This window comes from Campylobacter sp. CNRCH_2014_0184h (assembly GCF_025772985.1).
Classification (GTDB): Bacteria; Campylobacterota; Campylobacteria; order Campylobacterales; family Campylobacteraceae; genus Campylobacter_D.
On sequence record NZ_JAKMTB010000003.1, the window covers coordinates 170,859 to 228,529 of the forward strand.

The following is a 57,671-nucleotide window of genomic DNA, read 5'->3' on the forward strand; positions in this document are numbered from 1 at the left end:
CAAGGGCAACAAAAGAAGTAAAAGACTATGAAAATGCTTTAAAAAAAGGATATGAGCTTTTAAAAAAAGAGCAATTATTAAGAAATGCTCATATTTTAGAAATTCAGAAAAGGTTAGAAGGGAATGATGCAGGTTTTAGAAAACAAAGTGGAACCATGCTCAAAAATCCTATTACAGGTGAAATCAAGCATATACCACCACAAAATTTTGATGATATACAAGAACTTATGAACAATTTAGAGCAATACATTAACGATGATACTCTAGATGAACTTGATTTTTTAGTAAAAATGGCAATCATTCATTATCAATTTGAAAGCATACATCCTTTTTATGATGGAAATGGTAGAACAGGTAGGATTATAAATATACTTTATTTAGTGTATAAAGGGCTTTTGGATTTGCCTATTTTATATTTAAGTGCTTATATAGTTAAAAATAAAGATGAATATTACACTCTTTTGCAAAAAGTACGCGATGAAGGGGCAATTTTAGAATGGACAGAATATATACTAAAAGGTGTAGAGCAAACCGCCATAAAGACAATTGAAACTATCATTATAATAGAAAAAATAATGAACGATGTAAGCGATATTTTACAAAATAAAACAAATTTTTATAGTAAAGATTTTGTGGAACTTTTGTTTTCTCACCCTTATACAAAAATAGATTTTTTAATAAAAAAATTAGATATTTCAAGACAGAGTGCTTCAAAATATCTTAAAATTTGTGAAAAATTAGGGGTTTTAGAATGTGTTAAAATGGGTAGAAATAATTATTACATTAATACAAAACTTTTAGGACTTTTTAGAAAAGGAATTTTTTAAATGCAAAATAAAATATAAAATTATATATTATTGATATAATTGCATTTCTAAAAAAATAAAAGGTATAAAATTATGTATGATTTGCCAATACTTGTTATTCAAAATTTATCAGGACATATTTTAGAGGGAACAATAATAATTGTATTTTTCTTTGTATTATTTTTAATTCTCTTGTATAAAAGGAAAAGTCTTCATAAATCTGCCACTAGTCTTCTTATTACTATAGGAATTTGTTTTACTTTTTATGGCATTTCTAAAGGACTTTCAAATTTTGATGCTAATAATATTGAAGAAAATTTACCACAACTTATAGATGGTATCAAAACAGCTTTTTTAGTTTCTGTAGAAGCCGTGTTTTTCGCTATTTTACTTAAGATCATTGCGCTTTTTCTGGAAAAACCTTTTTCAGATAAAGAAAATATCGAAGATGACATAGGAATAGAAGATGTAGTTGCACTGCAAAAAGAAAACCTTAAAATAAATCAAGAAAATTTAAGCTCTTTTAGTCAACTTTTGAATGCTGTAAAAGAAACTAATGATAATATAAAATTATTAAGAATGGATAATAAGCAAGGTTTTATGGATATGAAAAATAGTTTTGAAAATTTTTCTAAAACAATGGCGGAAAATAATTCTAAAGCTTTTATACAAGCTTTAGAAGAAGTCATAAAAGATTTTAATAATAAAATAACAGAACAGTTTGGAGATAACTTTAAACAATTAAATTTGGCAGTAGGTGCTCTATTAAGTTGGCAAGAAAATTATAAGAGTTATATAGAAAAGAGTGAATCTAATATGGAGAATTTATTTTCATCTTTAGATAAAGCTATAAAAGATTATTCTATTGTGGTAGATAATTCTGAAAAATTTTTTAATTACGCTCAATCTTTTGAAAATATCTTAAAGGACATTTTGAATCAAAAAATTCAAATGCAAAATAGTATAGAAAGTTTAGATAAATTTTTAGAGAATATACAAAATTCTACTTCTTCTTTGATAAAAGAAATCAATGATTATAAGGAGCAAAGCTTAAATATTATGGAAAATATTTCTAAATTAAGTTTAAATTTAGAAGAAAGTTATGTGAAAGCTGGTGAAAAATTGATAGCTGATATGAGTGAGTATGTTGGGAAATTTAGTACAGAATTATCAAATTATAATGAAAAAATTAATACCCAACTTATTGAAGGGTTAAACAATGCTTCAACTTCTATTAATTCTCAAATTAAAACTTTAGATCAAGAATTGGAGAATGTATTAAAAAATCTCGGATCTAATTTAGCTTCAATTTCTTCTAAATTTGTAGATGATTATAATAGTATTATTTCAAATCTTTCTTCTTTAAATCAAAAGTTGGGTAATTTAAGATGAAATTTTTTAGAAAAAATAAAAAAATCAGCGAAGACGATGATTTTTTTATAGCATTAAGTGATATAATGACCGCTTTAATGCTACTTTTTTTATTGATTAGTGTTGTTTATATGATTAAAGTGGAAGATAGTGTTAAAATACCTAAGATCTTTAAAGAGACAACTCAAGGGTTAAGTGAACATTTAAACAAAGAGTTTGAAAAAGATTTAAAAGCTTGGGGTGCTGTGCTTGATAAGGATTTAACTATAAGATTTTATCAACCAGATATTTTATTTAAGACAGGATCTGATGTTTTAAGTCCTAAATTTAAAAATATACTTAATGATTTTTTTCCAAGGTATTTAAAAATTATGATGGATAAACAATTTATTAATAACATAGAAGAGATTAGAATAGAGGGGCATACGAGTTCATTTTGGGGTAATATTAAAGGTGATATAGCTTATTTGAATAATATGGAACTTTCTCAAGCTAGAACAAGGGAAGTGATAAAATATTTATTAAATTTAAACTTAAATGAAAAAGAGAAAGAATGGTTAAAAAAACATTTTAGGGCTATAGGTTTTTCTTCAGCAAAACCATTAAACGATAAAAGCCAAACTTTGCAATATGGAGAAAAAGAAAATTTTATAAAATCTCAAAGAGTTGAATTTAGAGTTAGAACAAATATAGAAAACAAAATAGTAGAAGTTGTTGATAAATAATAATGAATATAGAACTTATATTAAAACCTATAACAGATTTAAGAATTAAAATTGGAGCAACATTACAACATATAGATATTTCTTATATTAAAAATTTTATTAGTGCAGAAGAAATCAAATTATTAGAAACTCAAGGTATAGATGTTGGTATAAATGATGTTAAAGTTATTAGTGATGGTACTTTTTCATATAAGAATCGTAGAGTACTGATTTATATAAGAGATGTATCTCCTTTATATAAAGAAAATGATATTAATAGCTCTTTGCCAAGATATCATTTGTGTTATTGCGATGCATATCAAAAGATGTTGTCTAATAATAGAAAACATAGATATGTAGTTAGTAGTAGAGATGATGGTATTTTTTGGCTTAATTTTTTTGGTTTTAGTAATAATACTATGATAAAAACTAAGAGTGAAGAAAGAAAATTACAAGTTTGTATGTATTGCTTAAGAAAATTAAATTGGTGTAATGTCAATCAGGTTTCAAATGATAAGCGTTTAATGATAAGAAATAATTTTAGTTTAAAAGATTTTTTTGAAAAATATCCAAAAAATATTATTAACTCTAAAAATCATTTTAGTGATAAAATAGCCCCGTTAAATATCTATTCTGATGATTGGAATAATATTTCTTATGATATAAGAAGTAAAGCTCAATGGAAATGTCAAAAATGTCATAGAGATTTTTCAAAAAATCGAATAGGGTTAGATGTGCATCATATTAATGGACAGAAAAATGACAATAGATTAAATAATTTAATGGTGTTATGTAAAGATTGTCATTCTAAGGAACCTATGCATGAGCACTATCTATAACAGGAACTAAAATAATGTTTAAAGCAATATTTCAATTTTTATCAGATGTGATTAAAGATATTAATTCAGATAAGATTTGGGACTCTAGGGGTGGAATTTGTAAAACTAGAACTAATGGTAAATATGGATTTATGGATGATAAAGGCAAGGTAATTATTAGTCCTTGTTTTGATGCAGTTTATGATTTTAGCGAAGGATTGGCGTTAGTTGAGTTAAATAATAAATATGGTTTTATCAATAAAAATGGTAAAATTGTTATAGATCTTAAGTTTGATTTAGCGTATCCTTTTCATAGGGGATATGCAAAGGTAAAAATTAAGAAAAAATGGGGAGTTATTAATAAAGATGGTGATATAGTTTTACAGCCAGTATTTGATAGTGTTCTAGGGCTTGATAAAAGTGGTAAGGCATTTTTTGTTACATTTAAAGGTGTGACAGGCTTCATTGACAAAAATGGAAATTTTACTGAATTATATTAAAATATAATTTTATACATGAAATCTTAGCAAATTATATCTTTTACATTTTCACATTAAGGCATTAAAACAATATCCACCAAATCATTTTCTTTTATATTATCATGTGCTATCATAAGTGCGGCTTTGTGGTTAAGGTTGTTGATGATGGCACTTGAGCCTTGTTTTTTGCCTTTTAAATTGGCATAAATTTTTCCATCTTTAAATTCTACATTACAAGCTACAAATTCTAAATGCGGACTTTTTTTCTTATAGTCAGTATTTGCAAATGCTTTAAATACATAGTCTTTTTCTTGTAAAAGCCAAGCATTTAAAAGTTCTCTTACATATAAATTAAACATCACCATAGCCGAGTATGGAAAACCCGGTAGGGCAAAGATGAATTTGTCTTCAAATTTGGCTATTTTGATGTGTTTACCAGGCTTTACATTGACTTTGTCTAAGATGATTTCATACTCTTTAACAGCTTGCTTTAAAAAGTCAAAATCCCCCATGGAAACTCCACCGGTGGTAACTAAAATATCACACGCATTAAGTGCTTGCTTTAAAACACTTGGAGTTTTTTGCATATCATCCTTTAAAAGTGGGAAAATTCTAGCTTCAGCACCAAGTTTTTTTGCCATATTAGCTATGGCTACATGGTTTGATGAGCGAATTTGTGCAGGGTGCTCTAAGCTTTCGCCCAAGTCTTTGATCTCACTTCCACTACTTAGCACGCCTATGATAGGTTTAGCAAAAACACTAATGTGAAAATATCCAAGCTCGGCTAAAAGTGCTATCTCGCTATAGCCTAGTTTTGTACCTTTGGTGAGTAAAATTTCATCTTTGGTGTAGCTCTCACCCACCTTTCTTACAGCAAAGCCTTGTGGAACTTTTTCTTTTACATAAACCATGTTATTTTTAACTTCTACTTTTTCAACAGGTATTAAGGTATCACAACCCTCACTCATCAAAGAGCCTGTAAAGGTTTTAACACATTCTTTATTTTGTATTTTAAAGCTTGGAAAAACTCCCGCAGGTGCTTCACCTATGATAGACAAAGGCTCATCTTGCTCACTAAATTTAATCGCATAGCCATCCATAGAAGCTGTGGGAAATTGAGGGTTGTTAGTAGAAGCTTTGATATCTATGGCTAAAATTCTATCTAAGCACTGTGTTAAAGCGATGTTTTCTATCTTTTCATATGTTTGTATGTGTGAATGAAGTATGTCTAAACTTTGGCTATAAGAAGTTAGCATTTTAGTCCTTAGTGCTTAAAATTCCTGCTCCTTGAAGTTTCAAAGAGCGTTCTTTGGCATAAATTTTTTCGCCATTAATGATATCATATTTCCATATAGGTGCGCTTGCTTTAAAATCTTCTACAAAATCATTAATTAGCTTAAGTCCTAGTTTTCTTTGTTTGCTTAAAACCCCAGCAAAATAAGAACTCTCATGTACCTTAACCTCGCCGATAGAGTGAGCAAACATCAAGCTTACATTTTCATTTGCAAGTTTTTGGCACCATTTTTCAAACCAAGTTTTTAATAAAGGCTCATATATATCAAAACTCAAAGCCTCAATCTCATCTTCGGCCCTCACTATACCGCAAAATGTGATCAAAGCTCCGCAGTTTTTATCTTTAGCATATTCATACCATCTAGCATAAATGCTAGGAATTTCTAAGGCTCCTTGATGTAATTCAAACATAACTCATCCTCCACAAACCGGCGGTAATAAGCATATTTTATCCCCATCTTTTAAGGTAGTTTCATCATTAAAAACCATTTCATCGTTTAAGGCAACTGCACAAAGCTCAAGCCATTCTTTTAAGCTTTCATCTTGTCCTAAAATTGCTTTTAATTCTTTAAGATTATTTACATTTAGCTCTAAGCTTTCTTTGTTAATTGGCCCTAGAAATTCAACTTTTACCATTTTTTACCTTTATTCTTTGATTTCTAAAATTCCCATCATTCCAAGATCTTCATGCTCTAAAATATGGCAGTGAAACATTCTAATACCGGTAAATTTTTGACTCATTCTAAGTCTTAATTCTTCCCCAGGTCTTACATTAATCGTATCTTGTAATGCTCTGAATTTTGCTTTTGTTATTTTACCCTTAAATTTAGAAGATATGAGTTCAAATTGTGTTCCGTGTATATGAAAAGGATGATCCATATGTGAAGAATTTTTTACTACCCATTCTTCTACTTCATTTAATTTTGAGGTTAAATCCGTTCTATTCATATCAAATGTTTTACCATTGATTAAAAACATAAAAGCAAGGCTTTTTTTGATTTCTTCTTCACTTTTTTTACTAATACCATGCATTTGCATATGATCTTCACTCATAATCACTTCTTTAAAGCTTGTGGCTTCTTTTAAAGGTGGAAATTCGCGTAATTTCTCCGGTATGTTTTCTATAGTTTTTTCTACTTTAAGATCAGCTAACATAAGAGTGTAAGGTTCTTCTTTAACAAGCATTTTATCGCGGTCATAATAAATGCTTTCAAGTTTAAAATCACCTTTATTTGCTTTGATTAGTACTTCTACTCTTGAAGCAGGACTTAAAAATAACTCATCTAATTCAATACCTTTTTCTATAAGCCCTCCATCAGTTCCTACTAAAATAAATTTAGCACCTTTAATGCGTAAATTTAAATATCTTGCCGCACAAAAATTATAAATACGAATTCTTTGAGCTTTGTCAAGTGTTATTTTTGGCTTTAATTGTCCATTGATAAGAACTAAATTTCCTTCTCTACCATTTAGCCAATCAAATAAATTATTATCAGGAATTTGTGCATTTTCATCTAAACGCAAATCGCTAATCACCCAATCTTGTTCTTGTAAATGCGACAATGCATCTTTTTTAGCTTTTACTACAAATACCCCTGCTAAACCTTTATAAACTTGCTTTGCTGTGGTATAGTGTGGGTGTGGATGATACCAGTAGGTTCCTGCTGAATTTTCTCCAAGTTTAAAGCGATAAATTCTTTCTCTACCAGGCATGATAGGATCATGTGGATTACCATCTTGTTCAGGCGGTATGTCAAGTCCATGCCAGTGGATAGTAGTTGGTTCTTTTAAGCTATTTTTTACCAAAATTTCTACAGTGTCGCCTTCATAAACTTCTATTTTAGGTCCAGGTATAGAGCCATTATAAGTAAAGCATTTTGTTTTTTTACCTTTAACAAGTTCTATTTGACTTTCTTTGATTTCTATACTTGATCTAAAGAAATTTTTCTTTGTACTCGTATTTTTTAGAAGTTTTAAATTTGCTAATGTTTGGTTGCTAGGAAAGTTTTTTGCATCGAGCAGTTTAATATTTGGATTTTCTAGTTTAATAAAAGAAGTATCGATTTCTTTTATATCTGTTTGTGTATGTTTTGAGTGCATATTATGATGAGAATGATCTCCCATTGCATAAGCACTACTAATACTTGCTAAACTTAAAGCATTAAATTTTAAAAATAACCTTCTGTCCATTAAATTTTTACTCCTAAATTAATTTTGATTATAACTATTATTTGATTAATGATTGTAAATTATAAAAACAAGATATAATTTTAATATGATTTGCTATACAAGTGGTTTTAAATCAAAAATTAAGGAAAGATATGCTAATTAAAAATCATTTAGATAAAGACTTTCAAACTCCTGCTTATATTTTAGAAGAAGATAAACTTAGAAAAAATTGTGAACTTTTGGCTAAAGTGAGCGAGCAAAGTGGAGCAAAAGTTTTACTTGCTCTAAAGGGTTTTGCTTTTTCAGGTGCTATGGATATAGTGGGTGAGTATTTATCAGGCTGTACTTGCAGTGGGCTTTGGGAAGCTAAATTTGCAAAAGAATATATGGATAAAGAAATTCATACTTTTTCACCTGCTTTTAAAGATGATGAAATAGATGAAATCATAGATCTTTCACATCATATAGTATTTAATTCTTTTAATCAGTTTAAAAAATTTAAAGACAAAGCAAGTAAAAAGTCTCTTGGTTTGCGTTGTAATCCAGAGCTTTCAGTGGCTCCAAAAGAACTTTATAATCCTTGTGGTAGATTTTCAAGACTAGGAATTCGTGCGATTGATTTTGAAAATGAAGATTTAAGTGCTATAAGTGGGCTTCATTTTCATGCTTTATGTGAAGAAAGTGCGCATTCTTTAGAGCTTGTGTTAAATGCTTTTGAAGCTAAATTTTCAAAATTTATTAAAAATATGAAATGGGTTAATTTTGGTGGGGGTCATCACATTACAAAAGAAGGCTATGACACGCAAAAACTAATCGATCTTTGTAAAAAATTTAGCGATAAATATGGGGTGCAAGTGTATCTTGAGCCAGGTGAAGCTATAGGTTGGCAGTGTGGGACTTTAGTTGCAAGTGTGATAGATATAGTAGAAAATGAGAAAAAAATAGCTATTTTAGATACTTCAAGTGAAGCTCATATGCCAGATACTATCATCATGCCTTATACAAGTGAGGTTTTAAATGCTAGAATTTTATCAAGCCGTGATGGGGAAAAATATAGCGAGTTAAAAGAAAATGAATTTGCTTATTTACTTGGTGGTAATACTTGCTTAGCAGGGGATATCATGGGTGAGTATGCTTTTAATCAAGAGTTAAAAATAGGGCAAAAAATAGTATTTTTAGATCAAATTCATTATTCTATAGTTAAAAACACCACTTTTAATGGAGTAAGACTTCCAAATTTAATGTTCTTGGATAAGAATGAAAATTTATCTATGGTAAGAGAATTTGGCTATGAAAATTATTCAAAAAGAAACTAAAAATTGAGTTTTTTTGTAGTTTTTTGCAAATTTATGTTTTTTAAATAAAACTTTTTTTAAAATAAAAATGGAAACTGAAAATTAACAAAACTACAACGCTAAGCTTTGGCTAGTGTGTAATGTTTAGGAGTAATTTATGCATAGGGTTATACTAGCTCTTTTAGCCTGTTTTAACTTTCTATTTGCTCAAGAAAATTTTGAAGTTAAAAATACTCAAATTTGGGATGTGCAAAGAGTGATGAATATAGAAAGTTATCAAAATTTTGGTGCTTTGTGGACTAAACTACAAGGTGAATATATTGCAAGTGCTGTTTTGATTATACTTATAGTGGTAATTTCAGCTTTTGCATTGCATTATATGGTCATAGGTCCAAAGAAATTTTCTCATGATGGTAAGAAAATTTATGCCTTTTCGGTATTTGAAAGATTGTTTCATTTTGTAGCGGCAATTTCTTGGATTATCCTTGTGCCAACCGGTCTTATTATGATTTTTGGATCATATTTTGGTGGTGGATTTTTTGTAAGAATGTGTAAAAACTTACATGGCATTGCTACTATTTTATTTATCATTTCTATCATTCCTATGCTTTTATGTTGGATTAAAAGAATGCTTCCTGCAAGTTATGATTTAAGATGGATGATGATGGTTGGTGGATATTTAAGTAAAGAGAAAAAACCTGTGCCTGCTGGCAAGTTTAATTTTGGTCAAAAATCTTGGTATTATATAGCTGTTTTTGGTGGATTTTTGATGATAATCACCGGTGCGTTTATGTTTTTCCTTGATTTTAATTCTACTTCTTTACAATCTATTTTTGGAATTTCTCATATAGATATTTTAAGAGCTTCAGCTATCATCCATAATATTTTGGGTATTTTATGTGCGGTATTTTTTGCTATTCATATTTATATGGCTGTATTTGCTATTAAAGGAAGTATCCACTCTATGATTAGTGGTTATAAAGAAGAAGAGGAAGTTTATATTTTACATTCTTATTGGTATAAAGAATTAAGCGATAAAAAACAAATCAACCCATCATTTACTTACGATTCTAAAGCAAAATTTTAAAATCTCACTTGATTTTTTTAAATTTTCCTTGTTATAATCAAATAAAAATAACAAGGAAAATTAATGATACAAGATATTGATCTTTCGCGTAAATATTTTTATGAATTTTTTTCAAAAGCTTTTAATTTTATCGATGAAAATGAATTTAAAATTTGGCACGAGCAAGTTTTGGTTTTAGCTCAAAGTCCTTTAGATGATAGTTTAAAATCTGATTTTGAAAAACTTAGCGCATGCGATTTTGCAAGTTTTAAAGAAGAACAAAATGGAGTATTTTTTGATTTTTCTTACGTGAATGTGCCTATTAGCGCTTCTTTTTATGATGAGGGTAGAGATGATGGCAAAATGAAGCTTCAAGCCTGTGAAATCATTAGAAAAACCAAATTTAGAAAAAAAGAAGATTGCAGACAAAGTGAAGATGAATTTGGCTTTTTGTTTGCTTTTATGGCAAGTATTATTGAGCATGATTTAAAAGTTGCACAGCAATTATTTCGCTTTGTGATAAATCCTGTAATAGATGAGTTTATAGAAAAATTACAAATCCATAAAAACTCAAATTTTTACATTGCTATTGCCAATATTATGAAAGTCTTTTTTACAAACGAAAGAGCTTATTTAGAAGTACAAGCACCTGTAAAAAAAGAAGGTAAAAGTATAGCAGATGAAGCTTTACAAAGACTTCCTTACGAACCAAGACTTCCTACTAAATTTAGTAAAACAAATATAGAAGAACTTAGCAAATTATAAAAATAAATATGTATTTTGTTACCAAAATACATATTATCAAAATCATCTTTTTATGAAAATAGAAATTAAATAAAATCTTAAGTGAAAATATGCAAAAGTTATAATGTTTAAGTGTGTAAATACTTTGAAAATAAGTATTTATAGTTATTCTTTACTTTTATTTCAAAGGAGAGAACATGGAGGCCAATCAAAGAAGGGATTTTTTAAAAAAATCTTTGAAAATTGGTGCTTTAGGGGTAGTAGCTGGAGCGAGCGTTAATGCTTTAGCCAAAGATGATTACCAAGAGCAAAATACCGTAGTTTTAGGAAAAAGTACCAAAAAAGAAGTGCTTTATAAAAAAACTATGCATTGGGAAAAATACTACAAAATAGCTTACTAATTAAGAAAGGAAGAAGATGGCATTAGCAAGAAGAAATTTTCTTAAGCTTGCTGGTATTGCTGGTCTTGGAAGTGCGGCTTTTGGTAGTGAAAACAAAGCTATTAGAGCTGCAAGCGAACAAGAAGTAGCAAATCCTTATCCAGATTCTAAGATTGTTAGAACAATCTGTAGTATCTGTAGTGCAGGCTGTGGAATTAAAGCAGAAGTACAAGATGGAGTTTGGGTGCGTCAAGAAAACGCTATAGAACATCCTATTTCTCAAGGATCACACTGCTGTAAAGGGATAGATCAAATCGATCTTACTAAATCAAAACAGCGTATTAAATATCCTATGAAAAAAGAAAACGGTAAATGGGTGCGTTTAACTTGGGAGCAAGCTATCAATGAAATTGGTGATAAAATGCTTGAAATCCGTAAAGAAAATGGACCTGATAGCGTTATGTTCTTGGGTTCGGCTAAATTTAATAACCAACAAGCTTATTATTTTAGAAAATTTGCAGCATTTTGGGGTACTAACAATATAGACCACGTTGCTAGAATTTGACACAGCGCAACAGTCGCCGGTGTGGCGAATACATGGGGTTATGGCGCTATGACAAATCATTTTGGTGATGTGACTAAACATTCAAAAATGATGATTATTTTTGGTGCAAATACTGCTGTGGCTAATCCTATTGGATTTAAACACTTATTGCAAGCAAAAGATCGTAATAATGCTAAATTGGTAGTTGTAGATCCTGTATTTACAAAAACTGCAGTACATGCTGATGAATATGTAAGAATTCGTCCAGGTACAGATATAGCTTTAGTTTATGGTATGCTTCATTTGATCTTCAAAAACGGTTGGGAAGATAAAGAATTAATAAAAACCAGAACTTATGGGGTTGAAGAAATAAAAGCAGAAGCTGCTAAATGGACTCCTGAAGTTGTAGAAGATGTAACAGGTGTTCCGGCTGCTCAACTTGAAAAAATCACAAGAATGCTAGCTACAATCAAACCTGCTACGCTATTTTGGGCTTTAGGTATTACTCAACACTCAGTAGGTAGCTCTAACACAAGAATTCTAGCTATCTTGCAACTTGTTCTTGGTAATATAGGTAAACCAGGCGCAGGAACAAACATCATCAGAGGACATGATAATGTTCAAGGTGCTACTGATATGGGTTGTTTGGCTGATACTTTACCAGCTTATTATGGACTTGATGATAATGCTTGGAATCACTTCTCTAATGTATGGAATGTTGAGAGAGAGTATTTAAATTCAAGATTTTATTCTAAAGAATGGATGCATGAAAAAGGCTTTTCGCTAGCAAAATGGTGGCAAGGCGTTTTACATGAAGAAAAAACTTATTCTAACTCACCTATCCGCGTACTTTGGGTGCAAGGAACAGGTATTACTTCTATGGCACATACGGTAAAAATTCAAGAAGCACTTAAAAAACTTGATATGATCGTAATTGCTGAGCCTTTTGTAAATGAAGTAGCAGTTTTAGCAGATCGTCCAGATGGTATTTATATTATTCCTGCTTCAACCCAATTTGAAACAGAAGGTTATGTAACAGCGACTAACCGTGCTATGCAATGGCGTTCTCAAGTAGTAAAACCAATTTATGAAAGTAAAGAAGATCAAGAGATTATGTTTGCTTTTGCTAAAAAATTTGGTTTTTATAAAGAATACACTCGTGGTATGAAAATGGAATTAAAAGATCATAAACTTGTACAAACAAGAGATGATAATGATGATAATTTCATATGGCCTGATGATGCTACAAGAGAAATGAGTAATGGTCTTTTAAGTATAGGCTTAAGAGGTATTTCAGCTGAACGTCTAAGAAAACACCAACAAAATTGGGAACATTTTGATCCTGATACTCAAAGAGGTATTGGCGGTGAAGTTAAAGGTGAATATTATGGTTTACCTTGGCCTTGTTGGGATAAACAACACCCAGGTACTTCTATCATGTGGAATACAGATATTCCTTATGAAGAAGGTGGTATGGGCTTTAGAAATCGCTTTGGTTTAGAGCATGATGGGCATTCTCAATTAGCAGATGAGGCCTTTACTCCAAAAGGATGTAAAGTTAAAGGTGGCTACCCGCAAATCACTAAAGAAAATATCGAAAAAGTGTTTAATATCAAACTAAGCGATAAAGAAAAAGAATTAATGGGCGCTAGCTGGAGCACAGATATTTCAGGTATAATCTTAGAAAAATGTAGAGAAAAAAGTGCTTGTTGTTTAGGTAATGCAAGAGCGAGAATGAAAGTTTGGGAATTTGCTGATCCTATTCCACTACATAGAGAGCCTATTCACTCGCCTCGCTGGGATTTGGTTAAAAAATATCCTACTTGGGGTGATCAAGAGAAAAACTTTAGGGTTGAGAGTAAATTTATTAGCGAGCAACAAAAAACAGATTGGAGTAAAGAGTTTCCAACTATTATTTCAAGTATGCGCTTAGTAAATTTAAGTGGCGCGGGTATGCTTGAGAGAACTAGTAAATATCTTGCTGCAATCACACCTGAGATGTTTGCTAATGTGCACCCTGAACTTGCTTTAAAATATGGTATAAATGATGGTGATATGATGTGGATTCACTCGCCACAAGGTACTAAGATTAAAGTAAAATGTGTGCATAATCATTCAGTTACACCAGATAGAATTTGCTTGCCTTATAATTTTGCAGGTATTATGCAAGGAGTGGATTTAAGTTACAATTATCCTGAAGGTACTAAGCCTTATACTATAGGGGAAAGTTCTAACACGGTTACTAACTATGGTTTTGATATAAATACGCAAATTTCTGAGTTTAACGCAGGGCTTTGCAGACTTGAAAAGGCTTAAGGGGTAAGTTATGGCTAGAATGAAATTTTATGTAGATAATAATCGCTGTATTTCTTGCTTTGCTTGTCAAGTAGCTTGTTCAAGTGCGCATGAAGTACCAGTGGGAATTAATAGAAGAAAAGTAATCACTCTAAATGAAGGTATAGAAGGCAAAGAGTTTTCAACAACTCTTGCTTGCCAACATTGTACAGACGCTCCATGTGAGCAAGTTTGTCCTGTAAAATGCTTTTATATTAGAGCTGATGGTATTGTTTTACATGATAAAAAAACTTGTATAGGTTGTGGATATTGTCTTTATGCATGTCCTTTTGGCGCTCCACAATTTCCAAGAGATGGTGCTTTTGGCATTAAGGGTGAAATGGATAAATGTACTATGTGTGCAGGTGGTCCTGAGCCTACTAACTCTCATGAAGAAAGAGAGCTTTATGGACAAAATCGTATTGCAGAAGGTAAAGTACCTATGTGCGCTGCGGTTTGTTCTACAAATGCACTTTTGGTTGGTGATGCAGCTGAAGTTAGTGCAATGTATAGAAAAAGAGTTTTACTCAAGGGTCAAAACTTAGGACTTGATGCAAAATAACTCAAAGGGTGTTTACAAGCACCCTTTTTTACTACTTATAATCCAAGGTTAATTCATGGAAGAGCTAATTTTACAAATTCAAAAAAATCTTGATGAAAATAATAAACTTACTTGTAAAAAAGCACTAGAACTTTTAAAACAATACTCTAAAGAAGATTTTCAAGCCATTATAAAAGAATTAGGCGTAAAAATTTCAGATTGTGAGCTAGGTCAATTTGGCAAGTTAAATAAAAATATAGCAAAAAGTGAAATTTTGGAAAAATTAGAAACAAAATTAGATTCTAAGCGTCGCATATCATGTAAAGATGCTTTAGAATGTGCTAAAGACTTTAACATGGCTGATATGAGAGCTACGCTTAAAACTTATAAGATTGATGTTAAATACTGTGAACTTGGTTGTTTTGAAGAAAAAAAGGGTAAAAAATTTCATGTAAAAAGTAAAATTTGGGTAGAAAATCCTGATGGAGAATTGCTTTTTGGTAAAGGTAAAACAGATATTTTAGAATTAGTAGGAGAATGTGGAAGTATTTCTCAAGCAGCTAAACAACTAGGGATTAATTATAAAAAAGCATGGCTTTATATACAAGATTTAGAAAAAAATATGAAAGAAGAATTACTTATTGCTAAAAAAGGAAGAGGAAGTGAGTCAGGTAGCAAACTTACTCCAAGAGCTTATGAGTTAATTCAAAATTTTAAAATTTTACAACAAGATGTAGAAGAATACACCAATAAACGCTTTAAAGAATTATTTTTCAAGAAAAATCAAGAAAAAGATAAAACTTAATTTGAATACAAGTTATAACAATATATCATTAAATAAAAAAGGTAAAAGATGAAAATTGATTGTAGAGATTTAGCTTGTCCACGTCCTGTGATAGAAACAAAAAAAGCTTTAGAAGAGTTAAAAGAAAATGAAAATTTAGAAATTCTTTTAAACTCTCAAGCTTCTAAAGAAAATGTAATGAGATTTTTAAAATCTTTAAATTTGGAATTTAATGTTAAAGATTTAGATGATGAGAGTATTATTAGCATTGTAAAAGATGGCAATATAGCTCATAATCAAGAACAAAATTTACAAGAATACAATGTGTTATTTTTAAAAAGCGATAGGGTAGGTGAGGGAGAACTTGGAAAAAATCTAATGCTAGGTTTTTTAAAAACCCTAAAAGATTTACCAAATAAACCTGCAAAAATCCTTTGTGTTAATGATAGTGTTTTGATGAATACTGATTGCTCTCATATGGCATTTGAAGCCATGAAAGAACTTGAAAATTTAGGAGTTGAAATTTATAGTTGTGGGGCATGTTTGGAATTTTTTGGCAAAAGCAAAGAGCTTAAAATAGGTAAAATAGGTAATGCTTATGAAATTTTAAATGAACTTTTTGGAAAGGCAAAGATTATCTCTTTATGATATATAAAGATCAAAAACTAACCCAATATGTAAAAGCTGCGGGTTGAGCTGCCAAATTAGACTCGGTGGGTCTTGACAAAATTCTTGGCATTTTAAAACCGCATGAAAACCTTTTAAGTGGTATTGATAATAATGAAGATGCAAGTGTTTATAAGCTAAATGAAGATTTAGCTTTAGTGCAAACTCTTGATTTTATCACACCTGTGGTTGATAGCGCGTATCATTTTGGCGCTATAGCTGCTGCAAATGCCTTAAGTGATGTATTTGCTATGGGTGCTGAGGTGATTAATGCTTTAAATATTGTAGGCTTTGATACTTGTCATTTTAATAATGAAATTTTACTTGAAGTGTTAGAAGGTGCTAGAGTTAAGGTTGAAGAAGCTGGTGCTGTGCTAGTAGGTGGGCATACTATAGAAAATGATGAATTTATTTTTGGGCTTAGTGTAACAGGCGTAGTTCATCCTAAGAAATTTATAGCTAATAATAGCGCAAAAGATGGTGATGTGATTTTACTTACTAAACCTATAGGTAGTGGTATTATTAGTACTGCTATCAAGGCTGGTTTGCTAGAAAAAGCAAAGATTTTAAAAGCAGTAGAACAAATGAGTTTTTTAAATCTTTATGCAAGTCGTATTTTGAGGGAATTTAACAGTCTTAGTGCTTTAAGTGATGTTACCGGTTTTGGTCTTTTGGGACATTTAAAAGAAATGCTAAATAAAGAAATTATGATAGAAGTATATAAAAATGAAATTCCTTTAATGGATGGAGTTTTGTCAATGGCTAATATAGGGATTATCCCAGTGGGAGCTTATAAAAATAAAGATAGTCTAAAAATTTGGGTTGAAAATTTAAATGAAAAAGATGAGAATATAGTGTATTTTGATCCTCAAACTTCAGGTGGACTTTTAGCTAGTATGAGTGAAAATGAAGCAAATGAAGCTTTAAAAATTTTGAAAGATCACAATATAGAGGCAAAGATTATTGCTAGATGTGTAAGAAATACTCATAATTATTTATTATTGCGCTAATATTTTATTTACAATCAAAAATATATGTTTATATTTGTTACTTTTTTACATAAAAAAATAAATTACAAATAAATATATGTTGATTTTCGTTGCAATTTTTGTATCATAAATACATATTAACTATTAAAGTGGAGGAAAAAATGATACAAAAAGCTTTGCAATTAGCTGAAGAATTACAAAGAAAGATAGAAAGTAATATCTCTCAAAGCGAAAAAGAATTTCATGCCAAAATGCAAAAACTTTTAAACAATCCTAAAAATAAAGTAATGTTAATTGAGCTTTTAGATCGCTCTTTTAGATGTAAAGATAAAAGTGCGAGTTTTGAGCTTATAGAACATACTTTAAACAAATATGGTATAGCTGATTTTTTTAGTGCTTTTGAAAAATTTTTACTTTTTTCATTTTTAAATTTTGGAAAATTTGCACCGACTCTTAGTGTGCCATTTTTTATTAAGCATTTAAGAGAAGATACTAAAGCTATGGTTTTAGATGCAAATCCTAGTGTTTTAGAGCCTCATATGCGTAAAAGAAAAGATGAAGATAAAATCACTTTAAATGTAAATTTAATTGGTGAAGAGGTTTTGGGTGAAGCTGAGAGTGCTTATAGGATGAAAAAATACGAAGAAGCATTAAAAACAAGCTATATTACTTATATTTCTATTAAAATTACTACCATTTTTTCCCAAATCAATATCATTGATTTTGAATACTCTAAAGATGAGGTGGTAAAAAGATTGGATAAATTATATGCTCTTGCTTTAGAGGAAGAAAAAAAGCAAGGTGTGTCTAAATTTATCAATCTTGACATGGAAGAATTTAGAGATTTAGAATTAACCGTTGAAGCTTTTATGGAAAGTGTTGCAAAATACGATATTAAAGCAGGTATTGTTTTGCAAGCTTATTTGCCTGATTCTTATGAGTATTTGAAAAAACTTTTTGCCTTTTCTAAAGAAAGAGTTTTAAAAGGTATGAAGCCTATAAAAATTCGCTTTGTTAAAGGAGCGAATATGGAAAGTGAAGAAACTATAGCTTCACAAAGAGGTTGGGCTCTACCTACTTTTTATAAAAAAATTGACACTGATAGTAATTATAAAAAAATGCTTGATTTTGTCTTAGAGGGAGATAATCATAAATATATTAATATAGGTATTGCAAGTCATAATTTATTTGAAATTGCTTATGCTTATACTAGAATTTCACAAGCTGGAGCTTTATCATCTTTTACTTTTGAAATGCTTGAGGGTATGAGTTTACAATGCTCTTATGAGCTTTCTAAAATGCATGATCTTATACTTTATGCACCAGTTTGTGATGAAGCACATTTTAACAATGCTATTGCATACTTAGTAAGAAGACTTGATGAAAATACTAGTGAAGATAATTTCATGAGATATTTTTTCAATCTTAAAATTAATGATAAAAATTGGCAAATACAAAAAGAATTATTTCTAAAATCTTTAGAAGGTGTTGCTAGTTTGGATAATTCTACCCATAGAACTCAAGATAGAAATAATGAAACAAAGGCTATTAGTTCTTATGAGAGTAAAGAATTTAAAAACGAACCTGACACAGATTTTATCTTAAAAGCAAATAGAGAATGGGCTAAGGGTATAAGAGCTAAGTATGAAAATTTAGAAAATTATGATGTCTATCCAGTTGCAAAAGAAGAAATTAAAAACGAAAATTTACAAGTAGTAGAAGTTAAAGATAAAATCAAAAATCGCACTATAGGTAAAGCACACTTAGCAGGCCAAGCAGAGATCAAATACGCTTTAGATGTAGCTAAGAGCTCAAATTTTAGTGATTTAAGTCATGATGAAATTTATAAAATTTTAGCAAAAACTGCTCAACTTGTTAGAGAGCGTAGAGGAGATTTAATAGGTATAGCAGCTTTAGAAGTAGGAAAAACTTTCTTAGAAATTGATCCTGAAGTTAGTGAGGCTATAGACTTTTTAGAATTTTACCCACATTCTTTAGAAAAATTAAAAGAGCAAAATCCAAATACGACTTTTAAAGCAAAAGGCATAGGCGTGGTGATTGCGCCATGGAATTTCCCAGTAGGTATTTCAGTAGGAACCATAGCAGCGCCTTTGGCCGCAGGAAATAAAGTGATATATAAACCATCATCTTTATCGATGTTAACAGGTTATATGCTTTGTAAATGCTTTTGGGATGCAGGAATTCCTAAGGATGCTTTGATTTTCTTACCTGCTAAAGGTAGTGATATATCAAAATACTTACTTGTTGATCAAAGTGTGAAATTTTCAGTATTAACTGGTGGAGAAGAAACTGCTTATGCAATGCTCAAAGCTAATCCAACCTTGCTTTTAAGTGCCGAAACAGGCGGTAAAAATGCAACCATTGTTTCTAAATTTGCTGATCGTGATAGTGCGATTAAAAATATCATTCATTCAGCTTTTTCAAATTCAGGTCAAAAATGCTCTGCTACTTCTTTGCTAGTTTTAGAAGAAGAAGTTTATAATGATGAAGAGTTCAAAAAGACTTTGGTAGATGCTGCTAGTTCTATGGCGGTTGGAAATCCATTTGTGTTTAAAAATAAACTTGGAGCTTTAGCAGATAAACCAGATGTGAAATTACAAAAAGCTTTAGATGAATTAGCTCCGTATGAAAGTTGGGCTTTAAAACCTAAATTTATAGATGATAATCCTTATCTTCTAACTCCAGGGATTAAGTATGGTACTAAAAAAGGTGATTTTACGCACATGAATGAGCTTTTTGCACCAATTTTAACTGTAATGAAAGCAAAAGATTTAAAAGAAGCTATTGATATAGTAAATTCTACAGGTTATGGACTTACAGCAGGATTTGAAAGTTTAGATGAGAGAGAATGGGAGTATTTTCATACTCACATAGAGGCAGGAAATATTTATATTAATAAACCAACAACAGGAGCTATAGTTCTAAGACAACCTTTTGGTGGTATTAAAAAATCAGCCATTGGTTTTGGTAGAAAAGTTGGAATTTATAATTACATTACCCAATTTTTAGATATAGAGCAAAGTCAAGCTGATCAAAATGTTTTAGACAATGAATTAGTATCAAATTTAAATGCTTTAAGCTTGGATTTAAATGAGAAAGATAAAGCCGATTTTGAAGTCATTAAAGCTATGGCAAGAAGCTATGCTTACCACGCAAAACATGAATTTGCAAGTGCGAAAGATTATGTCAATATAAGAGGCGAGGATAATCTTTTCTCTTATACAAAGGTTAAAAATATCGCCTATAGAGTGCATAAAGATGATAGCTTAAAAGATATTTTAGGAGTTATTTTAGCAGCTAGTGTGCTAAATATTGATCTTATTTTAAGTTATGATGAACATGAAAAAATAGATCTTGTGCAAAAGATTAATCAAAAAATTAGTTCAAAAACTTTATTCCTTAAAGAAAGTAAAGAAAATTTCATTAGCAAAATAGCTGATTATGAAAGAATTCGTTATTTTGCTCCATTAGATGTTAATGATGAAATTTTCATAAAGGCAGCAAGTTGCGCAAAAATCATCGCTAATGCTAAGCCTTTAATGAATGGACGTTTTGAGTTGCTTTTATATCACAATGAAAAAGCTTTAAGTATATCTTTCCATCGTTATGGAAATCTAGGCATTCGTGCTTTAAAATAATATAAAAAGGAGATAAAATGGAGGTTGTTCAAATTAATACTCAAATTGCGATAATGTTTGTCGCTTATTCAGCATTAATGCTTTTTATCGGATTTTATTTTTATAAACAAAATAAAAATTCAGAGGACTATTTTTTAGGTGGTCGTTCTATGGGGCCGGTAGTTTCAGCACTTAGTGCTGGAGCTTCTGATATGAGTGGATGGCTTTTAATGGGTTTGCCAGGAGCTTTATATGTAAGTGGCTTAGCTGAAAGTTATATTGCAATAGGTCTTAGTATAGGAGCGTTTTTAAACTGGGCCTTTATAGCAAAAAGACTTAGAATTTATACTAGCGTGATTGCAAATTCTATTACCATTCCAGATTATTTTGAGACAAGGTTTGATGATGATAAGCATATATTAAGAGTGGTTTGTGCTATTGTTATTTTAATTTTCTTTACTTTTTATGTTTCTTCAGGACTTGTAGGTGGAGCAAAACTTTTTGAAGCAACTTTTGGAATTCAATATGATTATGCTTTAACCACAGGAACTGTGATTATAGTTGCTTATACATTTTTGGGTGGATATAAGGCAGTTTGTTGGACGGATTTGATTCAGGGTTTATTAATGATGAGTGCCTTGATTATCGTGCCTATAGTGATGATTTATCATTTGGGTGGCTTTAGTGAAGCTGTTAATATAGTCAAAGAAATTAAGCCAAATACTTTTTCTATGGGAGAAGGATTAAGCTTTTTAGGCATAGTTTCAGCGCTTTCTTGGGGGCTTGGATATTTTGGTCAGCCACATATTTTGGTGCGTTTTATGTCTATACGCTCAACTAAAGACATCCCAACTGCTACTTTTGTAGGAATTTCTTGGATGGTTATATCTTTAATTGGTGCTTGTTTGATAGGTGTTTTAGGTATAGCTTATGTGAGTAAATTTGAACTTAGTTTACAAGATCCTGAAAAGATTTTTATCGTAATGTCACAATTACTTTTTAATCCTTGGATAGCAGGTATTTTATTAAGCGCTATTTTGGCAGCTATTATGAGTACAGCAAGTTCACAATTGCTTGTTTCAAGTTCGACTATAGCAGAAGATTTTTATAAAAGAATTTTCAATAAAGAAGCGTCTAATAAAATGGTAATGACTTTAGGTAGATTTGGTGTTTTAGCAGTGGCTGTGATAGCTTTTGTTATTTCTACTGATAAAAACTCAAGCGTATTAAGCATAGTAGCTTATGCTTGGGCAGGGTTTGGAGCAAGTTTTGGTTCTGTAATGCTCTTTTCGTTATTTTGGTCAAAAATGACTAGATATGCTGCTATTGCAGGTATGATTACAGGCGCAGTTGTGGTTGTAGCATATAAAAATTTCTTGGCTGAGTGGCTTAATTTTCCTATTTATGAAATCATTCCAGGATTTTTAGCTGCATCTATTGTGATTGTTTTAGTGAGCTTGGTTACAAAAGTGCGTCCAGGAACTAAAGCAGCTTATGAAACAATGTTAAAACATCTTTAATATATATTCAAAAGCCTTTAAGGCTTTTGAATTAAAAATCTAAGCGTTGGACCATCTTGATTTATTTCTAGAATTTCAAAACCACGATTTTTAGCATCTTGAGGTATAGAATTGATACTTTGCGGGCAATCACATAAAATTTCTAAGACTTCACCTGATTTTAGTTCTTTTAAGGCTTCAATAGTAGCTATAGCAGGGTATGGACAAGCCTCACCTTCTAAATTTAAACTATAATGAATAATCATATTTTTCCTTTTTTATTTTGTTTGAAAAAGAATGATTTTTTAAACTTTAATATAAATAAAAATAAAATTGCAAATAAAGTTAAATTGATTACTAAGCCATTAAAATAACCAAATTCATTTAAAAGATGAATCTTTACTCCACCTGTTAAGAAATTTGGAAAATAATCGTAGCTTAAAGCTAATATCATAGTGCCAATAATATTTGCAATACCCACTATAATAAAATGACTTTGTCCTTCACAAGCTCGATACATCCAGCCACACTCGCATCCTCCGGCAAAAACTATCCCAAAGCCAAATAAAAAAGCACCTAAAGCAATATTTGGTGATATTTCTATTATTTTGTTAGTGTGCCCTTGTAAGATAAATGCAAAAGCTATTAAACAAGCTATAATCATACCTATTAAAGCACCCTTTATGGCATTATCCCTACCAAATAAAAATAAATCTCTAAAGCAAGAAGTAAAGCAAATTTGAGCTCTAGATATGATAAAACCAAAAACAAAGCCAAATATTAACGCTAAAGGAAGAATACTTTCTTTGTTTTTAATATTTAAAGGCTGTTTTTGTAGTATAAATACAACATAAGTTATAAAAATTATAAATACACCAAGTCCTATATAAAAATATATCTTTGCAGTTTTATTTTGTGTTTTTAACGGTTGGTTTTCTTTACATACACGTTGTAATTTAGCTTTTGGTTTAAAAGGTGATAGATTGCAAACTTTAACAGCTAAATAAATCCCTAAAATCATAAATAAGGTAAAAACCCAAGTATGCAAAGAAAAATAAGGTAAACCTGTAAAAAAATTTGCCAAGTTGCAACCAAAGGCAAGTCTTGCACCAAAACCAGATAAAATTCCACCTATAATAGCTTGAAAAATTCGAATTTTGCTAGCAGGTAAGCGCCATTTGAATTTATTTGCTAAAAATGCAGCGCTTAAACACCCTATAAACATACCTATAAGCATAATACCATCAATTCTTGTTAAGGGGCTGCCACTTAAATTTTGCTTTTGATAATAAGAATAAGAGCTTAAGTCCATACCAAAAAATTCTAAAAACTCTCCGCCCCAGCGCGTCATTTCGCCAGTGACTGCCCAAACGCTACCAAAAATTCCAAAATAAATAGCACTTAAAATTCCAAGCATAATCATGCCTTTGGAATTATCCCAAAAATTTATAAAAAAAGATTGTTTGAAAGAATGCATTGTTGTATCCAAAAATTGTGATTGTCAAAACTTGACACTAATAAAGTTAGCATTATAGCTAATAAATTTATACAAAATAAAATATTATTAAAAATAGTTTCAATTTTACGTATTTGGTTTTTGTTTTAATTAAAAATATTAAGATATAATATCTTTTTGGAAGGTTAGCTTATCTGGTGATGGCCACTGACTTCAAATCAGATGAAAGGGTAGTTGACTACTTTTTGGGGAGTTCGATTCTCTCACCTTCTCGCCAAATTTAAGTCAAAATGGAGTTTTCATGAGTAAAGCAGATATTGTCGTTGGTATCCAATGGGGTGATGAGGGTAAAGGTAAGATAGTTGATAAACTATGTGAAAATTATGATTATGTTTGCAGGAGTGCAGGCGGACATAATGCAGGTCACACTATATGGGTTGATGGTATAAGATATGCTTTACATTTAATGCCATCAGGTGTTTTGAATAAGCAATGTATTAATGTTATAGGAAATGGAGTTGTAGTTAATCCCGATGTATTAATTAGCGAAATGGCTCAATTTGAAAATTTAGAAGGAAGATTATTTATAAGTGATAGAGCTCATTTAAATTTAAATCATCATGCTTTGATTGATCAAGCAAGAGAAAGACTTAAAGGCGATAAAGCTATAGGAACAACAGGCAAAGGCATAGGGCCAAGCTATGAAGATAAAATAAGTCGCAATGGACATAGAGTAGGGGAATTGCTAGAGCCTGAAAAACTTTGTGAAAATTTAATGAAAGATTTTGAACTTAAAAAAACTTATTTTGATGTTTTAGGTATTGCAATGCCTAGTTATGATGAAATTTTAAAAGATTTAAAACGCTTTAAAGAAGTGCTAGCGCCATATATTACAGATACCACGAGAATGCTTTGGAAAGCTTTGGATGAGGATAAAAAAGTATTGTTAGAAGGTGCACAAGGATCAATGCTTGATATTGATCATGGAACTTATCCTTATGTTACTAGTTCAACGACTATTTCAGCTGGGGCTTTAAGTGGTTTGGGTTTAAATCCAAAAGAAATTGGAAAAGTTATAGGTATAGTAAAAGCTTATACAACAAGAGTGGGAAATGGAGCTTTTCCAAGTGAAGATTTAGGTGAAAATGGTGAAAAAATAGGACTTATTGGTAAAGAAATCGGTGTAAGTACAGGTAGAAAAAGAAGATGTGGTTGGTTTGATGCGGTTGCGGTAAGATATACTGCAAGATTAAATGGCTTAGATACTTTATCATTGATGAAACTTGATGTGTTAGATGGTTTTGAAAGTGTTAAAATTTGTAAAGCTTATGAGTATAAGGGGCAAGAAATAGACTATGTGCCTTGTGATTTAGAAAATGCTAAACCTATTTATGAAGTAATGGAAGGTTGGGATAAAGTTGCAGGGATTAGGGATTATGATTTGTTACCTGAAAATGCTAAAAAATATATTAAGCGTTTGGAAGAATTAAGTGGTGTTAAAGTAGGTTATATCTCTACAAGCCCTGAAAGAGAAGATACTATCATTTTATGAAAAGCAAATATTCTTCTGTGATTAAGCTTAGAAAACAACAGCTTGATAAAGCAGAAGCAAATTTAACCAAAACAAGACAAAAGCTTTTGCAGTGTGAAGAAGAGCTTAAAGAAGCTTCAAAAACTTGCGAAAGCTTAACTTTAGCCGATAAGGGTTCGATAGCTTTGTTAAGATCGTCTTTAAAATTGCAAGAAATTGCAAGAGAAGGCAAGCAAAGGGTTAAACAAAAATTGGATTTAACCAAAAAAGAATTAGCGCATCATCAGCATTTATATAAAAAAGCTCATTTGGAATTTGAAAAAATCAAAGTTTTAGAAAATGAAGAATTAAAAAAGATTCAAAAAACCTTACAAAAAGAAGAAGAAAAATTTATAGATGAACTTGCTATAACAAGGCATTTTAATAAGGATAAATAATGAAAAAAATAATATTTTTATTAATTTTTTTAAATTTTGTAAATGCGCAACAAAATTGTGAGCAATATTTTGAAGCAAGAAAAGAACAAATGCAAGAACAAATTAGAGAATATGACGAGGCAAGACAAAGTTTAGAAGCATATAGGGCATCTTTTGAAGCTTTGCAAAAAGAAAAAATGCAAGCTTTGGTACAAAAAGAAGCTGATATTAATGCAAGTTTAGAACAAATCAAAAGCTTAAAAGAACAAAATGAACGTATATTGAAAGCAACTAGAGAAAATCTCCAAGCGATTAATGATAAAACTATGGGGCGTATTACAGAAATCTATGCAAAAATGAAAGATGTGGCTGTTGCAGGTATATTAAGTGAAATGGAACCTGATGAAGCTTCAAAAATTCTACTTTCGCTAGATCCTAGAAAAATTTCATCCATTATGGCAAAAATGGAACCTAAGAAAGCTTCAGATTTAACACTACTTTTGAAAAATTTAGATCAAAATGCAAGTTCGCAGTAAGTTTTAAGCAGTTTTTACCTTTTTTTTAGTATTATTTCAATAAAAATAAAAAGGTGAATAAATGCGTATCAAACCAGCTCACATACCTTATATAGCAAATAAAATAATACTTGATTTAATGCATTCTTCTTTTGTTAAAATTAAAGATGATAGTCAAAAACTTTTAAAAATAGCAAAAGAGATTATAGAAATAGATGTTTTAAACGAGCGTAAGCTTGATGAAAAAGCAAAAGAGCTTTTAGAAAGCCAGGAAGATGAAATCGAGTTCATGCAAATAGATAGAAAAAGTATGTTTTGGATGATTAAGAAAAAATTAGCAAATGAGTTTAAATTTATGCTTGATAGTGAAGATAGATACAATAACCTTTCTCATAAAATTTTAGAAAATTTAGTAGAAGAGGATTTGATAAATTATAATGTATCAGAAAATCGTGTGAAAAATCTCATTTTCTCAAGTATTATGTCTTATTTAAAAGAGTATGAAAATTTAGAAGATTTGGTTTATGAAAAAATTTCAAATTATAAAAGAAAGCTTATCCCAGGTTCTGAAGAATATGAATTGGTGTTTGAAAAGCTTTACCAAGAAGAGCTTAGAAAAAAGGGACTTTTATGAAAGCATATATTTATATAGAAAATGATGTTTTTTTAAGTGCAAAGGCTTTTGGAGAAAGTGGAACTTTTTTTGGTGAGCTTGTTTTTAATACTTCTTTAACGGGCTATCAAGAGATTATTTCTGATCCTTCATATGCGGGTCAATTTGTGGTTTTTTCAATGCCAGAAATTGGTATAGTTGGCGTTAATGATGAAGATAATGAAAGCAAAGAAGTTTTTGCTAGCGGTATGATTATAAGGGAATTAAATGAAGATTATTCTAATTTTAGAGCCAATGATTCTTTGAGTGCTTATTTGAAAAACCATGGCAAAATAGGACTTTGCGAAATTGATACTAGATTTTTGGTTAAAATGATTAGAGATCAAGGAAATTTAAGAGCTATAATATCTACTGAAATTAAAGACAAAGAAGAGCTTAAGAAAATGCTTCTTTCTAGTGCTAAAATCGATGAGGTAAATTATGTAGCACAAGTTAGCACTAAAAGCTCTTATAAGCATAGTAAAGGTGCTTGGAATCATAGCAACAAAACTTATGAGAATGTAAAAGCAAATGGTAAAAAAGTAGCTGTGATTGATTATGGTGTAAAAGAAAATATTTTAAATGAACTTGTGAGTGTAGGACTTGAAGTAGAGGTTTTTCCTTATAATACCAAGGCAAAAGATTTGATTGATTTATACCAAAAAGGTGCAATTCATGGGGTATTTTTATCCAATGGACCAGGTGAGCCAAAAATTTTAAAAGATGAAATTGCAGAGATTAAAAAATTAGCAGAAGCAAAAATTCCTATGCTAGGTATTTGTTTAGGGCACCAGCTTTTAAGTAATGCATTTGGTTATGAAACTTATAAGATGAAATTTGGTCAACATGGAGCAAATCATCCAGTAATTAATCTTACAAATAATACAGTAGAAATCACAGCGCAAAATCACAACTATAATGTTCCTGAAGAAATAGCAGAGGTTGCAACAATTACTCATAGAAATTTATTTGGTGATAATGTAGAGGGTGTAAAATACAAAAATTATCCTATCATTTCAGTACAACATCACCCAGAAAGCTCCTCAGGACCACATGAGAGCAAATACATCTTTAAAGAATTTTTAGAGCTTTTGTGAATTTAGATTTTATTGCTTTAGCGAGTATAGCTTTTCTTTCTAGCTTTGGACATTGTTATGGAATGTGCGGAGGTTTTATTTTAGCTTATACTCAGCTTTCAAAGCAGATCAAACTCCCTTTTTCTCTTTTGATTTTCTCTTATCATTTATCTAGAATTTTTGCCTATGTTTGTTTGGGCGTATTTTTTGGATTTTTTGGAAATTTATTTTCTTTTAGCGAATTTGCAAAAGGTATAATGCTTTTTACTATCGGGATTTTTATGGTGGTTTTAGCTTTTGCTTTAATTTTTAAAGGAAAATTGTTAGCTTTTTTTGAAAGCTCTTTAATTTTTGACTGTGTCATTAAAAAAAACATTTCAAGATTAATTCAAAATAAGTCTTTAAAAAGTACTATTTTTTTAGGCTTTTTAAATGGTTTTGTACCTTGTGGCTTGGTATATTTTTATATAGCTTTTGGAATGAGTGTACAAAATGTATACTTATCAGCGTTAATTATGCTTGTTTTTGGACTTTCAACACTGCCTGCTTTGGTATTTTTTGCTTATTTTTCTAAAACACTGAGTGAAAAATTTCAAAAAACAGCTAGTTTGATTTCTTATATTTTAATATTTTTTTATGGCTTGTATTTTTCTTATATAGGTTTTTCTTTAACTCGATAAAATTTATTATTTACTTATAATTCTTAATAGATGATTAATCATTGTGATTTTAAGCTAAAAAAGATGATAATTATCATATAATATAGTGATTGCATATTGCAGAAAAAAACTTAAGGAGAGGAAATGCACCCAGGAAATGCATTAAACTATGACTATACGGTTGCTAAATATTTTATGTTTGCTACCTTATTGTTTGGTGTTATTGGTATGGCTATTGGAACGCTTATTGCCTTTCAAATGGCTTATCCGGATTTAAACTATTTAGCTGGTGAGTATGGCACTTTTTCAAGACTTAGACCATTGCACACTTCAGGTGTAATTTTTGGTTTTATGCTCTCAGGAATTTGGGCTACTTGGTATTATATTGGTCAGCGTGTGCTAAAAGTTAGTATGGCAGAATCAAGCTTTTTAATGTTTGTTGGCAAACTACATTTTTGGCTTTATATGATCACTATGATTATAGCTGTTATTACTTTGTTTGCAGGTATTAGTACTTCAAAAGAATACGCAGAGCTTGAATGGCCACTTGATATATTGGTAGTTTTAGTTTGGATTTTATGGGGTGTAAGTATTTTTGGGCTTATTGGAATTCGCCGTGAAAAAACTTTATACGTTTCACTTTGGTATTATATAGCTACCTTCTTAGGTATAGCAATGCTTTATCTATTTAATAATATGGCTGTACCAACATACTTTGTAAGTGGAATGGGCGATTGGTGGCATAGTGTTTCTATGTATGCAGGAACTAATGATGCGTTAGTTCAATGGTGGTATGGACACAATGCTGTTGCATTTGTATTTACTGTTGGTATTATTGCTCAAATTTATTATTTCTTACCAAAAGAAAGTGGTCAGCCAATTTTCTCATATAAGTTATCTTTATTTGCGTTTTGGGGCTTAATGTTTGTTTATCTATGGGCAGGTGGACACCACTTGATTTATTCTACTGTGCCTGATTGGATGCAAACTATGGGTTCAGTTTTTTCAATTGTACTTATTTTACCTTCTTGGGGTTCAGCAATTAATATCTTGCTTACTATGAAAGGTGAGTGGAGTCAACTAAGAGAAAGTCCGTTGATTAAATTTATGATTTTAGCTTCAACTTTCTATATGTTCTCAACTTTAGAAGGTCCTATTCTTTCTATTAAATCAGTTAATGCATTAGCACACTTTACAGATTGGATTCCGGGACATGTTCATGATGGTACTTTAGGTTGGGTTGGCTTTATGACTATGGCAGCACTTTATCATATGGTGCCTAGAATGTTTAAAAGAGAACTATATAGCAAATCATTAATGGAAGCTCAATTTTGGATTCAAACTACAGGTATAGTATTGTACTTTAGTTCTATGTGGATAGCAGGTATTACTCAAGGTATGATGTGGAGAGCTACTGATGAGTATGGTAACTTACTTTATACTTTCATTGATACTGTTGAAGCTATTGTTCCTTATTATTGGATTAGAGCTGTGGGTGGCTTGTTATACTTAGTAGGATTTTTCATGTTTGTTTATAATATTTATAAATCAATTTCAGTGGGTAGAGTGCTTGATAAAGAGCCAAAAAGTGCTTCACCTATGGCAGCATAAGGAGGAAAAATATGTTTAGTTGGTTAGAAAAAAATCCATTCTTTTTTGCTGTGGCAGTATTTATAGTGATTGCATATGCAGGTATTGTAGAAGTTTTACCTGATTTTGCTCAGAATGCAAGACCAATTGAAGGTAAAAAGCCTTATACAGTTTTACAACTTGCAGGACGTCATGCTTATATTAAAGAAAGTTGTAATGCATGTCATTCACAACTTATTCGTCCTTTTAAATCAGAAACAGATCGTTATGGCATGTATTCAGTTAGTGGCGAATATGCTTATGATAGACCATTTTTATGGGGCTCAAAAAGAACAGGGCCTGATTTATTGCGTATAGGTAATTTTAGAACAACAGATTGGCATGAAAATCACATGTGGGATCCAGTTTCAGTTGTCCCTGGTTCTATTATGCCAGCTTATAAACATATGTTTAGCAATAATGCAAATATAGAAACAGCTTATGCAGAAGCACTAACTGTAAAAAAAGTTTTCAATGTGCCTTATGATACTGAAAATGGTACAAAACTAGGTACTTGGGAAGAGGCTCAAGCAGAAGTTAAAGCAGAAGCTCAAGTTATAGTAGATCAAATGAAAAATCAAGATGTTAAAGATGCGTTTGCTAGAGGTGAAATTAGAGAGATTGTAGCTTTGATTGCGTATCTTAACAGCTTAAAATAGGAAAAACTATGGATTTAGAACTAATAAGAGAGCTACAAGCTTATGGTTTTTTTGCTCTTGTAGTATTTTTAGTGGTAGTTTTGTATTCTTATTGGTTTCATTTGTATAGATCTGAAAAAACAGGTAGAAGAAACTATGAAAAATACGCTGATTTGGCATTGCATGATGAAATCAGCGATCGTGTTTTAGAGCAAAATAAAAGGAGTGCTTAATGCAATGGTTGAATTTACAAGATAATGTTAATTTATTATCTTTTATCGGAGCAATTCTTATCATACTAATTACGCTTGTTGTGGTAGGAAAATTGTTTAAAAGTATGAAAGAAGAAAAGAGCCAAGGTGAACTAAGCGAGCATAGTTGGGATGGTATAGGTGAGTTTAAAAATCCTATACCACTTGGTTGGGCTGTAGTGTTTTTCTTAGCTATAGTATGGTGTATATGGTATTTTCTTTGGGGATATCCTTTAAATAGTTATTCTCAAATTGGTGAGTATAATAAAGAAGTACAAGCACATAATGAAAAATTTGCACAAAAATTTGCAAATTTAAGTGCACAAGATAAACAAGAAATGGGTAAGAATATTTTCTTGGTTCAATGTTCTTCTTGTCATGGTATTACAGGTGATGGTATTAATGGAAAAGCACAAAATCTTAACATTTGGGGTTCAGAAGAAGGGCTTATAGAGGTAATTACTAAAGGTTCTAAGGGTATGAATTATCCTATGGGTGAAATGTTAAGTGCAGCTGATAATGGCATAGATGAGGCTGATATCCCTGCAATTGCTGCCTATGTTGCTTCTGAAATTTCAGCAATTAAAAAAACTGAAAATCCTCAACTTGTAGCAAAAGGAAAAGAACTTTTTGCAACTTGTACGGTGTGTCATGGTGAAGATGGAAAAGGAACTATTGATGGGCAATTGGTTGCTCCGGATTTGACAAAATATGGCAGTGCTGAGTTTGTAGTAGATGTTTTAAATCGTGGTAAAGCAGGTAGTATAGGTGTAATGCCTCATTTTAATAATGGTTTATTAAATGAGCTTCAAAAAGAAGCAGTTAGCGAATATGCAATTTCTCTTTCAAGGGGTGAATAATGGAAAATTCAAATAGATGTGTATTTTCACTTTCGGGTGTTAGTGGAATGTTAATAGCAACTGTTTTATTGCTATCGATTCTAGCTGGACTTACTGTTTGGGGTCTTAAAACACAGCAAGATGTTATGCAAAAACCTTATAAAATAGAAAATGCAGAGCAAATTAAAATGTTTGACTCTAAAAGAGAAGAACATATCATCATAAAGGAATGATTATGGCAAAAGTTCTTGAATACTTAATCATAGCTGGCTTAGTTGTAGCAGCAGGAGTTACTGCTTGGTCAGTTTTAACTGTAAATCACCTTTTTATAGGATGAAAAATATATTTAAAGGCGGTTTTTTAACCGCCGTTTTTATTTGCTTTGCTAATTTCTTACATGCTGAAATACTATTAAATGACAATATCTTAAATACTGCAATAGAACAAAATATTACTTCAAGCTCTAAGCAAATTCGTGAGTTAACCGGAGTAAATATCGCTTTGGTATTAAGTGATAAAAAAGATTTTGAAAGTTTAAAGAGCTATGAAGCTAATTTGAGCAAGCCATATATTTTGCTTGTGTTTTCTAAAGCTTCACATAAGGTGGATATACTTGCAAGTGATGATGCTTTAGCTTTTTTTGATAAAGAAGGTGTTTTGAGTCCTTACCCTGAAAAAGGAACGATTTTGCCTATACTTGCAAATCCTAAACAAAAAGACATTTACAATGCTGCTATTTTAAATGGTTATGCAGATATTGCTGATCAAGTGGCAAATCATTTTAATATAAAGCCTTTTTATGGAAATTCAAATCGTGATACTTTAAATATCATGAGAATTTTAATTTATGGTTTTTTATGTGTCGCAATTTTGATGCTAGTTCAAAGAAAAATCAAAAGGAGAAGATAAATGCAAAATCAGAAAACATTTTGGCCTTATGGCATTTTGATTTCTTTAGGGCTTATTGTTATAGCTTGTATTGTAACGATTTTTATTGCAAGCAAAGCCCCTGTGTATGAAGATAATTTTTATTTTGATTCTTATCAAAATGTAGAATTAAATTATAATGAAATTCAAAACAGACAAAAGACTTTTGATGAAAATTTTAAATTAAGCATTAAAGATAAAGAAAGCTTTATGCATAAGAAAAATCAAGTTTATTATATTAATGAAGGGCAAAATGAACTTAGGATTGCGATTGAAAATTTAAAAGATTATGATTTAAGTAAGCTTCAAATTCAAACTTTACTTTCACGTCCACATACAAATGTAAATGATGAGAATTTACAAGCAAGACTAGAAGGAAGTGATTTGGTGTTTGATTTTAATATTAAAGAAAAAGGTGCATGGCAAATACTTTTAAAAATCACTCAAGATGAAAATAGCGTAGGATTTTTTAAATTCTTTTTACAGACTAAATAATGAAGCTTTTTGTTTTTAGCTCACTAAGAGCTTTAAGAAAATATTATGAGAAAAAACTACAAATAGACACTTTAGTAGATCCGGCTATGAGTATAGCTGAATTTATGCAAAAATTAGTTTTTTCTCCACATTTTCAAGCAACTCATTATGAGTGTTTGCTTTTGATGAAAAAGGCTTGCGAACAAACTAAAAATTTAGAGCAAAGTTTAAAAATACCGAGTAATTTTTTTGCATTTTTAAAAAACAATGCTTATTTATTTAGTTTTTTTAAAGAACTTAGCTTGGAGAAAAAGGACATTAGTACTTTAAAAAATTATGACGCTTATGCACAGTATGATGAACATTTGCAAATTTTAGAAGAGCTTTTTAAAAATTATCTTACCCTATTACATGAACAAAATTTATATGATGATATTTCTTTAGTATTAGATTATGAAATTAATAATGATTTTTTAAAAAATTATGATGAGATTATTTTTGATTTTCAAGGTTTTTTGAATGCTTTTGAAGTAGAGCTTTTGTTAAAAGTTAAAGAAATACTTCCTCTTAAAGTGCAATTTAATTGTACTAAATTTAACAAAGATTTTTTAAGTTCTCTTAGCTTTTTACAAGGGCTTTCTCTTAAGGAAAATCATGTGTATTTATATGATGTAAACCAAGCACAAATATTACAAGAGTGTCCTTTTGTACAAGAAAATAAAATCACTTATAAAAGTTTTAATTTACGGTCTTTGCAAGCTGCTTTTGTTTTTGAAAAAATTAACAGCTTTTTAAAAGCTGGTATTAGCGCAAAAGATATTGTAGTGATTACTCCTGATGAGAACTTTGTAGATATTTTAAGACTTTATGATAAAAACAATGTATTAAACTATGCCAATGGGGAAAGTATCAAACATACGCTTTTTTATCATAGATTAAAGACTTTATATGAAAGTGCTAAAGATGATGAGTTTGAGTATGAGCTGAGTGAAGATTTTTTTGATAGGCAAAAGTTAAACAAGCACCTATGTAATTTGCATTTTTATCCTTCTGGTATTGATTTTATAGAGTTTAGAAAGCTTTTTGATGAAAATATCTCTTTTGATTTTTTTGAAAACTTCATCCATAATTTGCTAGAAGATATTAACAATCAAGAATTGCAAGATTGTATCTATCAAGAGCTTGCATTCATTAAAGAACTTATAAAAACACATACTTTAAGTTTTAAGCAAATTTTAGAGTTATTTTTCATGCAAATTGACAATAAAAAACTAAGCAGTGTTGGCGGTGGTGAAGTTACTGTAATGGGGCTTTTAGAAAGTAGGGGGCTCAGCTTTGATGGGGTGATTATAGTTGATTTTAATGATGAGTTTATCCCTAAAAGAGTTTCAAGTGAGTTATTTTTAAATAATGAAATTCGAAAAAAAGCAGGACTTATTACTCATGCTCAAAGAGAAAATTTACAAAGACATTATTATTATACCCTAATAGCCAAGGCAAAATTAGTAGGAATTTCTTATGTAGAGAATGAAGAAAAAATCAAGTCAAGATTTTTAAGTGAGCTTGATTTTTTACTCATAGAGGATAAAACATACAGTGACAATGCCTATATCAAATACTTTCAAACACACAAGTGCGATTTTAACCTTGAGCCAATTACACATATAATGGCTAAGCATGATTATTTTAGTAAAGAGCTTACTTTTACGAGATTCCACCTTTTGATAAATTATGGCTTAGATTATTATTATAAATATGTCTTAGGACTAAAAGAACCAAAAGAATTAGAAGATACTCTTAGGGCGAATGAGCTAGGAAGTTTTATTCATAAAGCTTTAGAAAAATACTATAAACAAAACAAAAAAGCAAAATATTTTGACTATGAAAAATTTATGGATATTGTAAAAAATTTGAAAGATTACAAAATCGATGCTTTAAATTTAGCTTTAATACAAGCAATGTTTAAAGAATTTCAAGTGCTTGAAAATGAGCATTTTAAACAAGGTTTTATGGTAAGAGATTGTGAATTTTCACAAAAAAAAGATTTTATCGCTCAAAATGGAGTTAAAATTACTATTTTTGGTCGTTTAGATAGATTAGATGAAAATGAAAATGAAAAATTAGTCATAGATTATAAAACTGGGAAAATAGATGAAAAAACTTACCAGCTTGCTTTTTATAAGTTTTTATTAGAGGGTGTATACCCTTTAGAAAATATAAATGCTTGTTTTTATGATTTAAAAAATATGAAAATCGTTTATGAAAATACTGAAAGTGAAAAGGTGCAAGAGCTTAAAGACATGCTTAATGAGCTTGCAAAAGATCCTTTAGAAAAAGAATTTACTAATCAAAGAAATGATAATACCTATAGTCCTTATACCATGCTTTATAAAAAGGAGTTTAAGCTTTGAGTTGTAATTTTGAGCCTTTTTTGGCCTTAGAAGCTAGTGCAGGAAGTGGAAAAACCTTTGCATTAAGCGTGCGTTTTGTAGCCTTGGTGTTAATGGGAGCTAAGATTAATGAAATTTTAGCTCTTACTTTTACCAATAAAACCACAAGTGAGATGAAAGAAAGGATTTTTAAAACCTTTTTAGAATTTGATGTGCTTGAAAATGGAGAAAATAAAGCAGAATGCAATGAGCTTATGAGAATGCTAGGCAAAAGCAAAGAAGAGCTTGTAGATTTAAGACAAAAGCGTAAAAACGAATTTTTAAGATCTAAACTCAATATCTATACCTTTGATAGTTTTTTTTCGCAAATCATTCGTTCTTTTGCTTTAAATTTAGGTTTTATGAGTGATTTTGAGATCATAGAAAGTCAAGATAGTTATAAAAATTTCATTGCTAAATTAAACGAAGAAGAGCTAAAAAGTCTAGCGTATTACATTATCCAAACAAAAAGCAAAAGTGATTTTTTAAAAAACCTTGAAAATTTATATACCAAACATTGTGATGTTAAGCCAAATCCAAAAGCTTACCTTCCAAGCAAGGCTGCTTTAGAAAAAAATATTGATGAGTTTATAGCTTATGCAAAAAATTTAAGCACAAATAAAAATTATCTTTCAAATTTTAATTTTGAAAGAATGGAAGATTTTTTCGCTAAGCCTATTATTAGTAATTTAGATAAAAATTATTTTACTAAAGTCATTGATAATGAATTTTTACAAAAAAGAGCAGAGCTTATACAAAATGCAAAAGAATATTTTAATCAAATAGAAAATTACCGCATAAGTATGCTTGCAAAGCTTTTGAAGCATTTTAAAGAAGCAAGAAATGAAAACAATACCAAGCAAAATGCATTAACTTTTTCAGATATAGCCTTAAAAACTTATGAATTAATTAGTGATGAGGCTAATAAAGAATTGATTTATTTTAGACTTGATGGATATATTTCTCATTTATTAATCGATGAATTTCAAGATACTAATGTCTTGCAATATCAAATTTTAAAGCCTATTATCGCTGAGCTTGTTTCAGGTGAGGGTGTGAAAAAAAACAGAAGTTTTTTTTATGTAGGCGATAAAAAGCAGAGTATATATGGTTTTAGAGGGGGTAAAAAAGAACTTTTTGATAAGCTTTTAAAAGACTTTCCACAAATTAAACTAGAGCATTTAGATACTAATTATCGTAGTAAAAAAATCATTGTTGATTATGTCAATGACACTTTTAAAGATAAATTTTTTGATAGCTTTTTAAATCCTAGCTTTACTTTGCAAAAAAGCGTTAAAGAAGGCGGGTATGTAGAAATTTTGCAAAATCACATCCCTAGTAAAGATGGTTCTGTTTATGAAGCAAGTGCTAAAGAAGCTTTAAAAATCATCCATAGACTTTTAGAAAAAGGCATTAAGCTTGATGATATTTGCATTTTAGTATGGGTCAATAAAGACGCCACTTTGATTCAAGAATTTCTTGAAGAAAATGGCGTTAAAGCTTATACGCAAAGCAATGTTCCTTTGTTAGATTGTATTAGCGTAAGAGTGCTTTTTGAGTATGCAAAGGCTTGTGTGCTTAAAGATGAGTTTGGTTTGTATTTTGTAAATGATATTTTAAAAAAAGAACTTAGTTATCTTGAGCTTGATATAAACCGCAGTGTAGGTGAAATTTTAAAATACTTGATTGATTATTTAAAGCTTGATCTAAGCGATGTTAATCTTATCGCCTATTTAGAGCATGCAAGTACTTTTGATAATTTTTTTGATTTTTTATTTAGTCCTTGTAAATTAAGTTCTTTACAAGCACAAAATGATGGAGTTAGCATTATGACCGTGCATAAGTCTAAGGGGCTTGAATTTGAAAATTTAATCGTGCTTGATAGACTTAGTAAAAAAGCTCCAGACACTGATACTTTAATGTTTGAGTATGATTTAGAGCAGGGCTGGGAAATAAAATACAGACATAGTGCTAGAGAATACCTTGAAGATGATAGCTATAATGCCTTTTTAGACAAAAGAAAAAAACTCCAAACAGAAGATGAGATAAATTGTTTATATGTAGCACTTACTAGAGCTAAAAATTCTCTTTTTGTTATAAAAAATGATGAAAATTATAAGGGTTTTAAAGGATATTTTAAAGATTATGAAGAAAAGCAAATAGGCATTTTAGAAGAACAACTTTCAAAAACAAATGAGCCTTTGGAAAAATTAGAGCAAATAGAAAGCTTTGAAGAATTTCAAAAGGTAAATTTACAAGAAGTTAAAGTTAAAAACTATTTTACAAGCGAGCAAATACGTTTTGGCTTGGCTTTGCATGAATTTTTACAATATTTTGATTTTAACACTAAAAATAATTTTGAATTTTGTAAGCAAATGGTGTATAAAAAATATCGTTTTTACTTAGATGATGAAGCTTTTGATGAGCTTTTTAAAAGACTTACTATGCTTTTAAAAGATGAGAAATTTAACGCACTTTTAGTGGGTAAAAAGTTACTTAAAGAGCAAATCATCACTTATAAAGGCGAGCAAAAACAGCTTGATATGCTTGCATTTGATGATAATGAAGCTATCATTATAGACTATAAAACAGGTTTAAATTTAAACGAGCATAAAAAGCAAGTTTTACTTTACAAAGAAGCCATAGAAAAAATCTTAACTAAGACTTCCACTAAGGTTTTTTTGGTGTATGTTTTAAAAGATAAAGTGGATGTAATAGAGGTTTAACATTATATAAGATATCTATATCGTTTTATTTTTTAAGTTGTGTATTTTTTCATACTCAATATTTTTCATATAGTGGTAAGAATATTTAAGCTTTAAATATTCTTAAATTAAGTATTAATTAAGTTAAAATAATTATAATCTCATTTTAAAAAAAATTTTTGGCAAAGGTAAGATGATGACAAAGATAACAAAGCCAAACGAAGTAAAACGCGAATGGATCGTTTTAGACGCTGAAGGAAAGCGTTTTGGTCGTCTTTTAACAGAAGTAGCGACTATTTTAAGAGGTAAAAATAAACCTTGCTATACTCCAAATGTTGATTGTGGAGATTATGTAATCATTATCAATGCTTCTAAAGCAGTTTTCACAGGTGCAAATAAAGCAGAAGATAAACTATACCACAGACATTCAGGGTATTTTGGAAGTGTAAAAAGTGAAAAATTTGGTGATTTATTAGAAAAAAATCCAGTTAAATTATATAAATTAGCAGTTCGTGGTATGCTACCTAAAACAAACCTAGGTAGAGCTATGCTAAAAAAATTAAAAATTTATGCAGGTAGCGAACATCCTCATACTGCTCAAATTGCTAATAAAGGAAAATAATCATGGCAACAACATACGCAACAGGTAAAAGAAAAACCGCTGTAGCTAAAGTTTGGGTAAAAGCTGGTAGTGGTAAAATCATCGTTAATGGTATGGATTTAAACACTTGGCTTGGCGGACATGAAGCTATAAAATTAAAAGTAGTTCAGCCTTTATTAGTAACTAAGCAAGAAACTTCTATGGATATTAAAGCAACAACTTTAGGCGGTGGATACAGCGCTCAAGCTGAAGCTTTAAGACATGGTATTTCAAGAGCTTTAGCTGCTATGGATGCAGATTTTAGAGCATTATTAAAACCAAAAGGACTTCTTACTAGAGATAGTAGAACTGTTGAGCGTAAAAAATACGGTCGCAGAAAAGCAAGAAGAAGCCCACAATTCTCTAAACGTTAATCTTTTTTGGATCCATTTTTGGATCCATTTTTTCTTTCATTTTTTAAAAAAACATATTTTTTCATATATTTTAGTTTTGTTTAAAATTATAGGATTTTTTATTTATAATAAACTTTTATAATTTCAAAGTCCGATCAGGGAAACCTCCTTTTTGTAGTAAATTTAAGCCCCTTACCCAAAAGGGGCTTATTTTATTTTAATCTTCATTTTATATAATACCCCATTTATTTTCATTTTTAAGGATAGACGATGAAAAAAATTATAGGATTGGTTAGTTTAGTTAGTGCTTTGTTTGCTTTTGATACTAGCAAAATAGAAATCACTCCAACCTTTAACTACACAACTCCAGAAGGAAATTTAGATCTTAAAAATTATGGTGGAGTGGGATTGAGATTTGGTTATCATTATGATGGTTTATGGCTAGATCAGGCTGAACTTGGCTTAGAGTATTATGACAATGCAAAATATAACAATCCAAACGATAATACACATACAGATACTAGTGTTTCAAGATTTTATGTAAATGCTATTAAAGGAATTGATCTGGCTAATCATGTATATTTATATGGTTTGTTGGGAACAGGTTATGAATATTTGAGTCATGGAGCTTATGAAAATAAAAGTGGTATGTTTGCTCAATATGGTGCAGGTTTTAAATTTGCACTTGGCGAAGACTTAGCTTTAAGACTTGAAGCAAGAGATCAAATTAAATTCAATAATGGTGAACATAATTTGATTTCTAGTGTTGGCTTGAGTTTTTATTTTGGTAATAAAGCTCCAAAAACTCCTCAAACTGCAACTAAACAAATCGAAGAAAAACCGCAATCAAAACAAATTGATAAATCATGTCCAGAACCAAGAAAAGGTGCTTTGCTTGATCATATAGGTTGTGAAAAGACAATAGCACTTGAAGGACATTTTGGTTTTGATCAAATCACTATAAACCCTGAGTTTGCACAAAAAATCCAAGAAGTAGGTAAGGTTTTAGAAGAAAACCCACAATATTATACTATTTTAGAAGGTCACACAGATAGTACAGGAACTAAAGCTTATAATCAAAAATTATCATTAGAGCGTGCAAAGGCAGTTGCGAAAGAACTTGAAAAATCAGGTGTTGCTAAAGAAAAAATTGCAACTAAAGGCTATGGTTTTGAAAAGCCAAAAGTAAGCAATGATACTAAAGAAGGCCGTGCGCAAAATAGACGCGTGGAAGCAAAATTTTTCATTAAAGAGTGAGCTTTGTTAAAAAAGACAATTTTGTTTGACTTAGATGGCACTTTGATAGACTCTACAAGTGCCATTTTAGATGGATTTGATGCTGCTTTTAAAGCTTTTGGCGAGCCTTTAAGAGATCATGAGGCCATTAAAGCTTTAATAGGCTTTCCTTTAGATGTAGCTTTTGAAAAACTTGGAGTGCCAAAAGAAAAAACAAGTGAGTATATTAATGCTTATAGAAGCGTATATCAAAAAATCTATATAGAGCAAACTTCTTTGCTCTCTTTGGCAAAAGAAAGTGTATATGAGGCTAGTTTGTTTGCTGATTTAGCTGTTGTAACGACTAAAAGTTCTAAATTTTCCAAACCTTTGCTAGATCATTTAGGGATAGGAAAATACTTTAAAGTCATTATAGGTAGAGATGATGTAACTCACCCAAAGCCAAATGCTGAGCCTATTTTATTAGCTTTAGAAAAATTATCTAAAGGTAAAGAAAATGCATTTATGATCGGAGATACTCATTTAGATATCCAAGCAGCTTGTAATGCTGGTGTTAAACCCATAGCAGTGAGTAGTGGTTATGAAAGCAAGGAAAGTTTAGCTAAATTTAAAATTCCACTTTTTAAAAATACTTATGGGGCAATAGAGTATATAAAAAATATCCGATAATTTCACACTCAAACTCTATACTTATAAATAATAAAAATTTTTTATCATTGTTTAAGACAATTCAAGATAAAGTAGCTATTGATTTTAAGTAATTATTTTAATTATAAGGATAATTAGATGAGTAAAATAATGAAAACAATGGATGGTAATGAAGCAGCAGCTTATGCAGCTTATGCATTTACAGAAGTTGCCGGAATTTATCCTATTACCCCAAGTTCACCAATGGCAGATTATACTGATATATGGGCTTCTCAAGGCAAAAAAAACCTTTTTGGAGTACCGGTTAAAGTTGTAGAGATGCAAAGTGAAGCAGGAGCGGCAGGGACGGTTCATGGTTCTTTGCAAGCTGGCGCTTTAACTACTACTTATACTGCCTCTCAAGGACTTTTACTAAAAATACCAAATATGTATAAAATCGCAGGTCAGCTTTTACCTGGGGTTATTCATGTGGCAGCTAGAGCTTTGGCTTCTCAAGCATTATCTATTTTTGGAGATCATCAAGATGTTTATGCAGCAAGACAAACAGGCTTTGCTATGCTTTGCTCACATTCTGTGCAAGAAAGTATGGATTTAGCAGGTGTTGCACACTTAGCAGCTATTAAAGGTAGAGTACCTTTTATGCATTTTTTTGATGGTTTTAGAACGAGCCATGAAATTCAAAAAATCGAAGTGATGGATTATGCACATTTTGATCGTTTGCTTGACCGTGAAGCTTTATTAGAATTTAGAAATTCCTGTCTAAATCCAGAAAATCCAAAAACAAGAGGTACGGCTCAAAATGATGATATTTATTTTCAAACAAGAGAGTTAGCAAATAAATATTATGAAGCTATTCCTGACATTGTTAATGAATATATGCAAGAAATTTCAAAAATTACAGGAAGAGAATATAAGCCTTTTGTGTTTTATGGGGATAAAAATGCAACACGCATTGTAGTAGCAATGGGTTCAGTGACTGAAGCTTTAAAAGAGGTTGTAGATCATCTAAATAGTAAAGGCGAAAAAGTCGGGGTTTTAAAAGTTCATTTATATAGACCATTTAGTTTAAAATATTTATTTGATGTAATGCCTCAAAGTGTTGAAAAAATAGCTGTTTTAGATAGAACTAAAGAACCAGGAAGTTTAGGCGAGCCACTTTATTTGGATTTAAAAAGTGCATATTATGGAAAAGAAAAAGCACCTTTAATCGTTGGTGGTAGATATGGACTTTCTTCAAAAGATGTTGATCCTGCTCAACTTCTAGCGGTTTTTGAAAACCTAAATCAAGCAAATCCAAAAGATGGTTTTACCATAGGAATTAATGATGATGTGACCTTTACTTCATTGCCTGTGGGAGAAAAAATTTCTTTGGGTGATGAGAGTACTATAGAGTGCCTATTCTATGGACTTGGTGCTGATGGTACTGTAGGGGCAAACAAAAACTCTATTAAAATTATAGGGGATAAAACAGACTTTTATGCACAAGCTTATTTTGCTTATGATTCTAAAAAATCAGGTGGTTATACAAGAAGCCATTTAAGATTTTCTAAAAAACCTATCACTTCAACTTATCTAGTTTCTACGCCGCATTTTGTAGCGTGTTCAGTGGCTGCTTATTTAGAAATTTATGATGTTTTAGCAGGCATTAGAAAAGGCGGAACTTTCCTTTTAAATAGTATTTGGAGTGCGCAAGAGACTATTAAGAAGATTCCAAATGCAGTAAAAAGGGTTTTAGCGCAAAAAGAAATTAATTTTTATATTATTAATGCTACAAAACTTGCTAGAGAAATAGGACTAGGTAGTAGAACAAATACAATTATGCAATCAGCGTTTTTCAAGCTTGCTAATATCATTCCTTTTGAAGATGCGCAAAAATATATGAAAGAATTAGCTTATAAATCATATAGTAAAAAAGGTGATGCTATAGTTGAGATGAATTACAAAGCTATTGATGTGGGTGCAGATGGACTTGTAAAAGTTGATATTGATCCTTCTTGGGCAAATTTAGCTGATGAAGTTAAAGAAGAAACTATAGCCTATAAAGGCACTGAGTTTGTTGAGAAAATCGCAAAACCTATGAATGCGGCTAAGGGTGATGATTTACCAGTTTCAGCATTTTTGGGTTATGAAGATGGTAGTTTTGAGCATGGTACTACTGAGTATGAAAAAAGAGGCGTTGGTGTTATGGTGCCAAGATGGATAGAAACTAATTGTATTCAGTGTAATCAATGTGCTTCAGTGTGTCCGCATGCGGTTATTAGACCTTTCTTGATTGATGAAGAAGAATTAAACAATGCTCCAGCAGGTGTAAAAGAACATAGTTTAAATGCAAAAGGCGTAAAAGAGCAAAAATTAAATTTCAAAATTCAAGTTTCGCCACTTGATTGTACAGGTTGTGAGCTTTGTGTGCATGAGTGTCCAACTAAAGAAAAATCTTTAGTAATGGTTCCACTAGGTGAAGAGCTTGATCATGGTGAGCAAGAAAATGCAGATTATTTATTCAAAAAAGTAAGCTATAAAGATAATATCTTAAATAGAGAAAATGCAAAAGGTGTTCAATTTGCTCAACCTTTATTTGAATTCCATGGAGCATGTCCAGGATGTGGAGAAACTCCTTATATCACTTTAATCACTAGATTGTTTGGTGAAAGAATGATTATTGCTAATGCGACAGGTTGTAGTTCTATTTATGGTGGTTCAGCTCCTTCAACTCCATATAGAAAAAGTAATAAAAATGGTCATGGACCAGCTTGGGGTAATTCTTTATTTGAAGATAATGCTGAATTTGGTCTTGGTATGAAAATAGCAACTGAAACAACAAGACATAAAATTGAGCAAATCATGAATGAAAGTATGCAAGAAGTTCCTAATGCGCTTTCTGCATTATATAAAGAATGGATTGCAAATAAAGAAGATTCTAAAGCTTCTTTAGAGCTAAGAGATAAGTTAGTGCCATTGCTAGAAGAAAATAAACAGATTAAAACTGTAAATGATATTTTAGAACTGAAAAGCTATTTAAGTAAAAAATCACATTGGATTTTTGGTGGTGATGGTTGGGCTTATGATATAGGTTATGGCGGGCTTGATCATGTTTTAGCAAGTGGTGAAAATGTAAATATTTTAGTGCTTGATACTGAAGTGTATTCTAATACTGGAGGCCAAAGCTCAAAATCTTCAAGAACAGGTTCAGTAGCTCAATTTGCTGCAGCAGGTAAGCCAGTGCAGAAAAAAGATCTAGGTCAAATTGCTATGACTTATGGTTATATTTTTGTAGCTCAAGTAAATTCTAATGCAAATTATGCGCAATTGTTAAAAGCAATAATAGCAGCAGAAGCTTATGATGGACCTTCTTTGATTATTGCTTATTCTCCTTGTATAGCTCATGGTATTAAAGGTGGGCTTGGAAATTCAGGAAATCAAGCAGAACTTGCCACAAAATGTGGATATTGGCCAACTTATATTTATGATCCACGTTTAGAAGCAGAAGGTAAAAATCCTTTAACAATTTCTTCTAAAGAGCCTGATTGGGATTTATATGAAAGCTTTTTAATGAATGAAGTGCGTTATAATTCTTTGAAAAAATCAAATCCTGAGCAAGCAAAAGAATTATTTGAAAAAAACAAAGCAGAAGCACAACGCCGTTATAGACAACTTAAACGTCTAGCAAGTGCTGATTTTAGTAATGAAAATTAAAATTTGCTTCGATTTTTACTTGTGAGTTTATGGGTGCTTAGTGCTTTTGGTGCTAAGTACCCATTTTTGAATCAAGATTGCAGTAATATTGATTTTTCTTTGATTCAAGATCCTTTTTTTCAAAAGACTACAAATATAAAATCTGATTTTTCTTTGCAAGCTATCATTTCTAATAAAGTTAAGATTAATGATAAATGGTATGCTTTAAATGATGATATTGAAGGTTTTAAGATTGTTGAGATTAAAAATTCTCAAGTTGTATTGATAAAGGAAGAAAAAATCATGGTTTTAAAATTGTATGAAAAAAATAATATTTTTATTTATTAGCATCTTAACTTTTACAAACGTTTTTGCTTCACAGTGTCATCAACGCTTTTTTGATATAAGTGTAGAAAATAAAACTTCTTTGATTGAAATTTTAAATGAACTTGGTAGAGAATGTGGTTTTAGTATTATAATAAAAGATTCATTAGCCAGAGAAAAGTTAAATCATACTCAAAATTATTTACACATAAGAAAAATGTCTTTAAGAGAAATTTTTAAACTTTTATTGATGGAAAATAATCTTGCTTATGAATATGAAAAAAATATTTTAAAAATTTATGGAAGACAAGTTAAAACTTTTAAAGTGCATTATATAAGCTCTATTAGAGAAGGGCAAAGCATTACTAAAGCTTCAGTGGATTCAAGACCTAAACAAGGCGATTATGATAGTACTAAAGAAGCAGATAATTTGGTCATTAGCACGGATAAATTTGATTTTTGGGAAAAAATTTCAGAAGAAATACAAGCTTTATTAGATGAAAATACAACTAAGCCTATTATTAATACTAATGCAGGGATTATCACTTTAAATGCTACTTTGTATGAGCTTACAAGGGTTGAAAAATATTTAAAAGATTTAAATAAAAGACTTAAAAAACAAGTTTTAATTGATGTAAGTATAGTTGCAGTACATTTAAATAAAAGTCATTCAAGCGGGATTAATTGGCAAGAGCTTGCTTTTAAACTTAATGGAGATGATAATGATTTTATAATCAATAAAGGCGGTGTTAAAAATATTAATCTTAAAGCTAATGTTGAAACTAAGGTTATTTTAAATTTATTACAAGAAAATGGCAAAACTACTGTACTTTCTAACCCAAAACTTATGGCACTTAATAATCAGCAAGCTATTATTTCCATAGGTGATACGATTAATTATCAAGTAAAAGAAAGCTCTAAGGGTACTGAAAATGGTACAACTATTAGTGAAACTTATAATAATTATTCTATTTTTGTAGGAATTTTGCTAAATATTTTGCCAGAAATTTCAGATGATCATAAAATCATGCTTAGGATTAATCCTAGTTTGAGTGATTTTAAATATAGTGTTGATAATCATAGACAAAATAAACCAAGAAATATAGCACCAGATACTATACAAAAAAAGCTTTCTACTGTAGTTGAAGTTGATGATGGACAAACTTTAATTTTGGGTGGATTGATTAGTAAAAATACGATTAGTAACCATAATGAAGTAAGTGCTTTATCTAAAATACCACTTTTTGGTGCTTTATTTCAAGGAAAGCAAAATTTAGAAGATATTAGTGAAATAGTTTTTATCATCAAGCCAAGTTTAATAAGAGCTGATAAAAAAGTATTAAGTTTGAAAGAATTAGGTTTTGAACATGAAGATGATATGTTTTAATTTTTTAATTTGTTTGTCTTTTTTAAATGCAATGAATATTCAAAATGAAAGTTTTGAGCAAAATACATTCTATGAAAAATTTATTAATCACCCAAGTTATGAAAATGCTTTAAATTTGGCTAAATATTTTTATCAAATAAAAGATTATCAAAAGGCCGTTTTTTGGGCTATTGAGGCAAATGAATTTGAGTTGTTGGAAAAAGAAGCATGGTTAGTTTTTATCAATGCTAAATTAAAACTTGGAAAGCATGAAGATGCTTTAAGAGCTAAAGAAGAGTATGAAAAACTTTTAGGAAATTATTTTGAATGATGCAAAAACAATAAAAGCTTTAAATGAACTTTCTTTGCAAGAATTGGCTTTAGAGTATAAATTGGAAATTTTAGACTTAAATCAAACTCTTAAAATAGAAAAATATCTCCATGTTCTGCCTTTTTCTTTAATAGAACAATATAATATTTTTTGTTTTTATGAAGATGATGAAAATATTCATATAGCTTCTTTAAAACCTTTAGATGAGAGTATTTTAGAAAAAATACAAAATTTATACCGCTTAAAGGTTATTAAAATTTTTCTTTGTGATTTTACACAATTTAAATTCTTACTAGAAAGGATTAAATTTTTAATTTGCTTTCAAAACTATCTTGATAAATTAGAGCTTAATTTAAAAAGTGATGAAAATAAAGATGAGTTTTTATTAGAGCAGTTTTTGAATTTAATTTTAACTTATGCTTGTTTTTTAAGAGCAAGTGATATTCACTTGGAGCCTTTAGAAAATGAAGTTTTGATAAGATTTAGAATAGATGGAGAATTAAAATATATCCATAGTCTTGATGTGGATTCTTATCAGGCTTTATTAATGCATATAAAAATCATTGCCTTGCTTAATGTAGCCGAACAAAGACAAGCTCAAGATGGGAGTTTTTCTAAGATAATCTTAGAGCAAAAGTATGACTTTAGAATTTCAATTATGCCTTTGTTATTTGGACAAAGTATAGTGTTTAGAATTTTAAAACAAGATGAGCATGTTTTAAAACTCGATAGACTTTTTATTAAAGAAGAAAATTTAATCTATTTGAAAAAATACATGAACGCACTTTATGGTTTGATTTTATTTTGCGGGCCAACAGGGAGCGGTAAAAGCACTTTTATGCATGCTATTTTAAACGAGCTTGATCAAAATAAAAAAATCATTACTCTAGAAGATCCTATAGAATATAAACTTAAACATGCTCAGCAAATTTTGTTGAATTCTAAAACTGGTTTTGATTTTCACAAAGCTTTAAGAGCGGTTTTAAGGCAAGATCCTGATGTGATTATGGTGGGTGAAATCAGAGATGAGGAGAGTTTGGATATAGTTTTAAAAGCTTCTTTAAGTGGACATTTAGTTTTAAGCACCTTGCATACTAATGGTGCTATAGAAGCTATTTTTAGAATGAAACACATGGGTGCAAAAGAGTATTTAATAGCCTATGCACTTAATTTGATCATAGCCCAACGCTTGGTAAGAAAATTATGTGAATGTAAAGTAGCTAACGATGAAAAATTTCATTTTCAAAATCAAGTTTTTGAAGGAAAATTTTATAAAGCAAAGGGTTGTGCTAAGTGTATGTATAGTGGATATAAAGGGCGTTTAATGGTGGCTGAGTTTTTATTTTTAGACCATAATTTAAAAAGTATGATAGAAAATAATGCAAATTATGAAAATATTTTAACATATGCTTTAAAAAAAGGCTTTTTAACTTTAGGTATGGATGTTTTGGAAAAAGTTAAGCTTGGTTTAACAAGTGTAGATGAGCTAAGAAAGATTGGTTTTTGAAAAAATTTATTATTTCTTATATCTTAAAACAAGAGCAAAAGCAATGTGTAATTAAAGCTAAAAATCTATATGAAGCTAGAAATATTGCACAAAAATCATTTGAAAATATTATTAGTGTTGAAGAATACTTTGGGACAACAAAACATAAAATTAAAGAAGAAGAGCTTATTTTTATCCTTAAAGATTTAAGTATGGTTTTAAAAGCAGGATTAAGCTTACAAGAAGCTATTTTAGAATTTACAAGATCAAATCATGATATGCATATAGCTACAATATTTAGTGTGATTTATAATAAACTCAAAAATGGAAGCTCTTATAATGAAGCTTTTAGAGGTGTTTTAAATTCTAGAGAATGTGCTGTTTTAAAAATTTGTGACGGTAAGGAGGATTTATATAGGGCTTTTGAGATTATCGTTAATCTAAAAGAGAAAAACCTTCATAGTTTTAAGCAGTTTAAAAAGTCTATAACTTATCCACTTTTTGTTTTTACATGTATTATTTTAGCTTTTTTTGTACTGATGATTTTGGTTTTGCCTGAATTTAAAACTTTATTTTTGCAACTTGAACTAGATTTGCCAAAAATCACTCAAATTCTTTTTGCTTTAGGAGATTTTTTTAAACATTTTTATGTATTTATTTTATTAGGTATGGGAATTTTTATAATGCTTGCTTATTTTTTTAGAAAGTCTTTGTTTTTTCATAAAATTCTTTTTTATTCTCCCATTTTTGGAAAGATAATATTTTATCAAGATAAATTTTGTTTTTTCTTGATTTTTTCTTATTTATTGAAAGCAGGGGTGGATATAAAAAGAGCTTTTGAGCTTGCTTGTGAAGGTATAGAAAATCAATTTTTTAAAAACAAAATGTTTATTATAAAGACCTCATTTGAATCAGGACTTGATTTAGATCAAGCTTTTTTCAAAATAAAGCTTTTTGAATCTTTTGCGATAAGAATGTTAAATTTAGCTTTAAAAAGTTCTAAACTAGATGAGAGTACTTATGAGCTTGCTTTATTTTATGAACATAAAAAAGAAAATTACACTCAAAGACTTTTAAGTGTTTTAGAGCCTTTGATGACAATTTTTATGGCGAGTTTGATTTTAGTTTTAGCCTTGGGTGTATTTTTACCTATGTGGCAAATTAGTCAAGGAATTTAAATAAGATAATCATAAGCAACCTTAGCTATAGTTAAAGCAACCATAGTTAAAAAGAGTTTTTTGATAAAAGTTCCTTGTGTTTTTAAGACTAGTTTTGAGCCTACAAAGGCACCTAAGACTTGGCCTATACCCATTAAAATACCAACTTTCCAAAGTACTTCATAAGAGTATAAAAACACCCCTAAAGCCACTACATTGCTAGTGAAATTTAAGATTTTAGTATTAATGCTTGCATTTTTCATACTAAAACCAAGAAATATTACACAAGCAAAAATCCAAAAAGACCCAGTTCCAGGCCCTAAAAAGCCATCATAAAAGCCAAGCAATAAACCAAAAGTGACTTGAAAGCTTGTGGCACTCATTTTTGCTTCATTATGAACATTTCCTAAATTAGGCTTAAAAATAGTATAAAGAAAAACTAAAGCTAGGCATATTAGCACAATGATTTTAACAGCGTTTTGATCTATTAGTAAAACTGCATAAGTACCAACAACAGCTCCAATTGCGGTAAATAAAATACCTAAGGCAATTTTTTCTATATTCATATGTTTTCTATAAGATAAAACCGCAGTAAGTGAGCCAAAAGTGCTTTGAAGTTTATTGGTAGCTAGGGCTAAATGAGGAGGGATCCCGCAAGCAAATAAAGCAGGTATAGTAATAAGTCCACCACCACCTACAATCGCATCAACACAGCCTGCAAAAGCAGCAACAAAAAATAAAATCACATAATAAGTTAATTCAAGCTCCATAAGCTTTCCTTGTTTTGTCCGATTCTATATAGAGCAAAATCATATTTTATAGGATCTTGTGGATCAAATTTTTTAAGACTTTGAGTAAGCTCTAAAACACTTTTAAAATCATAAATCTTACGCTTTAAAAGCTTAAGTTTTAATGAAACTTTATGAGTATGGGTATCTAAGGGTATAAGTAAATCTTTTTTATCGATATTTTTAAACAAACCCAAATCAAGCTCATCTTTTCTTACCATCCACCTAAGATACATATTGTATCTTTTTAAAGGACCTTTTGGAGCTTTAAATTCTTTTGAAAAGAAAAACTCATAGCCATAGCTTTTATAAGGATTAAGCTTATAAATTGTTTCTATAAAAGCTTTTATTGCATGTGTGATGTTTTGCTCTTTTTGATAAGTTTTAGTGAAAATATTTTCTATACTATCTTCATTTTTTAAGCGTTTAAGTGTGATAAAAATTTGAGCTATGTCTTGAGAGTTTTGAAAGCGGTATTTTAGATCTTTGCATTCTTTTTTAATAATCTCATCATTTTTTTCAAACAAAGAAAAATCAAGTTTTTTTAAAAAATTTACAATATTTTTAGCATTTCCATAAGCAAATAAAGCGCAAAGCAAAGCTATGGTTTCATCTTTATAAACACTTGCAATTTGTAAAGGATCAGGATAAGAGAAAAGCTCTTTTTGAGTATTTTTGCTTAAAATAGCCTCATCTAAAAGAGCTTTAATTTGCATTAAGATTTTAAACCAAGTAAGGTTTCAAGCATTTGATCAACAGTAGTTACGATTTTAGCTGCAGCGCCATAACTTGCTTGATATTGTATAAGCGCTGCTAATTCTTCGTTAGTATTTACACCACTTTTTGATTGATATTCTGCATAGGCTGTATTAAATACTGTCATATTAGTTGCATGCGCAAAACCATTGCTTTCAGCATCTGAAGCAATTTGACCTGTAAATTTTCTATAATATCCATCTAAAGACATAGTATCAACTGTACCATCTTTATTATAAAAATTTACTTTTTGATTTTGAAGTTGCAACATAGCATTGGCTACATCATTGTTTCCATCAACTCCATTTGAGCTTGCTTTTAAGCTATTTGGATCATTTCTAATGCTTGAATTTACATTGATATTGCTTGCATCTTGACCATTAAAAAACGAAGACACATTTAAAGCGCCTGGGAAATTTGTACCATTGTCTTTAAAAGCTATTTTATAACCCTTTTTTAAGCCATTGATTTGGAAATTTCCACTATCACTTTGTCCATCATAATGATAAAAGGCTTGAAAATAATCATTTAAATCATTACCACTAACACCATCTTTGTTATCATCAATATCCGCATTGATTTGCTTAACAACATCTTCTATGGTGGTATTAACATCAATTTTTATAGTTCTAGTAGCTACTGCATTACCTTTTTCATCATAAATTGTGATGTCAAAGCTTCCTGCTTGGATATTTTTATCATAACTCATTAAAGAAGTATCAGGTTTTAAGCCTTTTAAATCATCCGAATTTACTTTATCAGTTGCTGCTTGAGCATAGACATTATTAGTTTGAGTTATAAGTGTTTTTGTAAAGGTATTGAGCATATCTTTATACTCTTGCAATTTTCCATCGCTGTAAGTATCGTGATTGCCATCATAGTTTCTACCTCTAAGGTCAAGCTGAGCTCCAAGTTGTCCACCTGAAATTTTACTAGTTAAATCATAGCGGTTTTCATCATTTACTTCATAATAAATTTGATAAAATCCATTAGGATTATTATCATCTAATTTTAAAGGATGAAAGCTAGAGCCATTGACTATGCTAAAACCTTGAATACTTAAATCATAATATCTTCCAGAATCAGTCATAGTAGATTCTAGGGTACTATCTTGAGAGCTTTTCCCTTTCCAAGCTACTGCATCAACTAATTTTGAAAGTCTAAGTTCAAGTTCATCTCTTCTATCTCTTAATTGATTTGCATTATCAGTAGGTAAAACTTCTTCATTTTCAAGTTGTTTGTTGATATTTGCAATTTCTTGACCAATATTATTGATCTCATCTACAGTTTGTCTGATTTGCTCGTTGACAGTTTGTTGCATTTTGCTAAGATCTTGTAGGGTTTTTTGTATGTTTTGAGTTAATGTATTTGCACTATTAACAAGATCTATTTTACTTGCTCCATCACTTGGATTAGAAGCAAAATTATTCCATGCATCATAATAATTTTTATAATCTTGTAAAATACCAGTTCCTTGCATATCAGGAAATCTTTGGCTTGCTTCTTGTAAAATTTGTCCTAAATAATTTGTATAATTTTGTTGAGTAGTGGCATTTTTTAACTCATAATAAGAGTGCTCATCGTGCAATCGTTTTATGGTGTCAATTTGTGTACCTGTTCCTAAGTGTAAACCACCTCTATCAAGAGACATACCCGAGCTTTGTACAGCTCTTTGTCTAGTGTAAAATACCGCGTCTGCATTGGCAATATTATTGCCTGTTGTGTTAATTTGAAGCTCAGCAGCTCTTATGCCACTAACTCCGGTATATAAGCTATCAAAAATTCCCATGACTTAGCCTTTAAACATTAATCTTAAATAATGAATCTGGAATTGTCTTATTATCCCCATAAGCATTATTTGTTCCATTTTGTTCAAACATTGCATTTAAAAGATTGTCGTAAAAATTTTTAATAATAAGAGCTAGTTTGGCATATTCTTTATTTTTTTGGTGTAAGGTATTTAAATTTTGCTTTAAAAGAGTAAGTTTTTCTTTATCTTCGTCATCCAAAAGCTCATCTAAGCCTTTATTGTTTCCTTGGTTACTAAGTTCTACCAAAGCCTTGTCAAGATTTTTTTTAGCAATTTGGAAGTCATTTACAAGTTTAGTTTTATCTTCAACACTTTTACTTACATGTTTATGATTAGCAGCTTGAATTTGCGCTATATCTTCTAAAGTAAGATTGATGAGTTTTTCTAAAATAGAATTTGTTTCATCTAAATATTGTTTAACCATTTTTTATCCTTTCTTAGGCAGCAACCCAAAAAAGGATAAAAATTATAATAAAGAATCTGCTATTGCTTTAGAAGTGGCTTGTAGATTGATTTTGTACTCACCATTTTTAATTTGAGAAGCAATTAAAGATGCTTTACTTTCTTCTGCCTTTTGAGTTTCTTTTGCCTTGTTGTTTTCTTTGTTTTCTGTTTTATTTATATCATTAGTAGCAACCTGAGCTACATAACTTTGATGTATAGGGTTTATCATTTTAAGCCTCCAGTTCTATTGAAAAACTCTAAGAACTATATCGACACTTAAAAAAATAACTTAACCCCTTTCTTTTAAATAATCAAATAATAATTTTGAAAAACCTAACCCCCCGCTTAATGCTTTACTCATAGTATCATTATACATAGATGAATAAATTTCATCACTTGCATCTTTTCCAAATAAAGAATTTTCTTGTTTTAAAGAAATATCTAAAACACTTTTGATTAAAAAAGCTTCAAAAGCATCAGTTTGTTCTTTTAAAGCTTTATCTTCATCATTTAATGCTTGTATATGAGTTAAATCATTTTTAAAAGCACTATCTGCATAGTTTTTAGCAGCCTTGTAGCTATTGTTGTGTTTAGTAATACTTTCATAAAGTTCGCTACTATAGTTTTTGCTCGCTAAATAATTATCAACTCTCATCATATCACCTCTAATTCAGCACTAATTGCACCAGCTCTTTTTAAATTTTGCATAATAGCTATGATATCATTTGGCGCTGCTCCAAGTTTATTTAGCATTCTAGCTATGTTTGCTACTGTTGTTTTATTGTTTGTGATTTTTAAAGTATTAGATACTGGATCTAAAATACCACCATCTTTCATATCGATTTCATTTTGTCCTAAAGCTACGGTATTGTTTGGATCTATTTTTATAGTGATATCTTTATGGGTAATTAATATAGGTTCAACTTCTATATTTACTCCCGCTACTATAGTTCCTGTTCTTTCATCGATGATCACTTTACTTTCTGGAGTGTAAGCTATATCTTGTTCTAATACTCTTGCCATAAATTCAACATGAGAAAATTCTTCAGGTTTTGTTAATTTTATAGTTCTAGAATCTAAAGCTTTTGCTATATCTGTATCAAAAATAGTATTTAAAACTCTTTCTATATTATTAGCCGTTTTAAAATCCGCTTCTTTTAAACTTAAAATCAAATCTTCACTTTGGCTAAAGTTTTGTGGAATTTCTCTTTCTACGACTGCACCATTAATAACATTTGCTGAGGTTGAGTGTGTTCCTGCTGCACCTGGTCTTGGGCTAAGTCCACCTATAGCTAAAGAGCCTTGAGCTACTGCATAAATTTCTCCATCAACCCCTTTTAGAGCTGTCATAAGCAAGGTTCCACCTTGTAAAGATTTAGCATCACCTAAAGAAGCCACACTTACATCAAGCTTATCCCCACTTCTTGCAAAAGCAGGAAGTTTTGCTGTAACCATTACTGCTGCTGTATTTTTTGATTTTATATCACCTGGGCTAACTTTTACATTCATACCCTGAAGCATATTTGAAATAGATTGTAGAGTAAATTCGCTACTTGTACCATCTCCACTTCCATTTAAACCAACAACCAAACCATATCCTATAAGTTGGTTATCTCTAACACCTACTACATTGGTAAGTTCTTTTATGGTAGCTGCAAAAACGCTCAGACTTAGCACCAAGCTCAAAAATAATATTCTCATCGATTCTTCCTTTAATCTATGCTATTTTCATAAATTAAAGCAAAAAAAGTTCCAAATTTATGCAAAGGAGTAAAAACTTAGAGTGGTTGAACCGAATTTTTTTTCTTTTGTTTTTTCGTAATTTTGTATTTTAGTTGGAGTTTTAAAAGTACTGTGATGTTCTATGATGATGATTTTAACATTTGAATTTTTTATATTTTCTATCAACTTTAAAGTTTTTTCGTAAATATCAAAAAAACCTTCTCTAATATCAAAGGGTGGATCAAGATATAAAATAATATCTTCTTTGGAATTTTGAATAATTTGAGGGGTTTTTTTAAAAGTATCATCATTAAAGCAAATGGTGTTTTGATCAATATTGGAAGCATTTTTTAAAGCGATTTCATAAGCTTTTTTATCTTTTTCTATAGCATAACTTTTTAAGCAGCCATTACTTCTTGCCTCTAATGCCATTAGAGCACTTCCTCCAAAGGCCTCTATGAAAACCTTATCTTGTAAAGAAAAACGCAAAACATTAAAAACACAAGATTTTACTATGCTTTTGGTGCTTCTTGTGGTGTCTAGACTAGGAAGTAAAATTTTTTTACCTTTATAGATTCCACTTTCTATGGTGGTGTAAATTTTTTGAGTTTGTTTTTTTGAGTTTGTTTTTTTATCTTCTTTGTAATTTTTTAAAAAATCTTTTACGCTTTGATATTCTTGTATTTTATGCATTATTATTTTCTTCTTTGATAAGATTTTTTAACTCTGTTTTGTAAAGATCAAATATTGCATCGATTTTTTCATGACTTTCTTGACGTAATTGCTCTAAAATGGCTTCACATTTTTGATTCATAAGTTTTTTTTCACGCATGGCTATTTTATAAGCAATACTTTGCAAACTTGCATTGAAATCATTTAAAGCATTAAGTAATTCCTCTATATTAAAAGGATGAGATAAAAAATTTGATTTTTTATTGATGATAAATTGTGGTTTTTGCGTGTTAACTTTTTCATCGCAGACTAAAAAATCACAATCTTTTTTTAAAACTAAAAAATCCCTCAAAGCGATTTCTAAAGTTTTTTCTAAAATTAAATCCTTACATTCAAGAGCGATTTTCATTGATTAAACTCACTTTTAATTTGTGTTTTTTTAAAGTGTATGGTACTATACCTAGAGCTAAATTTGCAAGCTCTGCAAAAGTTAAAATATAAAAATCTTCAAAATTTCTATTTGAAATAGCTTGTAATTCTTTATAACATTTATCAAACATATAAAAAGAATAAAAATCCTCAACTACTAAAAAATCACAACCATTATCATAAGCATCTAATACAACAGAAGCTGCACATTTGTATGCTAATTGGGTGTTTAAATTTAAAAAACTATAGCCACAACTTTTGTATTTTCTTTCAAAATCTATTACATTTGCTTTAAGTGCTTTGGCGAGTTCTAAAGAGCAGCTTGCGTCTGAAAATCCTTGATATACACCTATATTAAATTGTTCAAAAAAATGCTTAATGTGTTCTTGTTTAAGATGATCTAAAAAAATCTTTGGAGCATATTGGATTTTTTCAATTTTACTCATAATTTCATAAGAGCTACATTCGCAAGCTAAAATATTATCCTCATCCATCATTCTAGAATATTCATCTAAGATATCTTTTGGATCATAATCAATAATAAAATAATTTTTACCCAAAGGCTTTTCGCATAATGTGCTTTGAACTCCAACTTTATCTAAAGCATCTTTGATAATATCAAAATAACAAAATAAATCATTATTGCTATTGGTGTAGATTTTGTACATTACTCATTCCTTAAAAAATACTTCTTGCAAGGCCTGATTTTACAAGCATAACTTTTAATTCTTTAATATAAGATTCATAATCAAGCTCATTTGAAGAAATAAAATTTTTAAATTTTGTGTGATAATAAATTCCTTTTTCTTCATCTGCGACTAATTTTAAAAATTGGGGTGCTTTTTCTGGGTATTTAAGTAGCATTTTATAAGCAAATACAAAAAAGCTATCGCCAAGATATTCAGGTAAAAATTCCCTAACTTCACTTGTATAATATAAAAAATCATATTGTTTATAAAGTTCTATATCGTGTATATCAATAAGTCCTTTAAAAAGTTCGAGCTTTTCTAAAAAATCACTTTTATCCATGATTAAATCTTTGGTTGCTCTTTTGGTATCAAGTGGTTCTATGGTAAGTTTTTTGCCAAATCTTTCTATGATATTATTCAAATCTCTTCTTTGTCTGATTGTAACTTGATTGACTTTAATACAACTTTCTGGATTTTCTTCAAAATCAAAATATATGTCATCTTTTTTAATTTGACTTAAAACATCATAAACACTTTTAAAATTTTTACTATCATAAACATAAGGTTTATAATAAGCTAAATAATCACTATCTTTATCAAAACGAAAAATTCTTAAAGTTATTTGCATATTTTATCCTTGGTATTATTTTTCATTATATACATTTTAAACTTATAAAAATTTGATTATTATATAAAATTAAAAGCTTTTTGTATAAAATATTCACATGGATAAAGAAAAATTTATTATCAACGCCTTTGCTAATTCTATCAATGGAGACGATGGGGCAATAATCGATGGATATTGTTATTCTAAAGATTTATTTTGTGAAG

General features: G+C 30.1%; 60 protein-coding genes and 1 tRNA gene (2 of these 61 cut by a window edge). 44 read left to right on the top strand and 17 right to left on the bottom strand.

Annotated features, from left to right (window positions below; all coding sequences use genetic code 11):
• From L8X36_RS04320 to L8X36_RS04340, 5 genes are all read left to right on the top strand, one after another.
• Window positions 1-827, top strand: partial view of a Fic family protein gene (locus L8X36_RS04320; RefSeq protein WP_263682698.1) — the 3' portion only. The gene continues 244 nt to the left of window position 1, outside the view; the window shows 827 of its 1,071 coding nt (coding positions 245-1,071); its start codon lies beyond the left edge, outside the window; the stop codon is at window positions 825-827.
• 72 nt (window positions 828-899) lie between these two features.
• Window positions 900-2,198 carry a hypothetical protein gene (locus L8X36_RS04325; protein ID WP_263682700.1) on the top strand — a complete coding sequence of 433 codons (1,299 nt, stop codon included), beginning with the start codon at window positions 900-902 and terminating at the stop codon, window positions 2,196-2,198.
• The gene (locus L8X36_RS04330; protein ID WP_263682702.1) at window positions 2,195-2,902 is read left to right on the top strand and encodes a flagellar motor protein MotB; all 708 of its coding nucleotides are present in this window, start codon (window positions 2,195-2,197) and stop codon (window positions 2,900-2,902) included. Before L8X36_RS04325 ends, L8X36_RS04330 begins: the two co-directional genes overlap by 4 nt.
• Before the next feature lie 2 nt (window positions 2,903-2,904).
• Window positions 2,905-3,720, top strand: a complete 816-nt coding sequence (locus L8X36_RS04335; protein WP_263682704.1) for an HNH endonuclease — start codon at window positions 2,905-2,907, stop codon at window positions 3,718-3,720.
• Window positions 3,721-3,734: 14 nt separating this feature from the next.
• Window positions 3,735-4,199, top strand: a complete 465-nt coding sequence (locus L8X36_RS04340; RefSeq protein WP_263682706.1) for a WG repeat-containing protein — start codon at window positions 3,735-3,737, stop codon at window positions 4,197-4,199.
• A 53-nt stretch (window positions 4,200-4,252) separates the two neighbouring features.
• On the opposite strand, the gene L8X36_RS04345 is transcribed toward L8X36_RS04340, so the two are convergent.
• The 4 genes from L8X36_RS04345 to L8X36_RS04360 are packed head-to-tail and all read right to left on the bottom strand — an operon-like array spanning window position 4,253 to window position 7,661.
• A complete protein-coding gene (locus tag L8X36_RS04345; protein WP_263682708.1) occupies window positions 4,253-5,434 on the bottom strand; it encodes a molybdopterin molybdotransferase MoeA in 1,182 nt (393 codons plus the stop codon).
• A gap of 1 nt (window position 5,435) precedes the next feature.
• The gene (locus tag L8X36_RS04350; protein WP_039627992.1) at window positions 5,436-5,882 is read right to left on the bottom strand and encodes a molybdopterin synthase catalytic subunit; all 447 of its coding nucleotides are present in this window, start codon (window positions 5,880-5,882) and stop codon (window positions 5,436-5,438) included.
• A gap of 3 nt (window positions 5,883-5,885) precedes the next feature.
• On the bottom strand, window positions 5,886-6,107 hold the full coding sequence (locus L8X36_RS04355; RefSeq protein ID WP_133319420.1) for a MoaD/ThiS family protein: 222 nt from the start codon (window positions 6,105-6,107) through the stop codon (window positions 5,886-5,888).
• Window positions 6,108-6,116: 9 nt separating this feature from the next.
• Window positions 6,117-7,661, bottom strand: coding sequence for a multicopper oxidase family protein (locus tag L8X36_RS04360; RefSeq protein ID WP_263682709.1), 1,545 nt, complete (start codon window positions 7,659-7,661; stop codon window positions 6,117-6,119).
• Window positions 7,662-7,792: 131 nt separating this feature from the next.
• Between L8X36_RS04360 and nspC the strand changes: the two genes are divergently transcribed.
• The 11 genes from nspC to putP all read left to right on the top strand — a co-directional run bounded on the left by nspC (window position 7,793) and on the right by putP (window position 22,141).
• The gene (gene nspC, locus L8X36_RS04365) at window positions 7,793-8,956 is read left to right on the top strand and encodes a carboxynorspermidine decarboxylase (RefSeq protein ID WP_263682711.1); all 1,164 of its coding nucleotides are present in this window, start codon (window positions 7,793-7,795) and stop codon (window positions 8,954-8,956) included.
• Window positions 8,957-9,092: 136 nt separating this feature from the next.
• On the top strand, window positions 9,093-10,022 hold the full coding sequence (locus tag L8X36_RS04370; protein WP_263682713.1) for a formate dehydrogenase subunit gamma: 930 nt from the start codon (window positions 9,093-9,095) through the stop codon (window positions 10,020-10,022).
• A gap of 63 nt (window positions 10,023-10,085) precedes the next feature.
• Window positions 10,086-10,766, top strand: a complete 681-nt coding sequence (locus L8X36_RS04375; RefSeq protein ID WP_263682715.1) for a molecular chaperone — start codon at window positions 10,086-10,088, stop codon at window positions 10,764-10,766.
• A 176-nt stretch (window positions 10,767-10,942) separates the two neighbouring features.
• The gene (locus L8X36_RS04380) at window positions 10,943-11,146 is read left to right on the top strand and encodes a twin-arginine translocation signal domain-containing protein (RefSeq protein ID WP_012661099.1); all 204 of its coding nucleotides are present in this window, start codon (window positions 10,943-10,945) and stop codon (window positions 11,144-11,146) included.
• 16 nt (window positions 11,147-11,162) lie between these two features.
• Window positions 11,163-13,985, top strand: coding sequence for a formate dehydrogenase subunit alpha (locus L8X36_RS04385; protein ID WP_214097741.1), 2,823 nt, complete (start codon window positions 11,163-11,165; stop codon window positions 13,983-13,985).
• 10 nt (window positions 13,986-13,995) lie between these two features.
• A complete protein-coding gene (gene fdh3B / locus L8X36_RS04390) occupies window positions 13,996-14,565 on the top strand; it encodes a formate dehydrogenase FDH3 subunit beta (RefSeq protein ID WP_039662920.1) in 570 nt (189 codons plus the stop codon).
• Window positions 14,566-14,620: 55 nt separating this feature from the next.
• Window positions 14,621-15,349: a winged helix-turn-helix domain-containing protein gene (locus L8X36_RS04395; RefSeq protein WP_263663801.1), complete on the top strand. Its 729-nt coding sequence runs from the start codon at window positions 14,621-14,623 to the stop codon at window positions 15,347-15,349.
• 48 nt (window positions 15,350-15,397) lie between these two features.
• Complete coding sequence (yedF, locus tag L8X36_RS04400; protein WP_263682718.1) at window positions 15,398-15,976, top strand: sulfurtransferase-like selenium metabolism protein YedF; 579 nt, start codon at window positions 15,398-15,400, stop codon at window positions 15,974-15,976.
• Window positions 15,973-17,004: a selenide, water dikinase SelD gene (gene selD / locus L8X36_RS04405; RefSeq protein ID WP_263682720.1), complete on the top strand. Its 1,032-nt coding sequence runs from the start codon at window positions 15,973-15,975 to the stop codon at window positions 17,002-17,004. Before yedF (L8X36_RS04400) ends, selD begins: the two co-directional genes overlap by 4 nt.
• 140 nt (window positions 17,005-17,144) lie before the next feature.
• A complete protein-coding gene (locus L8X36_RS04410) occupies window positions 17,145-20,642 on the top strand; it encodes a bifunctional proline dehydrogenase/L-glutamate gamma-semialdehyde dehydrogenase (RefSeq protein WP_263682722.1) in 3,498 nt (1,165 codons plus the stop codon).
• 17 nt (window positions 20,643-20,659) lie between these two features.
• A complete protein-coding gene (gene putP, locus L8X36_RS04415; RefSeq protein ID WP_263678549.1) occupies window positions 20,660-22,141 on the top strand; it encodes a sodium/proline symporter PutP in 1,482 nt (493 codons plus the stop codon).
• 17 nt (window positions 22,142-22,158) lie between these two features.
• Here the strand turns inward: putP and yedF (L8X36_RS04420) are convergent, their stop codons facing one another.
• The gene (gene yedF, locus L8X36_RS04420) at window positions 22,159-22,386 is read right to left on the bottom strand and encodes a sulfurtransferase-like selenium metabolism protein YedF (protein WP_263682724.1); all 228 of its coding nucleotides are present in this window, start codon (window positions 22,384-22,386) and stop codon (window positions 22,159-22,161) included.
• Window positions 22,383-23,597, bottom strand: coding sequence for a selenium metabolism membrane protein YedE/FdhT (yedE, locus tag L8X36_RS04425; protein ID WP_263682726.1), 1,215 nt, complete (start codon window positions 23,595-23,597; stop codon window positions 22,383-22,385). The genes yedF (L8X36_RS04420) and yedE overlap by 4 nt, the downstream gene beginning before the upstream one ends.
• A gap of 158 nt (window positions 23,598-23,755) precedes the next feature.
• Here yedE and L8X36_RS04430 point away from each other — a divergent pair.
• The 27 genes from L8X36_RS04430 to L8X36_RS04560 all read left to right on the top strand — a co-directional run bounded on the left by L8X36_RS04430 (window position 23,756) and on the right by L8X36_RS04560 (window position 49,551).
• A tRNA-Sec gene (locus L8X36_RS04430) sits at window positions 23,756-23,853 on the top strand.
• 24 nt (window positions 23,854-23,877) lie between these two features.
• Window positions 23,878-25,128, top strand: coding sequence for an adenylosuccinate synthase (locus L8X36_RS04435; RefSeq protein WP_263682728.1), 1,251 nt, complete (start codon window positions 23,878-23,880; stop codon window positions 25,126-25,128).
• A complete protein-coding gene (locus tag L8X36_RS04440) occupies window positions 25,125-25,544 on the top strand; it encodes a flagellar FliJ family protein (protein ID WP_263682730.1) in 420 nt (139 codons plus the stop codon). The genes L8X36_RS04435 and L8X36_RS04440 overlap by 4 nt, the downstream gene beginning before the upstream one ends.
• Window positions 25,544-26,059 carry a MotE family protein gene (locus L8X36_RS04445; RefSeq protein ID WP_412174992.1) on the top strand — a complete coding sequence of 172 codons (516 nt, stop codon included), beginning with the start codon at window positions 25,544-25,546 and terminating at the stop codon, window positions 26,057-26,059. Before L8X36_RS04440 ends, L8X36_RS04445 begins: the two co-directional genes overlap by 1 nt.
• A 61-nt stretch (window positions 26,060-26,120) precedes the next feature.
• On the top strand, window positions 26,121-26,672 hold the full coding sequence (locus tag L8X36_RS04450; protein WP_039617626.1) for a DUF507 family protein: 552 nt from the start codon (window positions 26,121-26,123) through the stop codon (window positions 26,670-26,672).
• Window positions 26,669-27,787: a glutamine-hydrolyzing carbamoyl-phosphate synthase small subunit gene (carA, locus tag L8X36_RS04455; protein WP_263682731.1), complete on the top strand. Its 1,119-nt coding sequence runs from the start codon at window positions 26,669-26,671 to the stop codon at window positions 27,785-27,787. The genes L8X36_RS04450 and carA overlap by 4 nt, the downstream gene beginning before the upstream one ends.
• A complete protein-coding gene (locus L8X36_RS04460; protein WP_263663809.1) occupies window positions 27,784-28,446 on the top strand; it encodes a sulfite exporter TauE/SafE family protein in 663 nt (220 codons plus the stop codon). The genes carA and L8X36_RS04460 overlap by 4 nt, the downstream gene beginning before the upstream one ends.
• 123 nt (window positions 28,447-28,569) lie before the next feature.
• A complete protein-coding gene (gene ccoN / locus L8X36_RS04465; protein ID WP_263682733.1) occupies window positions 28,570-30,036 on the top strand; it encodes a cytochrome-c oxidase, cbb3-type subunit I in 1,467 nt (488 codons plus the stop codon).
• An 11-nt stretch (window positions 30,037-30,047) separates the two neighbouring features.
• A complete protein-coding gene (ccoO, locus tag L8X36_RS04470) occupies window positions 30,048-30,713 on the top strand; it encodes a cytochrome-c oxidase, cbb3-type subunit II (RefSeq protein ID WP_263682735.1) in 666 nt (221 codons plus the stop codon).
• A gap of 8 nt (window positions 30,714-30,721) precedes the next feature.
• Window positions 30,722-30,925: a cytochrome c oxidase, cbb3-type, CcoQ subunit gene (locus L8X36_RS04475; protein ID WP_039617636.1), complete on the top strand. Its 204-nt coding sequence runs from the start codon at window positions 30,722-30,724 to the stop codon at window positions 30,923-30,925.
• Window positions 30,925-31,803 carry a cytochrome-c oxidase, cbb3-type subunit III gene (ccoP, locus tag L8X36_RS04480; RefSeq protein WP_220516176.1) on the top strand — a complete coding sequence of 293 codons (879 nt, stop codon included), beginning with the start codon at window positions 30,925-30,927 and terminating at the stop codon, window positions 31,801-31,803. Before L8X36_RS04475 ends, ccoP begins: the two co-directional genes overlap by 1 nt.
• Complete coding sequence (locus L8X36_RS04485) at window positions 31,803-32,015, top strand: DUF4006 family protein (RefSeq protein WP_039617641.1); 213 nt, start codon at window positions 31,803-31,805, stop codon at window positions 32,013-32,015. The genes ccoP and L8X36_RS04485 overlap by 1 nt, the downstream gene beginning before the upstream one ends.
• A 2-nt stretch (window positions 32,016-32,017) precedes the next feature.
• The gene (locus tag L8X36_RS04490) at window positions 32,018-32,119 is read left to right on the top strand and encodes a hypothetical protein (protein WP_149062088.1); all 102 of its coding nucleotides are present in this window, start codon (window positions 32,018-32,020) and stop codon (window positions 32,117-32,119) included.
• Window positions 32,116-32,691 carry a hypothetical protein gene (locus L8X36_RS04495; RefSeq protein ID WP_263682738.1) on the top strand — a complete coding sequence of 192 codons (576 nt, stop codon included), beginning with the start codon at window positions 32,116-32,118 and terminating at the stop codon, window positions 32,689-32,691. The genes L8X36_RS04490 and L8X36_RS04495 overlap by 4 nt, the downstream gene beginning before the upstream one ends.
• Window positions 32,692-33,204, top strand: a complete 513-nt coding sequence (locus L8X36_RS04500) for a FixH family protein (RefSeq protein ID WP_263682740.1) — start codon at window positions 32,692-32,694, stop codon at window positions 33,202-33,204. It begins immediately after the preceding gene.
• On the top strand, window positions 33,204-35,594 hold the full coding sequence (locus L8X36_RS04505) for a PD-(D/E)XK nuclease family protein (RefSeq protein WP_263682742.1): 2,391 nt from the start codon (window positions 33,204-33,206) through the stop codon (window positions 35,592-35,594). The genes L8X36_RS04500 and L8X36_RS04505 overlap by 1 nt, the downstream gene beginning before the upstream one ends.
• Entirely contained in the window at window positions 35,591-38,338 is a 2,748-nt protein-coding gene (locus tag L8X36_RS04510) for a RecB-like helicase (protein ID WP_263682744.1), read from the top strand. Before L8X36_RS04505 ends, L8X36_RS04510 begins: the two co-directional genes overlap by 4 nt.
• A gap of 175 nt (window positions 38,339-38,513) precedes the next feature.
• Complete coding sequence (rplM, locus tag L8X36_RS04515) at window positions 38,514-38,939, top strand: 50S ribosomal protein L13 (RefSeq protein ID WP_039617653.1); 426 nt, start codon at window positions 38,514-38,516, stop codon at window positions 38,937-38,939.
• A gap of 2 nt (window positions 38,940-38,941) precedes the next feature.
• A complete protein-coding gene (gene rpsI / locus L8X36_RS04520) occupies window positions 38,942-39,331 on the top strand; it encodes a 30S ribosomal protein S9 (RefSeq protein WP_039617655.1) in 390 nt (129 codons plus the stop codon).
• 249 nt (window positions 39,332-39,580) lie between these two features.
• Complete coding sequence (locus L8X36_RS04525) at window positions 39,581-40,567, top strand: OmpA family protein (RefSeq protein WP_263682746.1); 987 nt, start codon at window positions 39,581-39,583, stop codon at window positions 40,565-40,567.
• 3 nt (window positions 40,568-40,570) lie between these two features.
• Complete coding sequence (locus L8X36_RS04530) at window positions 40,571-41,215, top strand: HAD family hydrolase (protein ID WP_263682748.1); 645 nt, start codon at window positions 40,571-40,573, stop codon at window positions 41,213-41,215.
• Window positions 41,216-41,332: 117 nt separating this feature from the next.
• A complete protein-coding gene (nifJ, locus tag L8X36_RS04535) occupies window positions 41,333-44,887 on the top strand; it encodes a pyruvate:ferredoxin (flavodoxin) oxidoreductase (RefSeq protein ID WP_263682750.1) in 3,555 nt (1,184 codons plus the stop codon).
• A 66-nt stretch (window positions 44,888-44,953) separates the two neighbouring features.
• Window positions 44,954-45,214, top strand: coding sequence for a hypothetical protein (locus tag L8X36_RS04540; protein WP_263663819.1), 261 nt, complete (start codon window positions 44,954-44,956; stop codon window positions 45,212-45,214).
• Complete coding sequence (gene mshL / locus L8X36_RS04545; RefSeq protein WP_263682752.1) at window positions 45,186-46,577, top strand: pilus (MSHA type) biogenesis protein MshL; 1,392 nt, start codon at window positions 45,186-45,188, stop codon at window positions 46,575-46,577. Before L8X36_RS04540 ends, mshL begins: the two co-directional genes overlap by 29 nt.
• Window positions 46,558-46,887, top strand: coding sequence for a hypothetical protein (locus L8X36_RS04550; protein ID WP_263682753.1), 330 nt, complete (start codon window positions 46,558-46,560; stop codon window positions 46,885-46,887). The genes mshL and L8X36_RS04550 overlap by 20 nt, the downstream gene beginning before the upstream one ends.
• The gene (locus tag L8X36_RS04555; protein WP_263682754.1) at window positions 46,880-48,394 is read left to right on the top strand and encodes a GspE/PulE family protein; all 1,515 of its coding nucleotides are present in this window, start codon (window positions 46,880-46,882) and stop codon (window positions 48,392-48,394) included. Before L8X36_RS04550 ends, L8X36_RS04555 begins: the two co-directional genes overlap by 8 nt.
• Window positions 48,391-49,551, top strand: coding sequence for a type II secretion system F family protein (locus L8X36_RS04560; RefSeq protein WP_263682756.1), 1,161 nt, complete (start codon window positions 48,391-48,393; stop codon window positions 49,549-49,551). The genes L8X36_RS04555 and L8X36_RS04560 overlap by 4 nt, the downstream gene beginning before the upstream one ends.
• On the opposite strand, the gene L8X36_RS04565 is transcribed toward L8X36_RS04560, so the two are convergent.
• Genes L8X36_RS04565 through L8X36_RS04615 form a run of 11 tightly spaced genes read right to left on the bottom strand, consistent with a single transcriptional unit; the run spans window position 49,548 to window position 57,468 of the window.
• A complete protein-coding gene (locus tag L8X36_RS04565) occupies window positions 49,548-50,300 on the bottom strand; it encodes a TSUP family transporter (protein WP_263682758.1) in 753 nt (250 codons plus the stop codon). The two genes, L8X36_RS04560 and L8X36_RS04565, sit on opposite strands and share 4 nt — an antisense overlap.
• Window positions 50,285-51,034: a TIGR02757 family protein gene (locus L8X36_RS04570; protein ID WP_263682760.1), complete on the bottom strand. Its 750-nt coding sequence runs from the start codon at window positions 51,032-51,034 to the stop codon at window positions 50,285-50,287. Before L8X36_RS04570 ends, L8X36_RS04565 begins: the two co-directional genes overlap by 16 nt.
• Window positions 51,034-52,863 (bottom strand): flagellar hook-associated protein FlgK, encoded by a 1,830-nt coding sequence (gene flgK, locus L8X36_RS04575; RefSeq protein WP_263682762.1) that lies wholly within the window; start codon window positions 52,861-52,863, stop codon window positions 51,034-51,036. Before flgK ends, L8X36_RS04570 begins: the two co-directional genes overlap by 1 nt.
• 10 nt (window positions 52,864-52,873) lie before the next feature.
• Window positions 52,874-53,308: a flagellar protein FlgN gene (locus L8X36_RS04580; RefSeq protein WP_263682764.1), complete on the bottom strand. Its 435-nt coding sequence runs from the start codon at window positions 53,306-53,308 to the stop codon at window positions 52,874-52,876.
• A 42-nt stretch (window positions 53,309-53,350) separates the two neighbouring features.
• Window positions 53,351-53,557, bottom strand: coding sequence for a hypothetical protein (locus L8X36_RS04585; protein WP_012661139.1), 207 nt, complete (start codon window positions 53,555-53,557; stop codon window positions 53,351-53,353).
• Window positions 53,558-53,617: 60 nt separating this feature from the next.
• A complete protein-coding gene (locus tag L8X36_RS04590; protein WP_039617679.1) occupies window positions 53,618-53,983 on the bottom strand; it encodes a rod-binding protein in 366 nt (121 codons plus the stop codon).
• A complete protein-coding gene (locus L8X36_RS04595) occupies window positions 53,983-55,029 on the bottom strand; it encodes a flagellar basal body P-ring protein FlgI (protein ID WP_039617681.1) in 1,047 nt (348 codons plus the stop codon). The genes L8X36_RS04590 and L8X36_RS04595 overlap by 1 nt, the downstream gene beginning before the upstream one ends.
• Before the next feature lie 57 nt (window positions 55,030-55,086).
• Window positions 55,087-55,743 carry an RsmD family RNA methyltransferase gene (locus L8X36_RS04600; protein WP_263682766.1) on the bottom strand — a complete coding sequence of 219 codons (657 nt, stop codon included), beginning with the start codon at window positions 55,741-55,743 and terminating at the stop codon, window positions 55,087-55,089.
• Complete coding sequence (locus tag L8X36_RS04605) at window positions 55,736-56,131, bottom strand: hypothetical protein (protein WP_263663828.1); 396 nt, start codon at window positions 56,129-56,131, stop codon at window positions 55,736-55,738. Before L8X36_RS04605 ends, L8X36_RS04600 begins: the two co-directional genes overlap by 8 nt.
• Window positions 56,115-56,819: a hypothetical protein gene (locus L8X36_RS04610; protein ID WP_263682767.1), complete on the bottom strand. Its 705-nt coding sequence runs from the start codon at window positions 56,817-56,819 to the stop codon at window positions 56,115-56,117. The genes L8X36_RS04605 and L8X36_RS04610 overlap by 17 nt, the downstream gene beginning before the upstream one ends.
• A gap of 10 nt (window positions 56,820-56,829) precedes the next feature.
• Window positions 56,830-57,468, bottom strand: coding sequence for a DUF5644 domain-containing protein (locus tag L8X36_RS04615; protein ID WP_263682769.1), 639 nt, complete (start codon window positions 57,466-57,468; stop codon window positions 56,830-56,832).
• 97 nt (window positions 57,469-57,565) lie between these two features.
• On the opposite strand from L8X36_RS04615, the gene L8X36_RS04620 reads away from it, so the two are divergent.
• Window positions 57,566-57,671, top strand: partial view of a thiamine-phosphate kinase gene (locus tag L8X36_RS04620; RefSeq protein WP_263682771.1) — the 5' portion only. 716 nt of this gene lie beyond the right edge of the window; only the first 106 of its 822 coding nucleotides appear in the window; it begins with the start codon at window positions 57,566-57,568; its stop codon lies off the right edge, out of view.

Coding starts and splice junctions, on each gene's coding strand:
- L8X36_RS04360 (WP_263682709.1), bottom strand. CDS start 7,661: ATGGACAGAAGGTTATTTTTAAAATTTAATGCTTTAAGTTTAGCAAGT.
- L8X36_RS04350 (WP_039627992.1), bottom strand. CDS start 5,882: ATGTTTGAATTACATCAAGGAGCCTTAGAAATTCCTAGCATTTATGCT.
- L8X36_RS04590 (WP_039617679.1), bottom strand. CDS start 53,983: ATGAGAGTTGATAATTATTTAGCGAGCAAAAACTATAGTAGCGAACTT.
- L8X36_RS04600 (WP_263682766.1), bottom strand. CDS start 55,743: ATGCATAAAATACAAGAATATCAAAGCGTAAAAGATTTTTTAAAAAAT.
- L8X36_RS04500 (WP_263682740.1), top strand. CDS start 32,692: ATGCAAAATCAGAAAACATTTTGGCCTTATGGCATTTTGATTTCTTTA.
- mshL (WP_263682752.1), top strand. CDS start 45,186: ATGAAAAAAATAATATTTTTATTTATTAGCATCTTAACTTTTACAAAC.
- putP (WP_263678549.1), top strand. CDS start 20,660: ATGGAGGTTGTTCAAATTAATACTCAAATTGCGATAATGTTTGTCGCT.
- L8X36_RS04475 (WP_039617636.1), top strand. CDS start 30,722: ATGGATTTAGAACTAATAAGAGAGCTACAAGCTTATGGTTTTTTTGCT.
- L8X36_RS04380 (WP_012661099.1), top strand. CDS start 10,943: ATGGAGGCCAATCAAAGAAGGGATTTTTTAAAAAAATCTTTGAAAATT.
- L8X36_RS04525 (WP_263682746.1), top strand. CDS start 39,581: ATGAAAAAAATTATAGGATTGGTTAGTTTAGTTAGTGCTTTGTTTGCT.
- carA (WP_263682731.1), top strand. CDS start 26,669: ATGAAAGCATATATTTATATAGAAAATGATGTTTTTTTAAGTGCAAAG.
- L8X36_RS04570 (WP_263682760.1), bottom strand. CDS start 51,034: ATGCAAATTAAAGCTCTTTTAGATGAGGCTATTTTAAGCAAAAATACT.
- L8X36_RS04580 (WP_263682764.1), bottom strand. CDS start 53,308: ATGGTTAAACAATATTTAGATGAAACAAATTCTATTTTAGAAAAACTC.
- ccoO (WP_263682735.1), top strand. CDS start 30,048: ATGTTTAGTTGGTTAGAAAAAAATCCATTCTTTTTTGCTGTGGCAGTA.
- nifJ (WP_263682750.1), top strand. CDS start 41,333: ATGAGTAAAATAATGAAAACAATGGATGGTAATGAAGCAGCAGCTTAT.
- L8X36_RS04565 (WP_263682758.1), bottom strand. CDS start 50,300: ATGGAGCTTGAATTAACTTATTATGTGATTTTATTTTTTGTTGCTGCT.
- rpsI (WP_039617655.1), top strand. CDS start 38,942: ATGGCAACAACATACGCAACAGGTAAAAGAAAAACCGCTGTAGCTAAA.
- L8X36_RS04585 (WP_012661139.1), bottom strand. CDS start 53,557: ATGATAAACCCTATACATCAAAGTTATGTAGCTCAGGTTGCTACTAAT.
- L8X36_RS04495 (WP_263682738.1), top strand. CDS start 32,116: ATGAAAAATATATTTAAAGGCGGTTTTTTAACCGCCGTTTTTATTTGC.
- L8X36_RS04610 (WP_263682767.1), bottom strand. CDS start 56,819: ATGTACAAAATCTACACCAATAGCAATAATGATTTATTTTGTTATTTT.
- L8X36_RS04615 (WP_263682769.1), bottom strand. CDS start 57,468: ATGCAAATAACTTTAAGAATTTTTCGTTTTGATAAAGATAGTGATTAT.
- yedF (WP_263682724.1), bottom strand. CDS start 22,386: ATGATTATTCATTATAGTTTAAATTTAGAAGGTGAGGCTTGTCCATAC.
- L8X36_RS04395 (WP_263663801.1), top strand. CDS start 14,621: ATGGAAGAGCTAATTTTACAAATTCAAAAAAATCTTGATGAAAATAAT.
- L8X36_RS04490 (WP_149062088.1), top strand. CDS start 32,018: ATGGCAAAAGTTCTTGAATACTTAATCATAGCTGGCTTAGTTGTAGCA.
- L8X36_RS04595 (WP_039617681.1), bottom strand. CDS start 55,029: ATGAGAATATTATTTTTGAGCTTGGTGCTAAGTCTGAGCGTTTTTGCA.
- L8X36_RS04345 (WP_263682708.1), bottom strand. CDS start 5,434: ATGCTAACTTCTTATAGCCAAAGTTTAGACATACTTCATTCACACATA.
- L8X36_RS04605 (WP_263663828.1), bottom strand. CDS start 56,131: ATGAAAATCGCTCTTGAATGTAAGGATTTAATTTTAGAAAAAACTTTA.
- L8X36_RS04445 (WP_412174992.1), top strand. CDS start 25,544: ATGAAAAAAATAATATTTTTATTAATTTTTTTAAATTTTGTAAATGCG.
- yedF (WP_263682718.1), top strand. CDS start 15,398: ATGAAAATTGATTGTAGAGATTTAGCTTGTCCACGTCCTGTGATAGAA.
- L8X36_RS04485 (WP_039617641.1), top strand. CDS start 31,803: ATGGAAAATTCAAATAGATGTGTATTTTCACTTTCGGGTGTTAGTGGA.
- L8X36_RS04330 (WP_263682702.1), top strand. CDS start 2,195: ATGAAATTTTTTAGAAAAAATAAAAAAATCAGCGAAGACGATGATTTT.
- L8X36_RS04325 (WP_263682700.1), top strand. CDS start 900: ATGTATGATTTGCCAATACTTGTTATTCAAAATTTATCAGGACATATT.
- fdh3B (WP_039662920.1), top strand. CDS start 13,996: ATGGCTAGAATGAAATTTTATGTAGATAATAATCGCTGTATTTCTTGC.
- L8X36_RS04440 (WP_263682730.1), top strand. CDS start 25,125: ATGAAAAGCAAATATTCTTCTGTGATTAAGCTTAGAAAACAACAGCTT.
- ccoP (WP_220516176.1), top strand. CDS start 30,925: ATGCAATGGTTGAATTTACAAGATAATGTTAATTTATTATCTTTTATC.
- yedE (WP_263682726.1), bottom strand. CDS start 23,597: ATGCATTCTTTCAAACAATCTTTTTTTATAAATTTTTGGGATAATTCC.
- L8X36_RS04435 (WP_263682728.1), top strand. CDS start 23,878: ATGAGTAAAGCAGATATTGTCGTTGGTATCCAATGGGGTGATGAGGGT.
- L8X36_RS04375 (WP_263682715.1), top strand. CDS start 10,086: ATGATACAAGATATTGATCTTTCGCGTAAATATTTTTATGAATTTTTT.
- L8X36_RS04370 (WP_263682713.1), top strand. CDS start 9,093: ATGCATAGGGTTATACTAGCTCTTTTAGCCTGTTTTAACTTTCTATTT.
- L8X36_RS04340 (WP_263682706.1), top strand. CDS start 3,735: ATGTTTAAAGCAATATTTCAATTTTTATCAGATGTGATTAAAGATATT.
- nspC (WP_263682711.1), top strand. CDS start 7,793: ATGCTAATTAAAAATCATTTAGATAAAGACTTTCAAACTCCTGCTTAT.
- L8X36_RS04505 (WP_263682742.1), top strand. CDS start 33,204: ATGAAGCTTTTTGTTTTTAGCTCACTAAGAGCTTTAAGAAAATATTAT.
- L8X36_RS04450 (WP_039617626.1), top strand. CDS start 26,121: ATGCGTATCAAACCAGCTCACATACCTTATATAGCAAATAAAATAATA.
- L8X36_RS04355 (WP_133319420.1), bottom strand. CDS start 6,107: ATGGTAAAAGTTGAATTTCTAGGGCCAATTAACAAAGAAAGCTTAGAG.
- rplM (WP_039617653.1), top strand. CDS start 38,514: ATGACAAAGATAACAAAGCCAAACGAAGTAAAACGCGAATGGATCGTT.
- L8X36_RS04335 (WP_263682704.1), top strand. CDS start 2,905: ATGAATATAGAACTTATATTAAAACCTATAACAGATTTAAGAATTAAA.
- ccoN (WP_263682733.1), top strand. CDS start 28,570: ATGCACCCAGGAAATGCATTAAACTATGACTATACGGTTGCTAAATAT.
- L8X36_RS04410 (WP_263682722.1), top strand. CDS start 17,145: ATGATACAAAAAGCTTTGCAATTAGCTGAAGAATTACAAAGAAAGATA.
- L8X36_RS04550 (WP_263682753.1), top strand. CDS start 46,558: ATGAAGATGATATGTTTTAATTTTTTAATTTGTTTGTCTTTTTTAAAT.
- flgK (WP_263682762.1), bottom strand. CDS start 52,863: ATGGGAATTTTTGATAGCTTATATACCGGAGTTAGTGGCATAAGAGCT.